Origin of the sequence: Microseira wollei NIES-4236 (assembly GCF_020521235.1) — a bacterium.
Lineage (GTDB): Bacteria > Cyanobacteriota > Cyanobacteriia > Cyanobacteriales > Aerosakkonemataceae > Microseira > Microseira wollei.
Map to the genome: position 1 here is coordinate 1 of NZ_BLAY01000018.1, position 57,671 is coordinate 57,671.

52 protein-coding genes, 1 pseudogene and 1 CRISPR repeat array (1 of these 54 running past the window's edge) are annotated in these 57,671 nt (G+C 45.6%); of the genes and pseudogenes, 22 read left to right on the forward strand and 31 right to left on the reverse strand.

Features of this window, described 5'->3' with window-relative positions; translation table 11 throughout:
- Positions 1–440: 440 nt before the first annotated feature.
- A complete protein-coding gene (locus MiSe_RS07835) occupies positions 441–1,067 on the reverse strand; it encodes a class I SAM-dependent methyltransferase (RefSeq protein ID WP_226577081.1) in 627 nt (208 codons plus the stop codon).
- Between the two features lie 115 nt (positions 1,068–1,182).
- Here MiSe_RS07835 and hemH point away from each other — a divergent pair, with 115 nt between their 5' ends.
- On the forward strand, positions 1,183–2,346 hold the full coding sequence (gene hemH, locus MiSe_RS07840) for a ferrochelatase (protein WP_226577084.1): 1,164 nt from the start codon (positions 1,183–1,185) through the stop codon (positions 2,344–2,346).
- Positions 2,347–2,495: 149 nt separating this feature from the next.
- Here hemH and MiSe_RS07845 read toward each other — a convergent pair whose 3' ends face one another.
- The 3 genes and pseudogenes from MiSe_RS07845 to MiSe_RS07855 form a co-directional block, all read right to left on the reverse strand.
- Positions 2,496–3,218, reverse strand: coding sequence for a MerR family transcriptional regulator (locus tag MiSe_RS07845; RefSeq protein WP_226577087.1), 723 nt, complete (start codon positions 3,216–3,218; stop codon positions 2,496–2,498).
- A gap of 40 nt (positions 3,219–3,258) precedes the next feature.
- Positions 3,259–4,456: pseudogene (locus MiSe_RS07850) on the reverse strand (RNA-guided endonuclease InsQ/TnpB family protein).
- 421 nt (positions 4,457–4,877) lie between these two features.
- Entirely contained in the window at positions 4,878–8,384 is a 3,507-nt protein-coding gene (locus MiSe_RS07855) for a PAS domain S-box protein (protein ID WP_226577090.1), read from the reverse strand.
- A 219-nt stretch (positions 8,385–8,603) separates the two neighbouring features.
- Between MiSe_RS07855 and MiSe_RS07860 the strand changes: the two genes are divergently transcribed.
- Positions 8,604–9,701, forward strand: coding sequence for an AI-2E family transporter (locus MiSe_RS07860; protein ID WP_226577094.1), 1,098 nt, complete (start codon positions 8,604–8,606; stop codon positions 9,699–9,701).
- A 521-nt stretch (positions 9,702–10,222) separates the two neighbouring features.
- Here MiSe_RS07860 and MiSe_RS07865 read toward each other — a convergent pair.
- Complete coding sequence (locus MiSe_RS07865; protein WP_226577097.1) at positions 10,223–10,366, reverse strand: hypothetical protein; 144 nt, start codon at positions 10,364–10,366, stop codon at positions 10,223–10,225.
- Between MiSe_RS07865 and fdxB the strand changes: the two genes are divergently transcribed.
- The 5 genes from fdxB to MiSe_RS07890 all read left to right on the forward strand — a co-directional run bounded on the left by fdxB (position 10,365) and on the right by MiSe_RS07890 (position 15,194).
- On the forward strand, positions 10,365–10,658 hold the full coding sequence (gene fdxB, locus MiSe_RS07870) for a ferredoxin III, nif-specific (protein WP_226577101.1): 294 nt from the start codon (positions 10,365–10,367) through the stop codon (positions 10,656–10,658). The genes MiSe_RS07865 and fdxB overlap by 2 nt on opposite strands.
- Before the next feature lie 403 nt (positions 10,659–11,061).
- A complete protein-coding gene (locus MiSe_RS07875) occupies positions 11,062–12,072 on the forward strand; it encodes a cytochrome c oxidase subunit II (protein ID WP_226577104.1) in 1,011 nt (336 codons plus the stop codon).
- Positions 12,073–12,106: 34 nt separating this feature from the next.
- Positions 12,107–13,798 carry a cytochrome c oxidase subunit I gene (gene ctaD / locus MiSe_RS07880; RefSeq protein WP_226577107.1) on the forward strand — a complete coding sequence of 564 codons (1,692 nt, stop codon included), beginning with the start codon at positions 12,107–12,109 and terminating at the stop codon, positions 13,796–13,798.
- 160 nt (positions 13,799–13,958) lie between these two features.
- Positions 13,959–14,600, forward strand: a complete 642-nt coding sequence (locus MiSe_RS07885; RefSeq protein WP_226577110.1) for a cytochrome c oxidase subunit 3 — start codon at positions 13,959–13,961, stop codon at positions 14,598–14,600.
- 102 nt (positions 14,601–14,702) lie between these two features.
- Entirely contained in the window at positions 14,703–15,194 is a 492-nt protein-coding gene (locus MiSe_RS07890; RefSeq protein WP_226577112.1) for a hypothetical protein, read from the forward strand.
- A 145-nt stretch (positions 15,195–15,339) separates the two neighbouring features.
- Here the strand turns inward: MiSe_RS07890 and MiSe_RS07895 are convergent, their stop codons facing one another.
- Complete coding sequence (locus MiSe_RS07895) at positions 15,340–15,672, reverse strand: hypothetical protein (protein ID WP_226577114.1); 333 nt, start codon at positions 15,670–15,672, stop codon at positions 15,340–15,342.
- A gap of 254 nt (positions 15,673–15,926) precedes the next feature.
- Here MiSe_RS07895 and MiSe_RS07900 point away from each other — a divergent pair, with 254 nt between their 5' ends.
- The 4 genes from MiSe_RS07900 to MiSe_RS07915 all read left to right on the forward strand — a co-directional run bounded on the left by MiSe_RS07900 (position 15,927) and on the right by MiSe_RS07915 (position 19,767).
- Positions 15,927–16,073 (forward strand): hypothetical protein, encoded by a 147-nt coding sequence (locus tag MiSe_RS07900; protein WP_226577117.1) that lies wholly within the window; start codon positions 15,927–15,929, stop codon positions 16,071–16,073.
- A gap of 105 nt (positions 16,074–16,178) precedes the next feature.
- Positions 16,179–17,357 (forward strand): RNA-guided endonuclease InsQ/TnpB family protein, encoded by a 1,179-nt coding sequence (locus MiSe_RS07905; protein WP_226577120.1) that lies wholly within the window; start codon positions 16,179–16,181, stop codon positions 17,355–17,357.
- Between the two features lie 422 nt (positions 17,358–17,779).
- Positions 17,780–18,502: an SGNH/GDSL hydrolase family protein gene (locus MiSe_RS07910; RefSeq protein ID WP_226577124.1), complete on the forward strand. Its 723-nt coding sequence runs from the start codon at positions 17,780–17,782 to the stop codon at positions 18,500–18,502.
- A gap of 266 nt (positions 18,503–18,768) precedes the next feature.
- The gene (locus MiSe_RS07915) at positions 18,769–19,767 is read left to right on the forward strand and encodes an N-acetylmuramoyl-L-alanine amidase (protein ID WP_226577127.1); all 999 of its coding nucleotides are present in this window, start codon (positions 18,769–18,771) and stop codon (positions 19,765–19,767) included.
- Between the two features lie 39 nt (positions 19,768–19,806).
- A CRISPR array of direct repeats spans positions 19,807–26,081; the repeat unit is 37 nt; unit sequence GTTTCAATCCCTAATAGGGATTTGAATTAGTTGCAAC.
- 252 nt (positions 26,082–26,333) lie between these two features.
- Here the strand turns inward: MiSe_RS07915 and cas2 are convergent.
- The 6 genes from cas2 to modA form a co-directional block, all read right to left on the reverse strand.
- Positions 26,334–26,627 carry a CRISPR-associated endonuclease Cas2 gene (gene cas2 / locus MiSe_RS07920; RefSeq protein WP_226577246.1) on the reverse strand — a complete coding sequence of 98 codons (294 nt, stop codon included), beginning with the start codon at positions 26,625–26,627 and terminating at the stop codon, positions 26,334–26,336.
- Positions 26,617–27,588, reverse strand: coding sequence for an alpha/beta hydrolase (locus tag MiSe_RS07925; protein ID WP_226577130.1), 972 nt, complete (start codon positions 27,586–27,588; stop codon positions 26,617–26,619). Before MiSe_RS07925 ends, cas2 begins: the two co-directional genes overlap by 11 nt.
- 177 nt (positions 27,589–27,765) lie before the next feature.
- Positions 27,766–28,944: an MFS transporter gene (locus MiSe_RS07930; protein WP_226577132.1), complete on the reverse strand. Its 1,179-nt coding sequence runs from the start codon at positions 28,942–28,944 to the stop codon at positions 27,766–27,768.
- Positions 28,945–29,094: 150 nt separating this feature from the next.
- The gene (modB, locus tag MiSe_RS07935; RefSeq protein WP_444980471.1) at positions 29,095–30,981 is read right to left on the reverse strand and encodes a molybdate ABC transporter permease subunit; all 1,887 of its coding nucleotides are present in this window, start codon (positions 30,979–30,981) and stop codon (positions 29,095–29,097) included.
- A 293-nt stretch (positions 30,982–31,274) separates the two neighbouring features.
- Positions 31,275–31,919, reverse strand: a complete 645-nt coding sequence (locus MiSe_RS07940) for a cysteine dioxygenase family protein (RefSeq protein WP_226577136.1) — start codon at positions 31,917–31,919, stop codon at positions 31,275–31,277.
- A 14-nt stretch (positions 31,920–31,933) separates the two neighbouring features.
- A complete protein-coding gene (modA, locus tag MiSe_RS07945; protein WP_226577138.1) occupies positions 31,934–32,734 on the reverse strand; it encodes a molybdate ABC transporter substrate-binding protein in 801 nt (266 codons plus the stop codon).
- A gap of 139 nt (positions 32,735–32,873) precedes the next feature.
- Between modA and MiSe_RS07950 the strand changes: the two genes are divergently transcribed.
- On the forward strand, positions 32,874–33,374 hold the full coding sequence (locus MiSe_RS07950; RefSeq protein ID WP_226577140.1) for a TOBE domain-containing protein: 501 nt from the start codon (positions 32,874–32,876) through the stop codon (positions 33,372–33,374).
- 90 nt (positions 33,375–33,464) lie between these two features.
- Positions 33,465–33,674 (forward strand): TOBE domain-containing protein, encoded by a 210-nt coding sequence (locus tag MiSe_RS07955; RefSeq protein WP_226577141.1) that lies wholly within the window; start codon positions 33,465–33,467, stop codon positions 33,672–33,674.
- 53 nt (positions 33,675–33,727) lie between these two features.
- On the opposite strand, the gene MiSe_RS07960 is transcribed toward MiSe_RS07955, so the two are convergent.
- The 19 genes from MiSe_RS07960 to nifB all read right to left on the reverse strand — a co-directional run bounded on the left by MiSe_RS07960 (position 33,728) and on the right by nifB (position 51,129).
- A complete protein-coding gene (locus MiSe_RS07960) occupies positions 33,728–34,015 on the reverse strand; it encodes a FeoA family protein (RefSeq protein WP_226577143.1) in 288 nt (95 codons plus the stop codon).
- 349 nt (positions 34,016–34,364) lie between these two features.
- Positions 34,365–34,712, reverse strand: coding sequence for a hypothetical protein (locus tag MiSe_RS07965; protein WP_226577145.1), 348 nt, complete (start codon positions 34,710–34,712; stop codon positions 34,365–34,367).
- A 225-nt stretch (positions 34,713–34,937) separates the two neighbouring features.
- A complete protein-coding gene (locus tag MiSe_RS07970; RefSeq protein ID WP_226577147.1) occupies positions 34,938–35,240 on the reverse strand; it encodes a 2Fe-2S iron-sulfur cluster-binding protein in 303 nt (100 codons plus the stop codon).
- Positions 35,241–35,352: 112 nt separating this feature from the next.
- Positions 35,353–35,724 carry a HesB/IscA family protein gene (locus MiSe_RS07975; RefSeq protein WP_226577149.1) on the reverse strand — a complete coding sequence of 124 codons (372 nt, stop codon included), beginning with the start codon at positions 35,722–35,724 and terminating at the stop codon, positions 35,353–35,355.
- Positions 35,725–35,897: 173 nt separating this feature from the next.
- Entirely contained in the window at positions 35,898–36,641 is a 744-nt protein-coding gene (locus tag MiSe_RS07980; RefSeq protein ID WP_226577150.1) for a HesA/MoeB/ThiF family protein, read from the reverse strand.
- A gap of 133 nt (positions 36,642–36,774) precedes the next feature.
- Positions 36,775–37,092 carry a nitrogenase-stabilizing/protective protein NifW gene (nifW, locus tag MiSe_RS07985; RefSeq protein ID WP_226577152.1) on the reverse strand — a complete coding sequence of 106 codons (318 nt, stop codon included), beginning with the start codon at positions 37,090–37,092 and terminating at the stop codon, positions 36,775–36,777.
- Positions 37,089–37,307 carry a CCE_0567 family metalloprotein gene (locus MiSe_RS07990; RefSeq protein WP_226577154.1) on the reverse strand — a complete coding sequence of 73 codons (219 nt, stop codon included), beginning with the start codon at positions 37,305–37,307 and terminating at the stop codon, positions 37,089–37,091. Before MiSe_RS07990 ends, nifW begins: the two co-directional genes overlap by 4 nt.
- 114 nt (positions 37,308–37,421) lie before the next feature.
- Positions 37,422–37,892, reverse strand: a complete 471-nt coding sequence (locus MiSe_RS07995) for a NifX-associated nitrogen fixation protein (protein WP_226577155.1) — start codon at positions 37,890–37,892, stop codon at positions 37,422–37,424.
- Positions 37,893–38,209: 317 nt separating this feature from the next.
- The gene (gene nifX, locus MiSe_RS08000; RefSeq protein WP_226577157.1) at positions 38,210–38,611 is read right to left on the reverse strand and encodes a nitrogen fixation protein NifX; all 402 of its coding nucleotides are present in this window, start codon (positions 38,609–38,611) and stop codon (positions 38,210–38,212) included.
- A gap of 61 nt (positions 38,612–38,672) precedes the next feature.
- Positions 38,673–39,980, reverse strand: coding sequence for a nitrogenase iron-molybdenum cofactor biosynthesis protein NifN (gene nifN, locus MiSe_RS08005; protein WP_226577159.1), 1,308 nt, complete (start codon positions 39,978–39,980; stop codon positions 38,673–38,675).
- A gap of 223 nt (positions 39,981–40,203) precedes the next feature.
- Positions 40,204–41,568, reverse strand: a complete 1,365-nt coding sequence (gene nifE, locus MiSe_RS08010) for a nitrogenase iron-molybdenum cofactor biosynthesis protein NifE (protein WP_226577162.1) — start codon at positions 41,566–41,568, stop codon at positions 40,204–40,206.
- 149 nt (positions 41,569–41,717) lie between these two features.
- Complete coding sequence (locus MiSe_RS08015) at positions 41,718–42,053, reverse strand: Mo-dependent nitrogenase C-terminal domain-containing protein (protein ID WP_226577164.1); 336 nt, start codon at positions 42,051–42,053, stop codon at positions 41,718–41,720.
- Between the two features lie 302 nt (positions 42,054–42,355).
- Entirely contained in the window at positions 42,356–43,897 is a 1,542-nt protein-coding gene (nifK, locus tag MiSe_RS08020; RefSeq protein WP_226577166.1) for a nitrogenase molybdenum-iron protein subunit beta, read from the reverse strand.
- A 120-nt stretch (positions 43,898–44,017) separates the two neighbouring features.
- Positions 44,018–45,457 carry a nitrogenase molybdenum-iron protein alpha chain gene (gene nifD / locus MiSe_RS08025; RefSeq protein ID WP_226577169.1) on the reverse strand — a complete coding sequence of 480 codons (1,440 nt, stop codon included), beginning with the start codon at positions 45,455–45,457 and terminating at the stop codon, positions 44,018–44,020.
- A gap of 132 nt (positions 45,458–45,589) precedes the next feature.
- Complete coding sequence (nifH, locus tag MiSe_RS08030) at positions 45,590–46,465, reverse strand: nitrogenase iron protein (protein ID WP_226577172.1); 876 nt, start codon at positions 46,463–46,465, stop codon at positions 45,590–45,592.
- Between the two features lie 267 nt (positions 46,466–46,732).
- Positions 46,733–47,659 (reverse strand): Fe-S cluster assembly protein NifU, encoded by a 927-nt coding sequence (gene nifU, locus MiSe_RS08035; RefSeq protein WP_226577175.1) that lies wholly within the window; start codon positions 47,657–47,659, stop codon positions 46,733–46,735.
- A 236-nt stretch (positions 47,660–47,895) separates the two neighbouring features.
- Positions 47,896–49,104 carry a cysteine desulfurase NifS gene (gene nifS, locus MiSe_RS08040; RefSeq protein WP_226577177.1) on the reverse strand — a complete coding sequence of 403 codons (1,209 nt, stop codon included), beginning with the start codon at positions 49,102–49,104 and terminating at the stop codon, positions 47,896–47,898.
- A 174-nt stretch (positions 49,105–49,278) separates the two neighbouring features.
- Positions 49,279–49,632, reverse strand: a complete 354-nt coding sequence (locus MiSe_RS08045; RefSeq protein WP_226577181.1) for a 4Fe-4S binding protein — start codon at positions 49,630–49,632, stop codon at positions 49,279–49,281.
- 42 nt (positions 49,633–49,674) lie between these two features.
- The gene (nifB, locus tag MiSe_RS08050; RefSeq protein WP_226577184.1) at positions 49,675–51,129 is read right to left on the reverse strand and encodes a nitrogenase cofactor biosynthesis protein NifB; all 1,455 of its coding nucleotides are present in this window, start codon (positions 51,127–51,129) and stop codon (positions 49,675–49,677) included.
- A 1,026-nt stretch (positions 51,130–52,155) separates the two neighbouring features.
- Here nifB and cysE point away from each other — a divergent pair.
- The 9 genes from cysE to MiSe_RS08095 form a co-directional block, all read left to right on the forward strand.
- Entirely contained in the window at positions 52,156–52,959 is an 804-nt protein-coding gene (cysE, locus tag MiSe_RS08055) for a serine O-acetyltransferase (protein WP_264196379.1), read from the forward strand.
- A gap of 53 nt (positions 52,960–53,012) precedes the next feature.
- A complete protein-coding gene (locus MiSe_RS08060; protein WP_226577188.1) occupies positions 53,013–53,267 on the forward strand; it encodes an Asr1405/Asl0597 family protein in 255 nt (84 codons plus the stop codon).
- A gap of 158 nt (positions 53,268–53,425) precedes the next feature.
- The gene (gene dpsA / locus MiSe_RS08065) at positions 53,426–53,956 is read left to right on the forward strand and encodes a DNA starvation/stress protection protein DpsA (protein ID WP_226577190.1); all 531 of its coding nucleotides are present in this window, start codon (positions 53,426–53,428) and stop codon (positions 53,954–53,956) included.
- A gap of 192 nt (positions 53,957–54,148) precedes the next feature.
- Positions 54,149–54,403: a DUF2949 domain-containing protein gene (locus MiSe_RS08070; protein WP_226577194.1), complete on the forward strand. Its 255-nt coding sequence runs from the start codon at positions 54,149–54,151 to the stop codon at positions 54,401–54,403.
- Between the two features lie 190 nt (positions 54,404–54,593).
- Entirely contained in the window at positions 54,594–55,727 is a 1,134-nt protein-coding gene (gene nifV / locus MiSe_RS08075) for a homocitrate synthase (RefSeq protein WP_226577197.1), read from the forward strand.
- Entirely contained in the window at positions 55,714–55,980 is a 267-nt protein-coding gene (locus tag MiSe_RS08080) for a nitrogen fixation protein NifZ (RefSeq protein WP_226577200.1), read from the forward strand. Before nifV ends, MiSe_RS08080 begins: the two co-directional genes overlap by 14 nt.
- On the forward strand, positions 55,977–56,180 hold the full coding sequence (gene nifT / locus MiSe_RS08085) for a putative nitrogen fixation protein NifT (protein ID WP_226577202.1): 204 nt from the start codon (positions 55,977–55,979) through the stop codon (positions 56,178–56,180). Before MiSe_RS08080 ends, nifT begins: the two co-directional genes overlap by 4 nt.
- A gap of 324 nt (positions 56,181–56,504) precedes the next feature.
- Positions 56,505–57,080, forward strand: a complete 576-nt coding sequence (locus MiSe_RS08090; RefSeq protein ID WP_226577205.1) for a (2Fe-2S) ferredoxin domain-containing protein — start codon at positions 56,505–56,507, stop codon at positions 57,078–57,080.
- A 457-nt stretch (positions 57,081–57,537) separates the two neighbouring features.
- Positions 57,538–57,671, forward strand: the beginning of a protein-coding gene (locus tag MiSe_RS08095; RefSeq protein ID WP_226577208.1) for a sensor domain-containing protein. Its footprint extends 2,119 nt past the window's final position; 134 of the gene's 2,253 nt are visible here — the first part of the coding sequence; the start codon lies at positions 57,538–57,540; the stop codon falls past the right edge of the window.

A 57,671-nucleotide genomic window follows, 5' to 3' on the forward strand; every position in this document is an offset into this window, starting at 1 on the left:
TCGATTATCCATAATTAGCAGCCGGGACACGGCATTATTAAAGTTATCTGTTTGTCGGAGATATCCTCAGATGCCGTGTCCCTACGCAACAACGGGGTAAGGTTTTTTGATTACGGGCAATTCAACGGACATGATATTATTGGCGATCTTTGGCAATTACCCAGAAACTGTTGGTAAAACTTGCCCCTACACAAGCGAAAGCCCCCCAAGGCATTAGGGGGTTGGGGGGATCGATGCGTCAGTACCGATCTAATCTCAAATCTAATATCATGTCCGGTCGATTATCCATAATTAGCAGCCGGGACACGGCATTATTAAAGTTATCTGTTTGTCGGAGATATCCTCAGATGCCGTGTCCCTACGCAACAACGGGGTAAGGTTTTTTGATTACGGGCAATTCAACGAACACGATCTAAAATCTGCAATCTTCAATCTGCAATCTAAATTTTCCTCGCCTGAATTACCTGCAAACTCCCGCCCGCATACAACTTAGGTTCCTTCGCCTCAAAGCCGATTTCCTTAAGTAACCCAACTAAATCCGTATCTAACAACTGCCACGCTGTTTCCGTTTCAAACAATAACAAGAATACCGCTACCCCAGGCCAAAATAACGGGTTCGTCGGGCGATGAAAATCTACCAAAGTGAAGATGCCCCCCGGTTTGAGAACCCGGTACACTTCCTGAATAATCTGCCGTAACTGTTTTGGCCTCATCTCGTGCATCGCAACGCTGGTGTGTACCAGGTCAAATAAATTATCCGGAAACGGCATTTCTTCCGCCAATGCTTCCACATACTGTGCTTGAGGAACATTTTTTTGCGCCCGCTCCAGGGATAGTGGAGAAGCATCCAATCCGGTAACATCTTGAGAGCGCTGCACTAGGACATAAGTCGCTTGACCGCTGCCGCAACAAAGATCTAGCACCTTTGTATCCCCACGAATTATTAAGTCTTGTAAAGAAAGTATACGAAATCTTGCGGCACCGCCCACACTCAGGGCAGCAATAGCGGAAATTCCATCGTAAAGCCACTGATATCGGTAACTCCAGGTTCTTAAAATCGTTCCCACGCCCCAATCCCTCCAAAAATTTTGTCATATTTGCTGTTACCCTTACCCACTATTAAGGTTATATTGTTAAAATCGGTAACGAAAATGAAATTTTTGTTGGGAAGTTGTCACCGTTATGGCGCGTACTGGGGTTTTGCTGCTGAACTTGGGCGGGCCGGATCAACTCGATGATGTCCGACCCTTTCTGTTTAACCTGTTTTCCGATCCAGAGATTATTCGGCTGCCCTTTCCGTGGTTGCAGAAACCTCTAGCATGGCTGATTTCGACATCGCGGGCGAAAAAATCCCAAGAAAACTACCGTTCGATTGGCGGTGGTTCGCCGCTGCGCCGGATTACAGAAGAACAGGCGCAGGCGCTGCAAGAGAGTTTAGAGCAAAAAGGGCAAGAGGCAGGGATTTACATCGGGATGCGGTACTGGCATCCATTTACTGAGGAAGCGATCGCTAGAATCAAACGCGATCGCATCGACCGCCTCGTCATCCTGCCCCTGTATCCCCAATTTTCCATCAGCACCAGCGGTTCCAGCTTCCGCCTTCTGGAAAAAATTTGGCAAGAAGACCCCTACCTGCGCCCGGTTAATTACACCGTTATTCGTTCCTGGTACGAACAACCCGGTTACCTGCAAGCAATGGCGCAGTTAATCGCCACCGAACTCGACCAATTTGAAAATCCCGACAACGTTCACATTTTCTTTAGCGCCCACGGCGTCCCAGTCAGCTACGTTGAAGAAGCAGGCGACCCCTACCAAAAAGAAATCGAGGCATGTACGTCCTTGATTATGGACACGCTAAACCGTCCCAATCCTTATACCCTGGCGTATCAAAGTCGCGTCGGCCCGGTGGAATGGCTCAAACCCTATACTGAAGAAGCCATTGTCGAACTCGGCAAAGACGGGGTGAAGGATATGGTCGTCGTGCCGATTAGCTTTGTTTCCGAGCATATCGAAACTTTAGAAGAAATCGACATCGAGTACCGGGAAGTCGCTGAAGAATCCGGCATCCACAACTTCCGCCGCGTCCCCGCCCTCAATACCCATCCCGTCTTTATAGATGCCCTCGCGGATTTGGTCGTGAATGCGCTCAACTCGCCCAAAGTCGAGTTATCGCAAGTAACACAAATGAAGAAAAAAGTCAAGATGTACCCCCAAGAAAGTTGGGAATGGGGTTTGACTCCTTCTGCGGAAGTGTGGAACGGACGGGTAGCGATGATTTTTCTAATTGCGTTAGTTGTAGAGTTAATCACAGGTCACGGCCCGCTGCACTTTGCTGGCTTATTGTAACCTCTCCCCCAACCCCCACAAATCGCCAAGATCCCCCAGATTGAAATCTGGGGCTACACAAACGAAACCCGCCTGCGCGGGTTTTTTTAATAGTCCGCCCAGGCGGACTTTGTTTGTGTAGCGACAGGTTTCAACCTGTCGCGCTGGCGCTACTGAGAAATCGCCATTGCTTGACAAATAAAGGCTTCTACTTCCTCGCTATAAGGCTTTTGAAAGGTAGAAGGCCAGTTTTCTTGGTCTTGGTACAATTGATTGAGGCTTTCTCGGATAGCAGCATCGCCGCCAGTGAAGGCTTCTATTAATTGCGACCAACGTTTTGCTAGTGCTTGTGCTGTTTCGCTGGCTGGATCTGTGTCAGCACGTATCGCTTCTTCCACATCTTTAATTAGATCTTCCCAATCGCGCTGTCCTTTTTCCAGGACTTCCGGGGTAGCGCGAGTCGCGAGTTGCTGTTGTTGTTCGGGGGTGTAATATTTTTTCATCCATTCAGTATCGCTATACATTTCGATTACCTCGATAATCTGTTTGAAGGCTTCCCAATCGAAATCTTCACTGGAAGATAGGAGATTTTGGGCTTTGGCGATTGCTAAAATCGCCAAATCCAAATGACGGCGCTTTTCCTCGATAATTTGGCGTTGTAGATGCAGCGTTGTTTTAATATCGAAGCTATTTCCATCGAGAAGCTGTTTAATTTGTTTGAGAGAGAAACCGATGAATTTCAACGTCACGATTTGTTGGAGACGCGCCAGTTCCCCTTCCCCATATAAACGATGACCCGACGGAGTGTAGGCGCTTGGCTTGAGCAGTCCCAAACGGTCATAATAATGCAGCGTCCGGACTGTTACACCCGCGCGAAGGGCGAATTCATGCACCTTTGACACTCTCCGGTCTCTTGACACGGAGATTCTTGGTTCAGCGAGCGATCTTGCCCAGACTTGTTGCCAAATCCGGGTAGAGGATCTTCTCTACCCAAGCGTCAATTCCCGTGTGTCCCACGGTACTCATTAACTGATAACCAGTCTGCTTCAGCGCCTTATCCAAAATATTAATTGCCCCATTATGGTCGCGGTCCTTGACGCATCCACATTGACAAATATGGGTGCGAACAGACAGCGACTTTTTCACTATTTCACCGCAACTAGAACAATTCTGGCTGGTATATTGAGGTGGCACTCCCACCACCACTTTTCCATATACCTTACCCAAATACTCCAACCATTCGGTGAATTGCGACCAAGCAGCGTCGCTGATAGACTTGGCTAAATGGTGATTCTTCACCATATTCTTCACTTGTAGTTTCTCAAACGCCACGAAATCCCTCGATTTCACCACGCACAATGCTGTCTTAACGGCAAAGTCTTTACGCTGGCGGGAAACTTTTAGATGCTTGCGCCCCAACCTTTTAATTGCCTTTCGGCGATTGTTGGAGCCTTTCTTTTTTTTAGAAACGCGACGATGTAACCTTTTTAAAGCCTTCTCGCTATGGAGCAGATGGCGGGGATTCTCTACCTTGTTCCCTTCGGAATCGGTATAAAAGGCGGCTAATCCGACATCCAATCCAATGGTTTTACCAGTAGGCTTAACATCAATATTGCGTTCTGCTTGGATGACAAACTGAACGTAATAGCCATCGCTACGCCGCACTATTCTTACCCGTTTAATCTGCTCGATTTGGTAATAGTGGAGATCTCGCGTCCCGATCAGTTTTAACCTACCAATACCGCATTTATCGGTAAAGTTAATGTATTTGCGGTCGTCTGATAGCTTCCACGAGCGTGTTTTTGTATTCCACGGAGCGGTTGCGCTTCTGGAATTTGGGATAGCCTTTCTTTCCCGGTTTGCCAGACTTGCAGTTATCGTAAAATCGCTGCACCGAAAACGATGCTCGCTCGGTTGCTGCTTGTCTGGCTTGGGAATTAAGTTTATCTGCCAACTCGAATTCTTTGGCTAAGATGGCGCTCTGCTTGCTAAATTCAGACAGTTTAACGCCACGATTGTCCATCCAAAATCTAATGGTTTTGTTGCGAATGAATTGAAATGTTCGGATCGCTTCGTCAATTGAACGGTACTGTTCAACTTTTCCTTTGATTTTGAATTCGTAGACAATCATGGCGTTGTTTCATCGACCTTTATTTATTGTACAACCTGTCTTAGGGAGCTTGTACTCCCCTAAGACAGGTTGCAACAAAACGTCATATGTGACTGCAACTAAAGTTGCTCGTGTCCGCTTTCATCCACGTCAATTTATTGCGTGGATGAAAGCGTCCCGCTCTTCTTAGGTAACAACGATTCGGTCGTGTTTTTCATCGGTCAACCTCCTACACATTTCGAGCGTAAACTCTGACGTAACGTCAGGTGCAAGCCTTTTTGCGGTAAAGAAAATATTCTTCCTCATTGTGATGGTGCCGTACTCTGCGGGCTAACGCACCCTACATAACTTGCACCAATCTCATAGCCTGCTGGGGAATTTATTCCCTGGCGGGCTAATGCCATAGGTGCAAGATCTCCACCTAGCAATTACCAATTAGCAATTAGCAATTAGCATTAATTACTAAATCCAAAGCTGCCAATAATTCCTTTGCCGTGTAGGGTTTGTGTAAAAATGCTTGAACGCCAGCGCCAGTTGCTGCGGTTAGCTTACCGTTGGAGACGAGTCCGCTGGTAGCGATAATCTTGACCTGGGGGTTGATTTTTTGCAGGATGCCGATGGCGGTTAATCCATCCATACTGGGCATCATGATATCCATCAACACGACGCTAATTTCATTTTGGCGCTGGGCGAAAAGCGCGATCGCTTCCACTCCATCCCTGGCGGTGAGAACCCGGTAATTGTGGGCTTCTAACGAGGCTGTGGTAATCTCCTGAATCGATGTTTCATCATCCACAACCAGAATCAATTCTCCTTGTCCTCGCGGTAGGTTCAAGTCTTCTGTTTGCTGCGTTACCGTTGCCGCCACCGCTGGTAAGTACACCTTAAATTGGCTACCACGTCCCACCTCGCTGCTGACATTGACAAAACCACCGTGGCTTTTCACAATGCCCAGAACGGTGGAAAGTCCTAATCCAGTGCCTTTGCCCACTTCTTTAGTGGTGAAAAAGGGTTCAAAAATTCGCTCTAATTGTTCTTCAGAAATGCCAACTCCCGTATCCGAAATGGCGATCGCCACATAGGGACCAACTTGGGCATTTAGATTCATGCGGGCATAGTTTTCATCAATCAATATATTTTCCGCAGACAGATCTAGAGTACCGCCATCGGGCATGGCATCACCAGCATTAACGCAGAGATTCATCAACACCTGATGCAGTTGGGTGGCATCGGCGCTAACCGTCCAAAGTTCCCTCGTTGGTATATTTGTGCGGACTTCGATTGATTTGGAAAATGTCCTTTTGATAATTTGCTCGATTTCTAACAGTAGGTGTTCCAGTTGTACGGGAACCCGCTTGCCTTCAACTCCCCGTGCAAAGGATAAAACTTGCTTGACCAACTCAGCGCCCCGTTTGGCATTGATTTCTATCAGTCCAAACAGTTTCTGAGATTGGGCGTCGGTGATTCTGTCTTTCAACATTTGCGACGATAGCAGAATTGGCGTCAGCATATTGTTGAGGTCGTGGGCAATGCCGCCTGCTAGAGTGCCGAGACTTTCCAGGCGTTGGGCGCGGAGAAACTGTTGCTCGAGTTGTTTTTTTGCGGTGATGTCGGTGTCAACAATGAGGATAGATTTGGGTTGTCCTACTTCGTCGCCTACAAGAGTCCAGCGACTTTCCACCAGCACATCTTTTCCCGATTTTGTTACTTTCTGCAATTCACCTTGCCACGAACCTTGCTCAATAATGTTTGTCAGCGCCTGTTCGAGTTGGGATGAAATTTGCTTGTGTAAAAGCCGATTGGCATTTTTTCCCATCGCTTCCGATCTTTGCCAGCCGTACAAATCCTCGGCACCTTTGTTCCAATATAAGATTTGGCCTGCCATATCTCGCACAAAAATAGCATTTGTGGCAACATCAAGCAGGGCTGCTTGTTCGCGGATTTTCTGTTCAGCCCGTTTGCGTTCGGCAAGTTCGATTTGTGTTTGTTGGAACAGGGTAGATTGCTGAATCGCAATTCCTACCTGAGTTGCCAGTTGTTTGAGTAAATCGATTTCCAAAGGCTGCCACTGGCGAGGTACCCGACAGTGATGGGCAATTAACAGCCCCCACAATTGGGTATTTTGGATGGGAGAATTCTCCTGGATTCCTGGGGCGGACATCCCCGGATATTCCCGGCTTTCTATTAATATGGGAACGACTAGATTTGCCCTGACTTGAAACTGAGCTAAAAATTCAATGTAACAAGTCTCGATCTCCTCGGCGTAAATATCGGAGTGCAGGGAAATCGCACCTTGCCGATAGGGTTCAATATATTTTTCCCTAAAGCAAGGGTCATTGATCGGCGTTGACAGGATGGCAACCCACTCAGAAGCAACAGATTCCACAATTACCCTGCCACTCCAGTCTGGATCAAAGCGGAAAATAACGACGCGATCGCACTCCAGAAATTGCCGCACTTCTTCTACTGTCGTCTGGAGAATTTCATCCAAGTTGAGGGATTGACGAATGCGTAAAGCCATTTGCGTCACCAGTCGCTGCTGCTGGTATTGCTGTTGCAGCAGGGTATTGGCTTGGGACAATTCGGCTGTTCGTTCTTCTACTCGGATTTCTAATCGATCCCGTGCCGCCTGCAACTGCTTCTCCATTTGTTTGGGAATGCTGATGTCGCGGATTAGCCAGCGCAGACCGATTTGCTCCCCCTGTAAATCCCTGATACTGGTGACAGCAAGCATAGCAGGGAAAGGGTCGCCATCCCGTGGCTGGAGGTGAACTTCCCAGTTCTGCACTTGCTGCAACTGCGCCAACTGAGTCCGAAACCTCTGGCGTTCTTGCTTGACAATAAAGATGCTCAGTGATTTGCCAATTAAACGCTGTTGGTTTACGCCCAACAAGCTGGCAGCTGCACGGTTAGCTTCTTGAATATTTCCCTTGACATCTGTGACTAAATACCCATCTGGGGCGAACTCGAACAAATCCTGGTAACGCTGGCGTTCCAACTCGATTGCTTGCTGACTTATCAGCAGTTCTTCGTTCTGCTGGCGCAGTTCTTCTTCGGCAACTTGCAGTTCTTCCAGCATTGTTTCCAATTCTTCCTGGGTTTGCTGGAGTTCGGCGGTTCGTTGTGCTACTCGTATTTCTAACTCGTCACGCGCTTGTTGCAGTGCCTGTTGTGCTTGAGCGCGATTGCTAATATCTTGGATCGCCAAGATCAAATAATTGGGATCGCCATTTGGTTTGCGGGTGAGGGAAACAGTCACATCCACCAGAACGCAAGTACCATTTTTGCGAATGCAGCGCTGCTCGAACGAGTAGGTTTCGATTTCTCCCGCCAATAGGCGGTAGAAGTCGTTTATATCCGCATCCACGTCATCGGGATGGGTGATTTCTTGCCAGCTTCGCCCTAGCAATTCGGCGCGACTATACCCCACAATGTCGCAAAGCCTTTGGTTGACCTGGAACCATTTTCTATCGGGTCCGACAAGAGCCATCCCTACAGCAGCTTGCTCAAATGTAGCCTGAAAGCGGGCTTCCCTCGCTTCTAACTGCTGTTGCAACTGAGTTTGTTCTATAACATTGCCAATGGCAATCCGAAGATTTGCAGGCGTGATTTTGTCTTTAACTAAATAGTCCTTGGCGCCGCTTTTGATTGCCTGCACTGCGTTCGCTTCATTCCCCTGACCAGTTAGTATTATCGCAGGCAAGTTCGTTTGGCCTAGCTGTGTTTTCAATTTCTCCAAAAACTCCAGCCCATTCATATCTGGCAGCAAAAATTCCAGTAAAATGGCATCTGGCTGCACCTCTTCGCACAAAGCTAGCCCAGTTTCCCCGTCCTCTGCCTCAAAAATCCTGTATGTAGATTGCTCATCCCCCAGCAGGTAGCGGCGAATTGTTTCCCGGTCTGCGGGCGAATCATCCACAATCGCGATCGTCTTTCGTTTTTCTCTCATGAGATTCTCCCTGCTGGCAGCAATTTGGCGATTGACAGGTTTAGGTATATTATCAAGCAGGCTATAGCTTTCAGATCTTACGCAAAGAAACCCGGTTTCTATGAAAAATCGTTGGTTTGGCAATCAGAGATCAAGGTTGAAACCGGGTTTCTGGCCTCGTCGTGAGTAAATCCCGATCAAGCAGGCTATGGCTTTCAGATCTATTGAGCTAGAGTTTAGATGAATCGGATCTTTACACCTCTCCAACAATTTCTACTCACTTGGCTGCTCGTTTTAATTACGGGTTGGTTGACACTTGTAGCACTTAGTTACGTGGGCGAAACGATTAGTATTTTGCTCACAGCAGCGCTGATTGCTTTTCTACTTAACTACACCGTGGCGGTGCTGCAACGGTTTTTACCTCGAACTGTGGCGGCGCTACTCGTTTATTTATTCGCTGCCATTGTTGTGACGCTGATTGGCCTAACCGTCGTGCCACCTGTATTTAATCAAGCGCGACAATTGGTGAATAATTTCCCTTCGTTGTTAGAGTCGGCGCGGCAGCAATTATCCGAATTTCAAACTTGGAGTACAGAGCATAATTTGCCCTTTGATGTCAAGGGATTGGCGTTTCAGGTATTAGAAAGAATCCAAGCGCAGGCGCAAGCGATCGCCTCCAGAGGTTTCGGCTTAGTCTTAGGAACGTTTAACTGGTTTTTAGACTTAATTTTGATTATTGTGATCTCGTTTTACATGCTCGTCGATGGCGAGCGCTTGTGGCAGGGAATTACCAGTCTTTTTTCGCCGCGTATTCAAACCGGGTTAACCGAATCCTTGCAACGAAATCTGCGGCAGTTTGTTTCCGGACAACTGTTGTTAGGCTTATTTATGGCAACGACTTTAACCCTGGTATTTTTAGCGTTACGAGTGCCTTTCTTCCTGTTATTTGCCGTGTTTATCGGGATAATGGAAGTGATTCCGTTTATTGGGGCGACGTTAGGAATTGCTACGGTTGTAATTGTAGTGGCGTTTATCGATTGGTGGTTGGCATTGGAGGTTTTAGCGGTGGCGATCGCATTACAACAAATCAAAGATAATTTAGTCGCCCCTCGCATCATGGGCAATCTCACAGGATTATCCCCCGTGGTCATATTTGTGTCGTTACTAATAGGCGCGAGAGTTGGAGGAATATTAGGCGTAATTCTGGCAATTCCCCTCACGGGTGTAATCAAAAGTTTGGCTGAAATTGTTTTAGATCCGACGCTACCACCCCAAACGGGAGAATTTTTCCAAAACCCCTTTCACAAGGATGTATCAGATTCCGAGCATGGGGTATAGGCTGATTGCATTTAGTCGGTCAGGACTGACGCAAAGAAACTTTGGTGATACGCAAAATCCTTGGGAGAGGAAACGAGAGATATGCCTCCCTTCCGCTACGCGAACAACGAAGAAACCGGGTTTCTGGCCTCGTGGGGGTATAGGCTGATTGCATTTAGTCGGTTTTAACCGACTTAAGCTATTAGCCAGGGAATTTATTCCCTGGCGGGATGTATGCTGTAGTCCACCAAATCACGACGATTTTTCATCCAAACCCGGTTTCTTGGCGTCAGCGAGCCAAAAATGGTATCAGAAGTAACAGAAAAGGTGTATACTGTAAAAGCACCCAAAATCTCTCAAGTTGGAGTGGATTTAATTGAGAATAATTTTAGTTAAGGTAGGCAATTGAGTACTCAAATACCCGCACCCCTACCCATAAATACTCGTACCTATATTAAAAAATACTAGCCCCCCAACCCCAAAGAAAATTTGAAAGGCTGATTCTATTGGGTTTGGGGCGGTTGAGTACAAGCTTAATTAGTTTAATAAATCTGAATGCGTCCGCGCCCAAAAAGTCGATTCAGAGGCATTTGGTATAAGCGAAGGAATAGGACGCGCTGAAAGCAAGCACTACTGCTGTAGGCGATCGCAATCTCAGCATTATTTGGAAGGAGAACAGTTTTCATGGCATTAGTAACTGGCGTAACCCTTGGGGGTAAAACTTGGACTCCTAAATTTGTCCAGGAAATTGACCAAGATAAATGTATCGGATGCGGTCGCTGCTTTAAGGCGTGTGGTCGCAATGTCCTGGAGCTAAAAGCGCTCAACGAAGATGGAGAATTTGTCGAGGATGAGGAAGACGAGGAAATCGAACGCAAGGTGATGACCATCGCTTATTCCGAACTTTGTATTGGTTGTCAAGCTTGTGCCAGAATTTGTCCCAAGGATTGCTATACTCACTCCCCACTGGAAAACTAAGGGAAAGGGGGAAAGGGGGAAAGGGGGAAGGATGAACAAACACTTTTCCCTTACCCCTTACCGCTTTCACCTTTTCCCTTCTTAGATTGTTGGGTTTCATTACCTCAATCCAACCTAGACTTCTATAAATGTGAATTTTTTCAAATAACAAGTAAAATTTGATACATCAAATCGGTGAAACTTCAGAAGCGTTACGGCTGGCTGTTGGCTCTATCGCAAGAAATAGGTAAATGCTCTCGGCTATTAAGAAATAGTTATGAATAACTTGGTAGAACTCGTTTCACCTCTACCTTAAGAAATAGTCGGGATTCGCAGTTAACTGGTATCCAAAATCACAATTTAACCGGGCGGCGGCGATCAGCAATCGCCGATCGAAAAGCCGCCCAAACTAAGGAAGAAACACATGAACCAAATTCCTTCATCAATCTTGGCCCTGGTGGCTGGCATTGTCATTACCCTTGTCAGCTTCTGGTATGGTCAAAATAACAACTTGATGCCAGTACAGGCATCGGAACAAGCGCCGCTGGTAGATGAGTTTTTTAACGTGATGGTGGGCATCGCCACGGCGCTGTTTATTGTGGTGGAAGGAACCATCCTGTATTTTGCGATCAAATATCGCCAACGGGCGGGGGATGAAACCGACGGCGTGCCGGTGAGCGAAAACTTTGCCCTAGAAGTGTTTTGGACGGCAATTCCGGCAATTATCGTCATGGGGTTGGGAATCTACAGCGTTGAAGTGTACCGCGATATGGGGGGCTTCGATACGGGGCATCAGATGATGGCGCACGTCCATCATGCCCCATCCCATAAAGCTAAAATGTCTGGCAGCGCAGTAGCAGCACCCCTAATTGCCGATTCAGAAGGAATGGCATCTGAGGCACAAGCAGCTGCGGTTGAGAAAAAATACGGCTTTGGTGTTGCACCAGAGGATCAAGGCAAACCAGCAGATGTGTCTGTAAACGTAACCGGGATGCAGTTTGCTTGGATTTTTAACTATCCAGACAGCGGCGTTGTCTCTGGGGAACTGCACGTCCCCGTGGGTGAAACGGTGGAACTCAACCTTTCTGCTACCGACGTGATTCACTCGTTCTGGGTACCTGAGTTCCGCCTCAAGCAAGATGTGATGCCGGGACTCCCCAGCAAACTGAACTTTGTTGCCACTAAGACGGGGGAATTTGCCGTAGTTTGCACGGAATTGTGCGGAGGTTACCACGGCTCAATGAGAACGCGGGTAATCGTTCATACACCGGAAGAGTATGACACCTGGCTGAAAGAAAACCAAATTGCTCAGCAGCAAGATATGCAAAATGCGGTGGCGGTGAACCCAACCGAGTTATCCACAGCGGAATTTTTGGCTCCCTACGTCGCAGAAATGGGGATTACCGCCGACACTCTGGCTCAAATTCATCCATAGCAATCGCAAGCAGTTAACGGTTAACAGTTAAGCTATGACACAAGCACAAACTCCAGTAGAAAAGTCACAACTTTCGCCAAGTAGTTCCCACAGTGGGCATCCCAAGGCGTGGAAATGGTACGACTACTTCACCTTCAACATCGACCATAAGGTGATTGGGATTCAGTACATGGTGATGGCGTTTATTTTCTACTTAGTTGGCGGCGCGATGGCGGAGGCGATGCGGACAGAACTGTATACGCCCGACCCCGACTTTCTCGACCCCAATTTGTACAACGCCTTCATGACCAATCACGGGACGATCATGATTTTTTATTGGATCGTCCCCGTTGCAATTGGGGGATTTGGCAACTTTTTAGTGCCGCTGATGATTGGCACGAGGGATTTAGCATTCCCCCGACTCAACGCCGCCGCGTTTTGGCTTAACCCCCCGGCAGGGTTATTGTTAATCGCCAGTTTCTTCTTTGGTGGTGGCGCCCAAGCGGGTTGGACTTCCTATCCGCCCTTAAGCGAGATTACCGCACCGATAGGTCAGACCTTCTGGATTCTTTCCATCGTTTTAGTGGGGACTAGCTCGATTTTGGGGTCGCTCAACTTTGTGATTACGATCTGGAAGATGAAACTTCCCAGCATGAAGTGGGATCAGCTACCTTTGTTCTGCTGGGCGATTATGGCAACTTCGATTTTGGCACTGTGTTCTACGCCGGTGCTAGCAATTGGATTGTTGTTGCTATTGTTTGACATTAACTTCGGCACTTCGTTCTTTAAACCCGATGCAGGCGGGAACATCGTTATTTACCAGCACTTGTTCTGGTTTTATTCCCATCCGGCGGTGTATCTGATGATTCTGCCGATTTTCGGGATTATGTCGGAAGTGATTCCGGTACACGCGCGCAAGCCGATTTTTGGGTATAAAGCGATCGCATACTCCAGCTTAGCCATCTGCTTCGTCGGGTTGTTCGTCTGGGTACACCACATGTTTACCAGCGGCACGCCTCCCTGGATGCGGATGTTCTTCACCATTTCTACCCTGATCGTCGCAGTTCCCACCGGCGTGAAAATCTTTAGCTGGATGGCTACTCTCTGGGGCGGTAAAATCCGCTATACCAGCGCCATGCTCTTCGCTATCGGTTTGCTGGCAATGTTCGTGATGGGCGGCTTGAGTGGCGTTATGTTGGGTAATGCTCCCTTTGACGTTCACGTCCACGATACTTACTTTGTGGTGGCTCACTTCCACTACGTACTGTTTGGCGGTTCGGTGTTCGGTATTTACGCGGGTGTGTACCACTGGTTCCCCAAAATCACCGGAAGGATGATGAATGAAACCCTGGGTCGCATTCACTTCCTCCTCACCTTCATCGGCACTAACTTGACCTTCCTACCGATGCACCAGTTAGGTTTGCAAGGTATGCCCCGTCGCGTCGCCATGTACGACCCGCAATTTACTACCATCAACCAGATTTGCACCTATGGTGCGATCGTCCTGGGTCTGTCGGTGATTCCGTTCTACATCAACGCCATTTGGAGTTGGATTGCCGGACCAAAAGCTGAAGGTAACCCCTGGAAAGGTCTGTCCTTGGAATGGACAACCGACTCGCCCCCATTGATCGAAAACTGGGAAGTGTTACCAGTTGTCACTCACGGCCCTTACGACTATGGTATGAATGGTCGCAGTGGGTCAGAAAAACCAGCTACCGCGACAGAACCTACTGTGTCTGTGAATTAATTCGGTAATGGGTAATAGGTAATGGGTAATGGGTAATGGGTAATGGGTAATGGGTAATTTTAGATTTAGATTAGATCTGCAATTACCAATTCCCAATTACCAATTCCCAATTACCAATTCCCAATTACCAATTCCCAATTAACAATTACCAAGGAGTACTATGCAAGGTTCAACTGTTAACCCACCCGAAGTTATTGTTAACTCCTCCGTCCCGCCAGCAACAGCGGTATCCACCGACCACGCCCATGAAGAGCATGGAGATTTTCGAGTTTTGGGACTGTTAACGTTCCTGATATCTGAATCTCTGATGTTTGGGGCGCTGTTCGCCACCTATTTAATCTTGCGCGGCGGGGCGGAAGTTTGGCCTCCCGAAGGCACGGAAGTCGAATTATTTTTGCCGACAATTAACACGATCATTCTGGTTTCCAGCAGTTTCGTCATTCACATGGGCGATACGGCAATTAAAAAGAATGATGTCAAAGGAATGCGCCTGTGGTATGCCATCACCGCCATCATGGGTGCCATATTCTTGGGCGGTCAAGCTTACGAATACTTGACCCTGGGATATGGTTTAACCACGAACATCTTTTCTAACTGTTTCTACATGATGACAGGGTTCCACGGTTTACACGTATTCGTGGGGCTATTGCTAATTTTGGGTGTTTTGTGGCGTTCTCGTCGTCCCGGTCATTATTCCAATACCAAGCATACAGGCATCGAGATGGCAGAAATCTACTGGCACTTTGTAGATATCATCTGGGTGATTCTGTTTACCTTGCTGTACATCATGACCCAGTTTTAATTGGTGAGAGCTAATGGCTAATAGCTAATAGTAAAACAGGCAATTAGCCATTAGCTATTAGCAATTACCAATTACCCATTCAAACTTATCAGGTTTCTCAAAATGTTAGTTGCTGAAGAAAGATATTCATGGTATCAAGTTCCCGCCGATGTCAAAAATTTGTTGAAGTTGGCAGCAGATAACTGGGACAATACCCCAATAGCCGAGAAATACATCAACGAAGCGCTGGGAAAAAGTTCGGAAAATATAGACGTTTTGGTGACGGCGTATCGTTTCTTTTTCTATAAAAATAAGTTTCCCCAAGCACTGGAAGCTGCGGACAAAGTCATCGATATTGTTAAAAATACGGAAAAATTACCCGATGATTGGCAGGAACTTAAGCCGATATTGAGCGAGCGGCAAAACGAGCAGTTAATCAGGTTATATTTAAGCGCTTATGCAGGTTATGGCTTTATTTTAGCCCGATTGGGACAGCTAGAAAAAGCGAAAGAAATAGCGGCGCGGGTGAAAGAAATTGATGTGAAAAAGGAGTTTGGCGCATCGGTTGTGTTTGATATTCTGACACGCCCGCCGGAAGATGAAGACGAAGATTAAGCAGGTAGACTCAGAAAACAGAAGGAAGCTTTGAAGCTCACGGTTCGCTGATTTGAAAATGAGCGAACCGTGAGTTATTATTTAGAGGAAATTTGAAAGTAGCCAGTTGGATGGGGGATGTTGTCCCATTTTTCCTTGTTGTGTTTTATGGGGTTTCCCTCATTGGTTTATCGATGAAGCCACTAGGGTTATGGATGGTAGAACTACGACAGTAAGTAGGTGAGTATAAATAAACTGAACACAGGGCAGGCGGGACGCCCACCCCACAAGAGATCTGAAATTCTTGTGGGGTGGGACGCAGGCGGGACGCCCACCCCACAAGAGATCTGAAATTCTTGTGGGGTGGGCATTCTGCCCGGACGCCCACCCCACAAGAGATCTGAAATTCTTGTGGGGTGGGACGGCAGGCGGGACGCCCACCCCACAAGAGATCTGAAATTCTTGTGGGGTGGGCATTCTGCCCGGACGCCCACCCCACAAGAGATCTGAAATTCTTGTGGGGTGGGACGCAGGCGGGACGCCCACCCCACAAGAGATCTGAAATTCTTGTGGGGTGGGCATTCTGCCCGCCCTATGCTTAGATAACTATTTTCACTTTATTTACCTGCACCTACTTACCCAATCCATTCAGTTGCGAATTTATTTTCCTACATCTGCCAACTCGTTATCCTGGGTTGGACTTGTAAGCAACTGCGTATTCGAGTCTTCAAGAAGGCTCGTGCCGCAGCCGGAATGGAGACGAAGTTCCCCAAAGTGGCATTAGCAATGGTAACTGGCTTGGTTGTTTTTCTCATCGGCTTGATATACTCGGCACTGAACGGAGAAGATGCAACAGAAGCAAAAAGATTAGCCCAGGCGCAACTAGGAGAGCATAACTAAATAGCCAAATAATTAGCTAAAATTGCTCAAAGTTAACCACCGCGACCAAGGAAAGCTATACAGGAAAAACCGCAGAACTTGGGTCACCTAATCGGAGTGTAGACCATGTACGCCCTCAAGCGAGAACTAAAACTAAATAACAGAGAAATCTCGCTCCTGCGCGGTATCGCTGGCTTCAAACGCTTGGTCTATAACTTTGGCTTATACATGCTGCAAGCCAGCTGGCACTTTGATGGCGTCAAAGCCTCGGACTCCCGCAGAATTGACGCCATCAAACAAGTCTTCACTCAAGTAGTGATGAAAGCATCTGAAAACGCCTGGATGACGCAATACCCATCCACCGTATACCAATCAGCATTTATCGACTTAAAGGAGGCATGTTCCAGGTGGCGTCAAGGCAAAGCCTTATTTCCCAAACCAAAGACCAAAAAGAAAGGCGACTCATTTAGAGTTTACAAAACATCAGGCATCTACCCCCAAAAAGGTCAACCGGCACTACCATTCACCAATCGGGTGGTCATCAACCCAGGTAAAAAGATTAAACTGCCAGGATTAAAGCCATTCCGACTTAAAGAGAGAATCGATTTTACCTGTAGTTCTCAGACCTTCACCGTTTCTAGAACTGCCGATAAATGGTTTGTTTCCTTTGTGTTAGATGTCGCTAAAATTCCGCCAAATTTCCATCCAATTGAAACGATTGGCGTCGATTTAGGCGTCAAAACCTTAGCAACTTGTTCCGATGGCACCGTTTACCAGATGCCAGCTGCAACCAAAGAGGCGAAAACCAAGCTCAGCCAGCTGCAATGGCGCAATCGCAACAAGGTCAAGGGCAATAAAAGGATGAAGATAAAAGCATCAAATAATGCGCGAAAATTCTACGCGCGCGTGGCGGCATTACATGCCAGGATGGCTAACATTCGGCGAGACACCACTCAAAAGATGACGACTGATTTAAGTCGCAGAGCTTATAGAATTCGGATCGAAGATCTCAATGTAGCTGGAATGCTGGCTAACCATAAATTAGCCAGTGCTATTAGCGATCGTTGCTTCTACGAAATTCGTCGTCAGTTAATCTACAAGCAGTCTCATTACGCTACAAAGGTTGAGTTGGTTGACCAATGGTATCCCAGTTCTAAGACTTGTTCGCAGTGCCATCACGTTCAACCAATGAAATTATCAGAGCGCGTGTTTCGCTGCTCATGTTGCGGGCATGTCCAAGACCGCGATCTGAACGCGGCAATCAATCTGGAACATGCTCCTAACGATCAAGTACGGTTGGCTTGACCGGAACTTAACGCCTGTGGACAAGTAGGAGCCGACTCCCTTGGTGGAAGCAGGAAGCAGACCCTCCAAAAGTTATTTTGGTTGAATGGTAAACTTCGAGCAAGTTTAGCTATGTTCTGTAGAGCAGCAATATGCCTATCACGTAACCGGAATACAGTGGTCTGGCAATAATGTGTCTGTAAATGTTACGGCGTATTCCGACAGTGAGATTCGTTTTACAAAAGTCAACTAAAACTGACAATCCCCTTGCACACCGCGCATGACAACGATTGATTGAGGCAGAAAACCCACTTGCGGTGAGTGAAGTCAGTCGTAATTTATGATCAAATTTGAGACGGATTGTATGCAGATTTGAAAAAGTGATTTGGCAGGATATGAAATTAAGCAAATGTTATATTCCGTTGGGCGCTCTTGTATTAGTCATGCTTGGAGGATCAATTTTCCTCAATTTTCTTCTCTACAGTCAAGCCAAGAAATATTATTTTGAGTTGAATGAGACACGGCTAGATCCTGTGGGGTTAGGCTATTATCCTGCAAATCCCCAGGGAGTTACTGATACCAATCAATTTCGTGTAGTTTTCTTCGGTGACTCTAGAGCAGCCAGTTGGACATCACCTACTCTCAATGGGTATGAATTCATCAATCGTGGAATTGGCTCACAGACATCCGTCCAGACGAGGGAGAGATTTTCATCTCATGTGCGTCCCCTAAAACCCAATGTAGTCATCATCCAGGTTGGCATCAACGATCTGAAAACGATCGGTTTATTTCCGGAACGCAGAGAGGAGATCGTGTCGAGTTGCAAAGCCAATATTCAGCGAATTGTAGCAGAATCCAGAAGTCTGGGTGCAGTCGCGATCCTAACTACTATTTTCCCAGCAGGGGACGTGCCACTGGAACGCAAACCTTTCTGGTCAGATGAGATAGGTAAGGCAGTTAAAGAAGTAAATGCCTACATCGCTACATTAGCCGATGATCAGACCATCGTGTTTGATACCTTTTCTCTTCTTGCCGATCGTCAAGGCGTAATGTTGTCTCAGTACAGGGTAGATGAACTGCACTATAATGAACAGGCCTATGTGATGCTCAACAAGGAATTAGTGCAACTAATCAATACAGTCAGGCAAAGAACAGTACAAAGTTAGATTTTTCCCTGACGCCAGCTAAGTCAAATGTGATGAGCGATCGTAGTATCTATAGACATTCATTTAAAAACTTTATTTATCCCGATTTGATTGTTAAATTGATACTCAATATATGGATAAATAAAAGCCAGAATTACTCCCCATATTCTAGTTTGGCACCCAGTCAGAAACCCGGTTTCTTTAAGAAACCGGGTTTCTTGCCGTTCAGGTTATGATTGAAATCTATCCTGTTTCAAGGCAATTTCATGTTTAGTTGGGATGCGTTTGTGAAAACTCTAGCCCAAACCCAGATTGAGTTTGAGCGTCTGAAAGTGATTCAGCTAGCTCAAGCGATTCTCGAATCAGGGCGGGGAACATCGGAATTGTACAAACTCCACGCTAACCCCTACGGCATGAAATATCGCCCGGAAATGGCGCAGGTTGCGACTCCCGTCGAGTACACGGCAAGTGATGGTACAGATATCTATTGCAAGTTTGCCAATCTAGAAAATACGGTTAAAGGTTATTGGGTATTTATCGATCGCGCCCCCTACCAAGGTTGGCGACAAAACAACAGCACCCCCGAAGCTTTTATCCGATTTATCGCTTATGCGGGATACATCGGCGGGCCGTTTGACGGTAGCGAAAAAGACAAGGCGCTGAAGGAAGAATACATCGCCAAGGTGTTGCGTCTGGTTTTGGAAGCTCGCCAACTCCTGGAGAAATACCGCATTTGGCGTGCTAAAGGGGTGATGCTGGAAGTCGGTCACGGTCAAGGCGATCCGGGAGTGCCCGGGGTGAATGGCGTCTCGGAGTACGATTTAAACTTCATTGCGGCTCGCGCTGCCAAGGCAACAATTGATGCGGCGGGTGTTCCCTGTGTAATTACGGATGCGGCAGGCAGTCTTTATAACATAGGTAAGCTGGCGGCGGGTCACGATGTGTTCTGTTCGATCCACCACAACAGCGCCACCAGCAGCGCCCAAGGGGCAGAAGTCTTGGTGCATCGCACGAAAACCGATCCGGCGGACTTGCGGTTATCGGCGATTATGAGTGCAGAGATTGCTAAAGAATTGAGTATACGCGATCGCATTGCGGGAGGTCGAGATCCGCGTCAGTCTTTGGAAATCTTAAGCGGCGCAGAAGATACCAACGTCCGCGTTTCTGTCCTGGCGCTGCTGTATTTTATCAGCGTCCGCGTGCCTAACGCCAGAGATTGGAGTAGGCGCGGCGGACAGGCGGTTGGTAGAGCAATTTTAAAATGGCTGCGGGAAACAGCAGGTTGATAATTGTTTTCTGCTTGCGTTGGGATTTTGATAAGTTGCGTTTCAATCCCTAATAGGGATTTGAATTAGTTGCAACTTAGGGCAGCTTGGGAAGAAGCCGGGTGGAAAGCGGCAGGTTTCAATCCCTAATAGGGATTTGAATTAGTTGCAACGCCGCCGCCCTCGTAAATGAACGCGGCAAACCCCAGTGTTTCAATCCCTAATAGGGATTTGAATTAGTTGCAACGGTCTCTCTCATTCAGCAATAGAACGTCAACGGTTGTTTCAATCCCTAATAGGGATTTGAATTAGTTGCAACCGTGCCTCCAGCAATTTTCGGGTTGTGTACAAAAGTTTCAATCCCTAATAGGGATTTGAATTAGTTGCAACCCTGTAGCGCAAGCGTCGGACGCAACTTCATCGAAGTTTCAATCCCTAATAGGGATTTGAATTAGTTGCAACACTTATCCCATTCACTCATGCTGCTGTCAATATTTGTTTCAATCCCTAATAGGGATTTGAATTAGTTGCAACGAGTTGACGTTACTGAGGGGGAATGCCTATCCGCGTTTCAATCCCTAATAGGGATTTGAATTAGTTGCAACGCCTCTGTCCCAGATAAATCCTTAGTCGCATAAAGTTTCAATCCCTAATAGGGATTTGAATTAGTTGCAACTAAGTTTCAGGGTGTATGCACCCTGAAAAACGTGTTTCAATCCCTAATAGGGATTTGAATTAGTTGCAACCGCAGCTGGCGGCACAGGGAGGATTCTCCGACGTGGTTTCAATCCCTAATAGGGATTTGAATTAGTTGCAACCCAAGTCTCTTCCTCCCGTTCAGCGGGTATTAGTTTCAATCCCTAATAGGGATTTGAATTAGTTGCAACAAACGAGAGCAAATACCAGGTTGGTGAATACATTTGTTTCAATCCCTAATAGGGATTTGAATTAGTTGCAACAAACCGAATTTTCGTCCATCTCTACACACAGCGGCGTTTCAATCCCTAATAGGGATTTGAATTAGTTGCAACCCTCGCAGGTGTAGGCGACAACCTGAGTGCCCTCAGTAGTTTCAATCCCTAATAGGGATTTGAATTAGTTGCAACATTTTCCAGCTAGTTCGTCGACCAGATTGAGGAGTTTCAATCCCTAATAGGGATTTGAATTAGTTGCAACACAACTGCTCCGCTACGTATCTCCGATTCTCCTGTGCGTGGTTTCAATCCCTAATAGGGATTTGAATTAGTTGCAACCCAAGTCTCTTCCTCCCGTTCAGCGGGTATTAGTTTCAATCCCTAATAGGGATTTGAATTAGTTGCAACAAACGAGAGCAAATACCAGGTTGGTGAATACATTTGTTTCAATCCCTAATAGGGATTTGAATTAGTTGCAACAAACCGAATTTTCGTCCATCTCTACACACAGCGGCGTTTCAATCCCTAATAGGGATTTGAATTAGTTGCAACCCTCGCAGGTGTAGGCGACAACCTGAGTGCCCTCAGTAGTTTCAATCCCTAATAGGGATTTGAATTAGTTGCAACATTTTCCAGCTAGTTCGTCGACCAGATTGAGGAGTTTCAATCCCTAATAGGGATTTGAATTAGTTGCAACATTTTCTAGCTGGATTCCAAGGTGCAATTTGAGTTGGGTTTCAATCCCTAATAGGGATTTGAATTAGTTGCAACTGCGTGGGTTTGGGTTTTTTCGAGGTGCCATTTTAGCGTTTCAATCCCTAATAGGGATTTGAATTAGTTGCAACCGAAGGCCAAACGCAGAAACCCGGCAGGGAAGGGAAGGTTTCAATCCCTAATAGGGATTTGAATTAGTTGCAACTACTGGGACAACCACCGCCCCGTTTGACAACTCGTTTCAATCCCTAATAGGGATTTGAATTAGTTGCAACCAGATCCGGGTGGGAAGAGGAGTACCCTTCCTACGAAAGTTTCAATCCCTAATAGGGATTTGAATTAGTTGCAACCCCTACGCTTATTTTTCCACTCTTCCTTGCACTGTTTCAATCCCTAATAGGGATTTGAATTAGTTGCAACCGGCTGGCGAGAACGCAAAATCAGGTGACAATAGTGTTTCAATCCCTAATAGGGATTTGAATTAGTTGCAACCCTCCGCGGCTACGTTAGTCAGATGAACGAGTTAGGTTTCAATCCCTAATAGGGATTTGAATTAGTTGCAACAGACGGTGACAATAGTGACAATGGTGACAATCTCTGGTTTCAATCCCTAATAGGGATTTGAATTAGTTGCAACCAAAACGTCCCATCAGAACGCGAAGCGACTGGAAAGTTTCAATCCCTAATAGGGATTTGAATTAGTTGCAACTCGGAGCCGCCCCTGCCACTGCGCCACCCATTGAGTTTCAATCCCTAATAGGGATTTGAATTAGTTGCAACGAAGCCTCCCCACCCCTGGAGGTTTCCATATGTGTAGTTTCAATCCCTAATAGGGATTTGAATTAGTTGCAACCCTCCGCGGCTACGTTAGTCAGATGAACGAGTTAGGTTTCAATCCCTAATAGGGATTTGAATTAGTTGCAACAGACGGTGACAATAGTGACAATGGTGACAATCTCTGGTTTCAATCCCTAATAGGGATTTGAATTAGTTGCAACCAAAACGTCCCATCAGAACGCGAAGCGACTGGAAAGTTTCAATCCCTAATAGGGATTTGAATTAGTTGCAACTCGGAGCCGCCCCTGCCACTGCGCCACCCATTGAGTTTCAATCCCTAATAGGGATTTGAATTAGTTGCAACGAAGCCTCCCCACCCCTGGAGGTTTCCATATGTGTAGTTTCAATCCCTAATAGGGATTTGAATTAGTTGCAACACAGACAGCATAGCGATAGGTTAGGCTTATCTATTGTTTCAATCCCTAATAGGGATTTGAATTAGTTGCAACAAGATACGAGAGTCGCAACAGAATCTGCGAATAAGTTTCAATCCCTAATAGGGATTTGAATTAGTTGCAACTGCTGGGGACAAATTTCTTGCGTCTCCCGACTTTGTTTCAATCCCTAATAGGGATTTGAATTAGTTGCAACCCAACGTGGGAGCGTCAAACGCCGTGGTGTTGACGGCAAGTTTCAATCCCTAATAGGGATTTGAATTAGTTGCAACACTCGTTAACTCGTCGGTAGCAACCTTGTTCAAGGGGTTTCAATCCCTAATAGGGATTTGAATTAGTTGCAACAATTGGGAATAGAGATGCGCTGTCTGTCACAAATGTTTCAATCCCTAATAGGGATTTGAATTAGTTGCAACGCAACCTCGCTGCCTTCCTCCTGGGGCAGCTAGCTTCGCGTTTCAATCCCTAATAGGGATTTGAATTAGTTGCAACGGATTTCCGCCGGTGTTTAGGTAGCCGTGATTGATGTTTCAATCCCTAATAGGGATTTGAATTAGTTGCAACGCAAATGGGTGTACCTACATAAAGGATTAAGCAAGTTTCAATCCCTAATAGGGATTTGAATTAGTTGCAACATTTTTCGCCCTTATATATTTGGCGCTCGTTATTCCCGTTTCAATCCCTAATAGGGATTTGAATTAGTTGCAACTCGAAACCCTTCCTGGGTCAGTGCTTTGGAGAGCAACCGTTTCAATCCCTAATAGGGATTTGAATTAGTTGCAACCCTGCTCCTCGCCCCTGGACATCTCCAGTATGCTTTCAGTTTCAATCCCTAATAGGGATTTGAATTAGTTGCAACTTGATTCCCAGCTTCTGTTGCGGTTCTCGTGTCCTCCAAGTTTCAATCCCTAATAGGGATTTGAATTAGTTGCAACAATGAGCTTTTTTTTCAGGTTGCTACCAAGATAGGCGTTTCAATCCCTAATAGGGATTTGAATTAGTTGCAACTAGGTTACAATCCTATGTAAGGCGTTGCTATCGGGTTGCGTTTCAATCCCTAATAGGGATTTGAATTAGTTGCAACGATGCTTATGCAACACGCACAGGTGTTTTTATTTATGGTTTCAATCCCTAATAGGGATTTGAATTAGTTGCAACCCTCCAGCAATAGAGAAAGAATCTTTCGACGTCAGTTTCAATCCCTAATAGGGATTTGAATTAGTTGCAACCGTGCAACAGAAAAAGGACTGGAAATGGACTATGACGTTTCAATCCCTAATAGGGATTTGAATTAGTTGCAACCAGAGCCGTTATCATCGGACGCCCTGTGCGGCGAAACGTTTCAATCCCTAATAGGGATTTGAATTAGTTGCAACGATTTACGCAATCTTCCCCGGTCAGTTGCCGAGCATGAAGTTTCAATCCCTAATAGGGATTTGAATTAGTTGCAACATGCCAGGAATGGTACGCTCCTTTAATTCCGCTTGGTTTCAATCCCTAATAGGGATTTTGATTAGTTGCAACATTTGTGATGCGGCTTTAGTGGATATTTGTGGAAGGTTTCAATCCCTAATAGGGATTTTGATTAGTTGCAACCCTCCCAACACTGCGCCAATTAGCCGAAGAAGTCTGCGGTTTCAATCCCTAATAGGGATTTTGATTAGTTGCAACATCCGATGCAGATTGAACACGTCAGGCGAACATGGTTTCAATCCCTAATAGGGATTTTGATTAGTTGCAACTGTTTGTGTTCGGGCTTTATTTCCCTTACTCTTTTATAATGTTTCAATCCCTAATAGGGATTTTGATTAGTTGCAACTTGTAGCTCCAACAGCTGTGTCGACCTATAAAAAGTTTCAATCCCTAATAGGGATTTTGATTAGTTGCAACATCGCAGAGCAAACGCTCTGTGCCATTTGCCCAAAGTTTCAATCCCTAATAGGGATTTTGATTAGTTGCAACCAAGTGAGTTCAGCTTTCTGTAAACACTATTTAAGTTTCAATCCCTAATAGGGATTTTGATTAGTTGCAACTTTGAGGCCGAATCCCTGCAAAGGAAAGAAGCTTACGTTTCAATCCCTAATAGGGATTTTGATTAGTTGCAACTTACCTGCCAGTAAGCCAGGAGGGGTGGAATCTCGTTTCAATCCCTAATAGGGATTTTGATTAGTTGCAACCCAAATGTCCGGATTAATCGTTGAAGGAATTTAGATGTTTCAATCCCTAATAGGGATTTTGATTAGTTGCAACAAAAGTCTCCGGATACAATGGCGAATACCCATCGAACGAAGTTTCAATCCCTAATAGGGATTTTGATTAGTTGCAACCCATACAGCCTCACTGTTGTTTGTTTGTTTGAACGTTTCAATCCCTAATAGGGATTTTGATTAGTTGCAACTCTATCGTCAACCAGGTAGTTTGTATGTACGACAAGTTTCAATCCCTAATAGGGATTTTGATTAGTTGCAACGTTCGACGAATCCCTCCACTCCACAAAAAACCCTGTTTCAATCCCTAATAGGGATTTTGATTAGTTGCAACGTGAATAGCCGTCTTCAATGCTCCTAGACTTTGCAGGTTTCAATCCCTAATAGGGATTTTGATTAGTTGCAACCAGTGAGATTGAGGTGAATATGTAGAACCTGCGGGTTTCAATCCCTAATAGGGATTTTGATTAGTTGCAACATTTCGGCAGGTAAGAGATGCTCTTGTCCAGGGGAGTTTCAATCCCTAATAGGGATTTTGATTAGTTGCAACTCTACAGGTGCGGTTGTAGCTGAAGTAGAGAGTTTCAATCCCTAATAGGGATTTTGATTAGTTGCAACGCACAAAAAGTTAAGGAGCGCGCTTTTCAGGATGGTTTCAATCCCTAATAGGGATTTTGATTAGTTGCAACGAAAGAGGCAACACTCCTGGACGCCAGTGGACTAACGTTTCAATCCCTAATAGGGATTTTGATTAGTTGCAACTCCTGGGGGACAGGGTGGTAGTGGAAGGAAGGCTGTTTCAATCCCTAATAGGGATTTTGATTAGTTGCAACTATGCGTTTGACACTGGCAGGTTTTCCTGCGTAAAGTTTCAATCCCTAATAGGGATTTTGATTAGTTGCAACATTAGCCGCGGTTAAGCAAGCAGCCCTGGAAGAGGGTTTCAATCCCTAATAGGGATTTTGATTAGTTGCAACCCCAACAGCCAGCGGTGTTGGAAGGGAACCTCCAGTGTTTCAATCCCTAATAGGGATTTTGATTAGTTGCAACAGACGCAGAAACCCCAGGCGCCGAACATCACAAAAGAGTTTCAATCCCTAATAGGGATTTTGATTAGTTGCAACCAGGAATTGCTTCCATGGTCGCTTATGCGCATGAGCGTTTCAATCCCTAATAGGGATTTTGATTAGTTGCAACGCGCATCTTCTCTAGTTTTATGGCACCTTGTTGTGTTTCAATCCCTAATAGGGATTTTGATTAGTTGCAACTGTTTAGCGCTGAAAAGCTTACTGTATTTAGCTTTCGAGGTTCAGTTCCGAGGATCGCTAGTTGAAGTACCATTTCAGGGTTTGGCTGGCGAAGCTCACCTAATAATAGTATCGCTAAAACCCAAGCCAGTCAAGCATTTGGAGAATTCCGAGGCTCGTTTTTGGCAGCGAGGGAAGTCAAAGCTTTGCCGGGTGGGAGTTTCAGACAAAAAATTTAATTCCCCGTTTCCTACACCTACCGATCCTCGGCTTTTAGGCAAAAAACACCGTCGTATCCAGAAGTTGCTCGCCGCCGATGCGCTCAACCTTACCTTGACAGCAGGCGCAGAGAAATAGAAACGCATATCCGGGGTGGTGTTGGAAGGTGGCGGTGTAGACCTTACCTTGACAGCAGGCGCAGATAAAATAGAAATGGATGCTGTCTTCATCGGGTTTAATCAGTTTGCTCAGGCGTGCCTTTAATTTAGCATACTGAGTTGGCTTCTGTTCGCACTCAAACAGGGAATACTGCATCCATCCATAAGAGTTGAGCGCTTTATCGACGATCTTTCAAATGAGTATCAAAAAATTTCAGCATCATATCGATATATTTGGGGGCAAAATATTCGCCTTTATCTCCACCAAAATAATGGCCTCGTTTTGGTTCTTGAATAAAAGTAACCTCAACACCTTTCGCTTGCAAAGCTTTCACTAATAACTCACTTTGACTTAAGGGGACAATATCATCTAAGGCACCATGAGCAATTAAAAAGGGCGGATCTTGGGTATCAATATGAGTAATAGGGTTAGCCAAGGTTGCTAATTTAAGCTTTTTGGATACCGCGCCGCCTAGCAATCGATTTGTCACCTTTGTATAATGATACCAAGGTCGTTGTTTGTATTTTTCAAGAGCAGGTGTATAAGGTTGCTCAAAAGCGGGGGGAACTTTGGTAAAATCTGTTGGCCCATAGAAGTTAACAACGGCTTGGATTCGGCTAGAAAATTGGGGATTTTTGGGATTTCCTTCCAGTTCTTTGACCCCCGCTGAGGTTGCTAATAAAGCACTCAAATGACCCCCGGCAGATTCACCCCAAGCTCCAATTTTATCCTGGTTTAAATTATATCGATCGGCATTTTGTTTTAACCAGCGAACGGCGGTTTTAACGTCTTGGATTTGAGCGGGAAAAAGTGCGCGATCGCTGAATCTATAGTTAATACAAGCTAAGGCATATCCTCGCCCCATAAATTTCTGCATTCCTTGCCGTTTTTGAATGTTTTTTAGACATAAATCCTTACTTCCTGCCACCCACCCGCCCCCGTGTATATAAATCAGAACGGGCAAGGGTTGAGATGACTTTTCCTCAGGTACAAACAAATCTAAAAGAAGTTTTTGTTTTCCTTGTTTAGTTTCATAGCTGCTATATTCAAGGTCTTTGTAGGTGGCGATTTTGGTTGGGCGATCGCATCCAGAAACCAATAATAAAATAGCTAACCCTAAATTGAACAAGCAAGAATGTTTTGAAATCATAGAAGAAAGTAAGTGCTAATGGCTAATTGCTAATTGTCAGGACTTACGCAGTGGATGGTGCGTTGCGCTATCGAAGAGAGCACCCTACATATAGGATGGTGCCGGACTCTGCTGGCAGAGAGTACCCTACATATAGAAACTTTGCGTAAGTCCCGATTATATTTTTACCATTAGCGATTAGTCATTAGCAACTCTTTTGCTAACCAACAACAGCACGGGAATTGCAGCGAGTTGCATCGCGATGGAAAAGACGATGACAAAGTTAATTTCAACATCGTAAAAAAGTCCCATTACAGCACTGCCTAAAAACCAAGCGACGCCGTAACCCGTATTAAAAATGGCAAAAGCAGAACCTCTTCTATCCATCGGCACCATTCCCGCTACTGCTGCTTTCATGATAGATTCTTGCGCTCCCATTCCGATACCCCATAAGGTCATTCCTAGTACAGCCATCGGCAAGTTGCCTAAGAAGACTAAAGGGGCAAATAAAGCAGAAATTAGGGCAGCGATCGCTAGCACAGATATGCCTTTTGTGTCAAACATTTTGCCGCAGATTAGGGCGGCGATCGCATCGACTCCCATCGCCAAAGCATACAGTAAAGGAATCTGAGTTTCAGGAATAACTGCACTTTTTTGCAAGTGAAAAGCAATCAAGGGAAAATCTGCATAACCCGCTGCAATTAATGCTACCGCACCTAAATAAATCCAATAGATGGGAGGGAGTCCTTCCCCTTTTAATTCAATCTTGGTGGTTTCAAATTCATGGGGATTGGGATAAACTCGCGACAGCACCACAAGTACTATTAAACCAACTATCGCCGGGATTGCCAAAATCGCAAAACCCCCCCGATATCCTTGTTGGAAAAATAGCATTGCTGCTACAGCTAATGGCCCCATTGTTGCACCAAGTTGATCCAACGCTTCGTGCAGTCCAAAACCAAAACCCCGTCCTACTCTGATTGCTGCATGGGAAAGCAATACATCGCGGGGAGGGGTGCGAATCGCTTTTCCCGTGCGTTCTGCTATCATCAATCCGGCGGCAATTTCCCACCTTCCTGCTAATGCTAAAAGCGGTACGACGGCGGTATTTATGAAATAACCTAATGTGGTAATTGCCCAATATTTGCCAGTTTTGTCGCTCAGATAACCGATAACTATACGCAACCCATACCCAATTAACTCACCCAAGCCTGCTACCAGCCCCACGACAGCCCCGCTAGCGCCCAAAACCCCTAAATAAGCCCCCGTGATGCTTCGCGCGCCTTCGTAGGTCATATCGGCGCAAAGGCTGACAATTCCTAGAAAGATGACAAATTTTAGGGCTGAAGAGCGGGAATTAGTGGTTGTTTTTGTCATAGTTTTTAGCACGCTCCTATCATAAGTATGACTGACGCAAAGAAACCGGGTTTCTCTGAAAAATCTTTGCTTTGGAAATCAAAGATATACACAGGAACCCGGTTTCTAGGATCGTCCTGCATAAGTTTTGATAAGTTTGTAGTGAGGACTTCAGTCGTCATTGACAACAGCAGAACTAAAGTCCTGAATACAAACGGAATGAATTGGTCTGGAATCGGACATCAAAAACAACTTTAACGGATGAAGTTGAATTAACCAAGGAAACTCACGTTCTTTTAAAATCTCCCATTTTTCTTTAAAAACTTCGGCTTGCAGGTGGTAATCTTGGGGACTTTTGGGTAAAGAATTCAACTTCAGATATAAAGTGATGCGGTGCTGGGTTTCGCTTGTTTGAACCAACCAACAGGGAAAGGTGTTTTCCCTGATTGGAGAGTTGGTAAAAATTAATTGGTGGGCGCGAATACCAATGTAGGAAAGCGCTTCTGGAATTGGTTCAACAACCTGCAAGTCGCAGTCCCAATCAATTGCTTCTACACGCCCAGATGGGGTAACTTTAGCGCGAGAAAAGTTTTTGCATCCGGTCAATTGTGCGACGCGGAATGTGTGAGGATGCTCGAAAATGTTTTGTTTCGCGTCGGATGCGATCGCCACCCCGTTATCCACCACCAACAAGTTCTCGCACACCCGATACGCTTCCTCTAAATTGTGCGTCACAAACAACGTCACGCCGGGATAATTATCTAATACAGAAATCAATTGCATCTCCAATTGACTCCGCAAATAAGTATCGAGTGCGGAAAAGGGTTCATCTAACAATAAAACTTCCGGTTCGCTAGCTAAAGTACGCGCCAAAGCTACCCGCTGTTGTTCTCCGCCAGAGAGTTGATGCGGGTAGCGATCGCTAAACCCCTGCAATTGTACCTTCGCCAGTTGCGCTTCTACCTGCTGCTTAATCGCATTCTTAGAAGTCCCCTTGGGTAAACCAAAGGCGATATTTTGCGCCACGGTTAGATGGGGGAACAAAGCATAATTCTGAAACAAGAAACCAACGCGGCGAGATCTAGGCGGTAAATTAATCCCTGCTTCAGAATCAAACAACACCCGCCCATTTAACACTATTCGCCCTTTATCCGGCGTTTCAATCCCCGCGATGCAGCGCAGAATCGTGCTTTTCCCCGATCCAGATGCGCCCAGTAGTCCTAGCGGGAGATCGCTACTACTAAAAGCCACATTTAACTTAAAATCATTCAGTTGCTTTTCAATATCTACAAATAGTCCAGAATTGGTAATTGGTAATTGGTAATTGGTAATTGGTAATTGATTCTTTTCCTCTGCTCCCCTGCTCCTCTGCTCCCCTGCTCCTCTGCTCCCCTCCCTCCCTGCTTTCTTGTCTACCCAAAAATTAACCGCAGTAATTGCAGAAAGAGTAATTCCTACAATTAGTAACACCCATATCCAAGCTTCATGCACCGCCCCCCCTTCTACTGCGAAATAAATCGCCATCGGGAGAGTCTGAGTTTCTCCGGGAATATTCCCCGCTAACATTAACGTCGCGCCAAATTCACCCAAAGCACGACAAAAAGCGAGAATGCTTCCCGCCACAAGACCCGGTAAAGCTAAAGGCAAACTAATCCGCCAAAAAACCGTTCCGTCAGTAGCACCTAAAGTTTTCGCCGCTCGCAAAAGATTGCCATCAATTTGTTCAAAAGCTCCCAATGCAGTGCGATACATCAAAGGAAAAGCGACAACTGTAGCCGTAATTACAGCCGCATACCAAGTAAAAACAATATTGATATTTAGTTCCAGCAATAGTTTTCCAAAAGGGCCATTTTTCCCAAACAACAAAAGCAATAAAAAACCCACAACCGTGGGCGGTAAAATCAAGGGAGCGACAAAAATTCCTTCTATTAAAGATTTCGCTTTACCTCGATATCCCCACATCCAATAAGCGGCGGCTATCCCCAAAAAGAAAGTCATCAAGGTAGCTAGAGAAGCCGTTTTTAAAGAAATCCATAATGGGGAAAAATCTTGAGGTATTTGCATAACTTTACTTCAATTATTCATAGTTATCCTCTTCGCACCAAGCTTATCAGATTTTACTAATTCCTGCAATTTGGAATCACCCATCTATAGAGGTAAAGCAGGGGCATGAGGTACACCGAAGGTTTGTGTAGCGGCACCCTTAAGGGTGCCGCTACACAAACGAAGCCTTAAGGCTTTTCTTCAGTCGCTTGCAATCCAATTGTAAAATGCCGTCTCCCTACAGGCAGAAATTTATTTTTGGACTTATTTCTGGACACCAATCCCTGCATCCGCGTCAAAAATCCGGATTAATAATTCTTCGCCGTCGCCTTAAGCAAATCGAACTCAAATCGCTTTGACATACTTGCCTCGCCATAAATATTAAAAGTAATCGTCGGTTCATCTCCAACTGCTTCAATACTGTGAATCGCATCGGGAGTGAAACTAATAATATCTCCTTCTTTTAAAATCTTTTCTCCCACTCGGTCAATTTTAGCCGGAAAATCCGGATGATTCGTGCGCCGCCAAAAAGTATTTTTTTCCTGTCCTTTCATCACCGCCACGACTCCCCAAGTGCCGTGATTGTGAATTGGAGATACGCTTCCTGGCGACAAGGTTACCGTTTGCACCGTTAAAGGATAACCGATTTCATCGTATAAAATCATCACCGAAACTCCGGTTTCGGGGTCAGGTTTTAGATATTGAGTTTGCACCCAGTAAGAATTCAAGACTAGCTGGCGGACTAACTTGCGAATTGCTGGTAAGCAAATGGTTTCATCGATTGCTTGATTCAGGATATCTTCTTCGTTAGCTATCAACTGATTCAAGACATCTTCCACCTCGGTTAGAAAGCGGTAAAATCGATAATTATCCCGGATTAATTCCCAGGGTCTAACCGATTCGCAGGGTTGACATTTTCCGTCATCTGTTACTAGCCAATCCTGACCTTTCATAAATATTTGCACCTCTAACTCGCCATACCAAATCCGTATTTTTCAAAGATGCTGCTAGCGCGGCGATCGCTTGCCAAAAATTGCGCGTATTCTCTCGCTGCCGCCGCATTTCGACTCGCACTCAGCACCGCCATCGGATAAACAACGGGAGAATGTAAGTTTTGAGCTGCTGTTTCCACCACTCTTACCCGATCTGATAATCTGGCATCTGTAGCGTATACAACACCTGCATCTGCATTGCCGCTTTCCACCGCAGCTAGAACATTACGGACGCTATTACCTAGTACAAATTTTGGTCTGACTTGTTCTAAAATCCCCAAATTCCTCAAGATTTCTTCAGCATATTGTCCGGCGGGTACGGTTCGGGGTTCGCCAATCGCAATTCTCCTGACGTTAGCCGCCGTTAAGCCGCGAAAATTGGCGATTCCCGTCGAATTTTTCGGCACAATCAAAACAACGCGGTTCGTTAGCAAATTGCGCCGCGTACCTTGTAGTAACAGATTCTTTTGCTGCAATGCATCCATTTGCTTATTAGCAGCCGAAATAAAAATATCTGCGGGTGCGCCGTTTTCAATTTGTTGCTGCAAAGCACCCGACGCGCCGAAGTTATATCGAATCGTCACATTTGGTTTTGCTTGTCGATAAACGGGTGCAATTTCTTCCAGGGTTTCTTTTAAACTGGCAGCAGCAGATACCAGCACAGTCGGGTTAGTTTGTGCCGCTACAGGCGATGGAGTTATTAACTTGATGCCGATTGCTAAAATCAAAGCAGTAAATATCCAGCCTAAAAAAGCAAGAAGGCGTTTTTTTGTCATTTTAGTCACAAAAAATAGTTAAACTTTGTGCGTGCGTCCCTTGCGCGTGCGGTCGGCATATCGCTACTGACCCCGCCCTGGTTGGTATGATGTTACCAACCAAATTAGAGTACCATACCAACTTAGTTGGTAAATAGCTATGCCGAGAAAAAGTCAAGGATGGATTACATTTCAGTCCTCCCCAGAGGAACAAATGATTTTAGAACAGTATTGCCAAAAGTCTCAACGCTCAAAAACCGAGGTACTGCGGGAGCTAATTCGCAATTTGGATCGGCAGTGGGAGGAAGCATCCGAGCAACTTCCTGATGCGGGTGAAACAAAACCCACACCCGAAATATTAAAGAATCACCAGTGGGAGGAAGCATCCGAGCAACTTCCCGATGCGGGTGAAACAAAACCCGCACCTGGGGTATTAAACCATCACCTTCTAAGCATCAGCGCCCGAAACACGCTCTGGGGTAAGGTGAAACAGGTGGTGCTGGGAGATATCAATGCAGAAGTTATTGTGGAGATTGCGCCTTTTGTGGAAATTGTAGCGGTGATTACAAAATCTTCAGTGCAGCGGTTCGCAGTCAGTCCTCAAAAGGAAGTTTGCGTGGTGATTAAGTCTTCTGATGTGATGATTGCCGTCGAAATGTAATTAAAGCTACAAATTTTTATAGGTTTTGGCTAATAGAGTAAAACCTGCTACGATTACTCAGATAGAAATTTTGCATGATGAGGAGTAGGTATGAAAATTAGCGCTCGTAATGCCCTCAAAGGTACAGTCAAGAAAGTGACGCCCGGTTCTGTCAATACTGAAGTCACCATAGAAATTGCGCCCGGAGTTGAAGTCGTTAGCATCATCACTAAAGCTTCAGCAGATCAAATGGGAATTGCAGAAGGCGCAGAGGTTTTCGCAGTCATCAAGTCATCTGACGTGATGGTTGCAGTCGATTAATAACGCTTTGTTTCGAGTGTAGTTTTTTAGCAATAGCTGAAACTACACTCTGGTTATTTAGTATGGGTAAGACGGACGCAAATCGCACGCGCCATTGCTTGGTCGAGTTCCCAGCGGCGATGTCCATCTGTGATGATGAAGGTGTGCGATTGGGCGAAGCGGATCGCCCTTTGGGCGAATCGCATCTCTAAAATTATCGCCATTCCGGGTTTAATTCCCATGGCAGTAAGTTTCTTAATAGTTGTTTCGTCCGTATTGCTAAAGCGAGTCACAATCCCTTGCTCTCCAGGATTGAGTAACTCTAGCGAGGAAAGACAAACCGTAAAACCTTGAGTTAACATTTAGAACGCTCCTTTTCGGCAACTATTGCCACTCCTGACCAACAGTAAACTCTTGGTTTAATTATGAAAGATAATCTCAACTTAACCTGTCTATTAAGATACAGTTTTGCTAGAAATTTGCAACTGTTTTGACGATTAGTTATTTATGTTTATTTTTGTATATAAGTAAAAAAAACATGTAATCAGCCCCTGAAGTAAGTTATATCATGTCAGGCGCGCCAAGTTGTGCATAATGAATGGTGTTGTAGGGGCGGGTTTTACGAGAGATATTTGCCAGAAGCGCAATGGGTAAATAAACCCGCCCCTCTTATGCAACCGGATAGGACGCAATCTAAATTGAATAACCCGCTTAATCTTCCTGAGTTGCGATCCAGTGTAACTCCAACCAAAAGCGGGAATCTTCCTGCTTAATCTTCGACATGGGGTCGCGTAACAGATGCGTAGCATTGACAATAACTACATCCATTAGTCCCATGTTTTCTGCTACTTCTCTGAGTATCCCTCGCTGTACTTGTAAAGCAGGGCATAGGTAGCTAGGGCTATAAACAACAATGTAGTGAAGGCGTCTGCCAAGTCGTTTGACGTAAAACTCGACAACCTTAACATAACATCGGTGCAGCTGCCTTCCGACTCGCGGGTAAATGCGATCGACGACTTGCGTGAATTCTTTTGCTAGCTGTTCTTCGCTAATCATCATTATGAAACCTTTTCCTGTATCATAGGACACTATTTTTAATTTACCATATATTTTAGTTAATAATTATTGCGTTCGTAGTCAGGAATTTAGTCGTTATTTTGGCAAGCAATCTAATAATTAAAATAAAAAAATCCCTACTAGAAGCTGTAGCAGTTTATCAAGCTACGACTCCTATAGGGATATAAGACCAGCCATTTAAATCAAAAAATTGGAACAGTGAATGCTTTATACAAGATAAGCTTCTTGGTGAGTGCGAATCGTCACATCAGAGCGAGGATAAGTAACGCAAAGCAGAGCAAATCCCTTAGCCATTTGCTCCTCATCCAGGAAATTTTGATCGGATTGATCGATTTCCCCTTCAACAACTTTACCGACGCAGCTGGAACAAGAACCCGAACGACAAGACGATGGTAAATCGATATCTGCTTCCTCAGCAGCATCAAAGATATAAGTATCTTCAGGAACATCAATTACAACATCGAGATTACGCTTTTTATTTTGCAGGCGCACTTTGTAAGTTGTAGTCATTGTTGTATCCTCCAACAAAATTACGTGTTCTTTTACAAAAACAGTCACTTGTGTAGGGGCGGATTTTACCAACCATCTATTGTTATCAAACCGCCCCGTCAGTTGTCCTTAACTAACTGCAAGGCACACCTGCGGGCGTGCAATCTCCTACTTTAAAGGACTTGCCACAGCCACAGGTATCAGTTGCATTCGGGTTGGTAAACTTAAATCCTGACTCGACTAACCCATCCACAAAATCGATTACCATGCCTTCGATTAAGGGTGCGCTTTCGCGGTCAATAAAAAACAGCACTTTATCTTCATTTTCAACCACCAAATCATCAGGTTTTGGAGTGCTAGTTATTTCCATTTTGTATTCGTAACCGCTGCAACCCCCATCAGCTACTGCCAGTCTTACACCCTTTTGCGTTCCATCTTGATTGCTACTGCCGCGCAGGAAGGTGCGAATACGAAATGCTGCAACTTCAGTTAACTTAACAGTCATGAATCCTCCTAAATTTGGTGATTGGTGATTGGTGATTGCTAATGGCTAATTGCTAATTGCTAATTGCTAATTGCTGAATGCAATTTTGTGAGCTGGATGGCTGCTAAACTTTTACTATTAGCCATTAGCCATTAGCCATGAGCCATTAGCCATTAGCCATTAGCCATTAGCCATTACTGATTTCCACAAACAGGACAATGCGGGTCGTGATAAGGGCGACGTTTGGCAAATTCCAGCGTTCCCAAATCCATTGTTAACAGTTGGGACAATAAAGGCTTTCCTAAACCAGTAATTACCTTAATTGCCTCTAAAGCTGTTAAAGTTGCCAGCGTTCCAGAAACTGCTCCTAACACTCCGAAAGCGCGTCGATCCCACTCCGGTTTTTCTGGGAATAAACAAGATAAACAGGGAGTCTCACCGGGGATAATAGTTGTTAGGTAAGCCTCCATTCCGTTCATCGCTGCTTCTACCATTGGTTTGCGCCAACGCACGCAAGCAGCATTCAATAAATCTCTCTCCTCAAAGTTATGAGCGCAGTCAAGAGCGATATCTGCCTGCAACACTAAAGAATCAACATTTGATGCGGTGACATATTCAGGAATAGCCTCTATTTCCACATCGGGATTAATTGCAGAAAGCGTTTCCTTTGCCTTTAAAACTCTGGGTTTTCCCACCCAATCATCCGTCATCAAAATTTGCCGATTCATGTCATCCAGGCGCAAATCGCCACCCCTGACTAAAATCAGCCGCCCAACTCCCGCCACCGCCAAATATAGCGCCGCCGTACCGCCTAATCCCCCTACACCCGTGACTAAAACAGTCGCTTGGCGGAGTTTCCGCTGTGCTTCTTCACCAAAACCTGGAAGCATTATTTGGCGGTGGTAACGCTCTAATTCTGTGGGTGTAAAGTTTACCAATTCAATCCTCCTCGTTAGTCAGTGTTGTAGGTGGAAAGAAACCGGGTTTCTCTGAAAAATCGTTGAGCAAGGAAACTAGAGATCTAGGTCGAAACAAAGGTGATGGCGTCGCCGCACCCTGAAGGAATGAGAACTAATCAATTTTGATGTCTGAGAGCATCACGACGTTTTTGGGTTTGTCGTTAAACACCTTGAACAGTTTTTGCTCTACCGCATTTGAACTCAAGAACAAGTTATAAGCACTTTGGAGAGCTTCGCTGTACTTGACCACCTTTTCCGCTTCAGTTATATCTGGAAAAGTTTCATCAATCTCAGTCATATACTGAGAAAATTTCTTCAATATGTGCAAGCGGTTGACATTCACAACCTGCTGATCGAAAGGGAGGTTAAAAAAGAGAAAATAGTCTTCAGCATCAGATATTTTTTTGAGATCGGCTAAAGTCTGTGTCATTTGGCTTGCTCCTGTGCTTTTAACTGTTTTTTCAGCTCGTCTAACTCGCTAAATAGTTCGTAAGTTCTGCCTGCTACCTCCATAATTTTGTCGAAATCTGTTGGCAGTCCCTCAGCTAAATCGTGAAGCTCCATTTTGAGTTGACCGCCTTTGCTGTTGAGGCGTTTAATTTTTGCTTTTAAGTCCTCAATGGTTAGTTCGGTTGTTTGAACCATAAGTTTCTTCCTTGGTAATTGGTAATTGGTAATTGGTAATTGGTAATTGGGAAATTCCCATTACCCATTACCCTCGTTCCCACGGCTCTGCCTGGGAACGCCATTACCTAATGACTAAATCTTTGCTACGTCTCGATGGCGGGTAGCGAGTTCTACCGCAGATGTGACCAACTTTTCGCCTTCGGCTGCTAATTTTTCAAAAGAATCGAAGCCAAATCTTTGGGCATCGCGCAGAGTTCTGGCGGTGACTAAGAGGCGACCGGAAAATACTAATGCCCAGCCAAATCCTTCGTGACTCAAGTCAATTACGACTTGACAAAGTAATCCGGTTTCTTGCTCGACTCTAGCTGCAACTGCGCGATAAAACGACGCAACTCTTAACTTAGTCACCGGATCGACATCGCCATCAACAGAAATTTTCCGTTTCTGCTCTTTGCTGACAATAAATGGTTTGAGAACCAATTCATCCGACCAAGTCCGGAAAGTACCGTAGCCATCTTGAGCGCGCATTTGACGTGCCAATTCTTGCAGGTATGGCGTGGTTTTAACTAACTCTTCATTGGTCAGAGCAGTTTCTGTAGTCATTGTCTTTCCTTTGTTTTCCTGTATCTAGAGTGGGTTAGCGATCGCAAATGAAATTAGCCATTAGCCATTAGCCATTAGCCATTAACCATTAGCCATTAGCCATTAGCCATTAGCCATTAGCCATTAGCCATTAGCCATTAGCCATTAACCATTAGCCATTAGCCATTAACCATTAGCCATTAGCCATTAGCCATTAGCCATTAGCCATTAGCCATTAGCCATTAGCCATTAGCCATTAGCCATTAGCCATTAACCATTAGCCATTAGCCATTAGCCATTAACCATTAGCCATTAACCATTAGCCATTAGCAAACTGACTATTCATCCTCAAAATCTTCAAAGCTTTTTTCCTGCTGTTGCAAAACTTTTCGCAGCCAAGGTGGCGGATTTCCTTTCAGCGTAGTCACCAGATCTTCCAGGACTTCAGTAATCTCGTCGTCTTCTGTTTTTGACTTGACGGGAGTCACTTTCTTGCGAATTAGCCTCGCCGCTGCGCTGCCACCAATTGCGGCTACATAAACAATCGTGCAGTCAGATAAAGCTTCAATTTTGGGAACCAGTTTATCTTCGTTACCATCTTCGTCGAGTTTGCCATCAAACCCGATGGTTTCTAAGAATTGATAGCCCTCCGGCGACACGTCGTAAACTGCCATTTGTTTCGCCGATCCGAAATGGGCATTGATGTGAATCAGGTCTTGCGTAGCAAATGCAATTTTCATTGTTTCCCTCTTCTGCTACTTAGTTTAAGTCTCGCATGAAAAGTTGAAAATCTGGCAATTTTTAATGTTTATTTTTGATTTCTTCTTCCTCCAATAAAATATTGCCAATATTAAACAACAGCGCGGTTGTTCCTTTATAACCAACTGAGGAAAAGTGACCGTTACCCAGGCGATCGTAGATGGGCAATCCTCGCCGATAGAGAGGAATTCCCAATTTTTTACTCACCCGCGTGCCCTGGGAATTGGTAATCAGTAAATCCGCACCAACCGCCAATTGTTCTAAATCTTCTAAGTCGCCAATCTTGACAAATTCCGTAGGAACTTCTTGCAGAATTGGTGATTTTGTGGTAGTCACAGCCGCTTGAATTTCTGCTCCCATCTCTTGTAAAAAGCAGCTGGTTGCATACAACAAATCGGGTTCTAATGCGAGGGATATCTGCTTGCGACCGAAGTAGAAATGGGTGTCTAACATCGCATCTTGGAGTTGGGTACGCTGGCGGCGGTATTTTTCTGGGACGGGGCGATCGCTGACCAAAGACAGTCGCACCATCAACTCATCCACCGCACTCAATCCCGTTACTCTGGGAAACACCTGATATTCCGTTCCGAAGCGCTGCATCAGAACATCCGCCGCACCCCGCATACTTTCCCCCAGCGCCAGGGTAAACGCAGAAGCACCAACGCGCCGCAAGTCCTCTAAACTCGTCCCACCAGTCGTCGTGGCGCTGTAGTCCCCCTCGTTCAAGTGACCATCGAGGGAAAGCGACAGATCGGGGACGACAATTGGTTTAAGTCCAAATGCCTCGACAATCTCCTTAATTTCCTCCACATCCCCCGGCGAAAATGCCGAAGAAGGCAAAATTGTCACTTGATCTTCGATCAAATCTCCTGCTTCTGGAATTGTCTGCACAATGCTTTGAACAGCAGCAGCATATCCATCTTGCAAAGCACCCTTAAAATCCGGAGTAGAAACAAAGACAATCGGCAAATCTTGTAATTCTGGATAGCGCTGTTTGATCGTTTTGAGGATGCCTTGCATATCATCCCCGCGCGTTTCCGTTAACCCAGTCGTACAAAGTCCAATAATTTCTGGTTTCGCTTTCACTAACAAAGTCAAAAGCGCGGTTTGTACGTTATCTTCTCCCCCTAAAATTGTCGTAGTTTCGGTCATCGCGGTCGTACTTAAAGGAATCGCTTCCCGAAAGTGTCGCACCAACATAACTTTGGCAAACGCCGTGCAACCTTGGGAACCGTGAAACAACGGCATCGTTCCTTTTAAACCTAAGAAAGCTAACGCTGCACCCAGGGGTTGAGATTGCTTCAGGGGATTAACAGCAACGGATTTTGTGGGGGTGATTACAGTAGCCATAAGATTTGCTAATTGCTAATTGCTAATTGCTAATTGGTAATTGGTAATTGGTAGTTGGTAATTGGTAGTTGTGTAGGGGCGGGTTTTACCAGCAATATATGCGATCGCAGATAACCTATATAAACCCGCCTCCGGTCAGTTGGTAGTTGGTAGTTGGTTCCGATTACCCATTACCTATACCCTCGTTCCCACGGCTCTGCCTGGGAAGGCCATTACCCATTACCTATTCCCACGGCGCTGGTTTGCGTACTTGTTCCCAAATGGGACTGTGTAACGCTTCGTCTAATTCCCTTGCCATTTCGATCATTCCTACATAACCTGCGTAGGGATGATGGCGCTCTTGGTTAATATCCAAAAATGGAATTTTGGCTTTCAATGCTGTATATTGGTTGCGTCCGCCAGCGATTAACATCTCTGCTTTGGTTTTATCAATTACCTCTAGCAGTTCGGCGGCGTTTCCTTTTTCTAGCATGATGCCATCTTTACCCAAGAGTTCTTTAATTTTGGCTTTATCTTCTTCGGTACTCTTCTTGGTGCTGGTCGCCATTACTTGCATCCCTAAATCTTTGGCGGCGGATATAACCGACCAGCTTTTTACCCCTCCGGTGTAAAGAACGACTCGCTTACCTTTGAGTCTTTGGCGATAAGGTTCGAGAGCTTGGTCTAATTTTTCTGTTTCCTCGGCAATTAGTTTTTCGACTCGTTCTTTTAAGTCGTCACAACCCAATTTATCTGCTATATTTCTCAGGCACCGATTCATATCTTCGACGCCGTAGAAAGATTCCTCAATGTAGGGAATGCCGTATCTTTCTTGCATCTTTGTCCCCATGTTGATCAGCGCTTTCGAGCAGATCATGATATTGAGTTTGGCGCGGTGGGCGGTGCAGACTTCGTTGTAACGGGCGTCGCCGGTAATTTTAGCTAGGACGCGAATTCCTAACTTTTCAAATAAGGGTAAAACTCCCCACAATTCCCCGGCGATGTTGTATTCGCCGATTAAATTTATGTCGTAAGGTGTGGTATACTCTGGCTCTTTCGTGCCGATGACGTAATCGAGTAATGCTTCGCCGCCGATGCGGTTACCTAGATTTTTCGTACCGACAAAACCGGGGGAATTGATCGGGACGACGGGAAGGCCGAATTTCTTTGTAGCGGCAGAACAAACGGCATCCAAATCGTCCCCAATCAGCGCTGTAACGCAGGTCGAGTATACAAAGACGGCGGCGGGGTTGTAGCGATCGCTCACCTCTTTAATCGCCTTGTACAGCTTCTTCTCTCCCCCAAAAATCACATCATTCTCGCTAACATCGGTCGTAAAACCCATTTTATAAAGTTGCGGCCCCGAAGATTGACTACCTCTAGAACCCCAAGAATTACCCGCACAAGCAATCGGTCCGTGAACCAAATGGGCAACATCAGTAATCGGAACTAAAGCAATCGAAGCACCATCAAACGCACATCCACCTTGAGCGGCTCCCGGTTGTGCTTGCTTAGTACAAGCTGTCTTCTTTTTCCCTTCTTTCTGATGATTGTGTTCGCAGCCTTTTTCGCTCAGGAGTTCGGTTATTTTAGCTTGAGTAATTTTCATGACTTAATGGCTAATGGCTAATGGCTAATGGCTATTTGCTTTTTCTTCTGTGTTTTGGCTTGTCATAATAGCTAATCACCAATTGCTCTGGAGAATTGTGTTGATTTTTACAACTTAGCAATTAGCAATTAGCTATTAGCAATTAGCAATCAACAAATATATTTCGTTACATCTTCACCGCACACATCTGCTAGGAACGAGAGGGCGCGGAAGCGCAAGAATACAAACTCGTTGTAGAGAGGATTTAATTTACACAAAGCTGGAATGTGGAATAAAACCCGCCCGAACAAACTGACATCGCGTTCAAAAGGACAGCAGCAAGGAATCAGTTGACAAAACAGATGAGCAATGTTTCTATCTTTAACTTCGATGCTATCTACCAATTGACGCAGGGGAGAAAGGATGTCGAAGCCAGGGCTTCTTGGGTTTCTTACTAGCTCGTGGTGGTGATGGTCGTGTTCGTGAATTGGGGTAAGAGTTGCCATCTCGCTTCGCTCCAAGTAATAGAAACAGGACTTATGCAAAGAAACCGGGTTTCTATGCAAAATCGTTGCTTTGGAACTAGAGATCTACGCAGAAACCCGGTTTCTAGGAGCGTCGTGCGTCAGTTCCGAGAAAAAGAAAAAGGAAAAAGGAAAAGTAGGATAATGATCTGAGGGCTATCTCGAATCAGAAAAATTTTTGTAGGGGCACGGCGTAGAATAACTTTTAGTTTGTACTCAAAGGTTGTACAATGCCGTGCCCCTACAGAGCCTGCTTTTCCTTGTTCCCTTCCAGAGGGTCAACCTTAACGAATCAAGTCGTAAGAAATATCGGTCTTCGCTGGAACGATCGTGTTGCGATCCAATTCATCCAGGATGCGATTTACGACCCAATTCAACATGTTAATTACGCCGTCATAACCGAGAGTTGAATAGCGGTGTAAGTGGTGACGGTCGAAGATTGGATAACCGATGTGAACGATTGGGGTGTGAGTATCACGCCAGAGATACTTACCGTAAGAATTGCCCACAAAGAAGTCTACTGGTTCGGTGAACAACAGACTCCGCAGGTGCCACAAGTCTTTCTTAATCCAAACAGTCGCGCCTTGACCGTAGGGAGTTGCTTGCAACACTGCATCGAGTTCTTCTTTGAAGTCTTCGTCACCATTGTTGCAAACGATGTGGATGGGTTCAGCACCCATTTCTAGTAAGAAATTAACCACACCCCAGATTAAATCTGGGTCGCCATAGATGGCGAACTTCTTACCATGCAACCAAGCATGAGAATCGGTCATCGCATCAACAGCGCGTCCCCGTTCTGCGGTCAATTCTTCCGGAATTGGTTTGCCGGTTAATTCTGATAACCGTTGTAAGAATTCATCGGTGCCCTTAATGCCATAAGGACGCAGAACTTCGGTAGGACGCTCCCAATTTTGCGCGATCCATTCCCGTGTCTTGATGGTCGAGTATTTTTGCAAGCAGATGGTGGTTTCAGCATTCACGGAATCTGCTGCATCTTCCAGCTTGGTTCCACCGGGATACATTTCATATTCGCCGGTGTTGGGAGCATCCAAATAATCGGTATGATCGCCCAGAATGGTGTAGTCGATGCCAAATAAACCGAGAATCCGCTTGACTTCCCGCAGGTTGCCGATGTAGGTTTCAAAACCGGGGATAAAGTTCAGCTTGCCGTTGGTGGTTTCTTTCTTTTGCTTAGCTGTGAGGCAGGAAAGAATACCCTTCATCATGTTGTCATAACCCAGAACGTGGGAACCCACGAAACTAGGAGTATGTGCATAAGGAACTGGATAATCTTGAGGGATAGAACCAGCATTTTTGGCGTTACCAATAAACCCGTTCAAGTCATCCCCAATTACCTCTGCCATACAGGTGGTGCAGACGGCAATCATCTTGGGATTGTACATGGCTTTGGTATTAGCCAAACCCTCGATCATGTTCTTCAGACCGCCGAATACCGCTGCGTCTTCTGTCATGGAAGAAGATACCGCAGAGAAGGGTTCTTTGAAGTGGCGGGTAAAGTGGGTGCGGAAATAAGCAACGCAACCTTGAGAACCGTGAACGAAGGGCATTGTTTTTTCAAACCCTACGGCGGCTAAAATAGCACCTAAAGGTTGGCAAGCTTTTGCTGGGTTAACGGTTAAAGCTTCGCGAGCAAAGTTCTTTTCCCGATATTCCCAAGTCTTCGTCCAATCAGCGATTTCTTTTACTTTATCGACAGGAGCCATCCCTTCAAACTCTTCCTTTTTACGGGCAAAGAGTTCTTGGTATTCTGGTTGGTGAAATAGTTCGGCGTGGTCTTTGATCTGGTCAATATTATTCTGAGCCATTGTAGTCTCTCCAAAAATTCCGTGGTCTGCGATTTGATAATTGCTAATTGCTAATTGCTAATGGGTAATTGGCGATCTGGTTTTGGCAAGTCCTATTACCCATTAACTATTACCGATTGCCTATTGTTTCCAAGGAGTCTTGACTAGATCCCAAGTGGGGTTATTCAATGCCATGTCCATGTCACGGGCGAAGATAGCAAATCCGTCATAACCGTGATAAGGACCGGAATAATCCCAAGAGTGCATCTGACGGAAGGGCAGACCCATCTTTTGGAAGACATACTTCTCTTTGATGCCAGAAGCCACGAGATCGGGTTTTAATTTCTTGACGAATTCTTCAAACTCATAACCTGTTACGTCGTCATAAATTAATGTGCCGTGATCGACGTAGTGAGTCGTGCGTTTGTAGTCGTCGTTGTGACCGAATTCATACCCCGTACCGATGACTTTCATTCCCAAATCGTAGAAGGCGGGAACGACGTGGCGGGGACGCAGACCGCCCACCATGATCATTACGGTCTTGTCTTTCAAACGGGGGAGATATTTTTCCAGAATGGCGTCGGTTTGAGCTTGGTATTGGGCAATAACGCGCTCTGCACCTTCTTTAATCTTGTCGTCAAATCGTTCGGCAATCATCCGCAGCGATTCGGCAATCTTGGTGGGGCCAAAGAAGTTATATTCTAACCAGGGTATACCATATTTCTCTTCCATGTGACGAGAAATATAGTTCATCGAACGGTAGCAGTGTACCAGGTTCAGTTTCACTTTGGGCGTGACTTTCATCTCTTGCAAAGTGCCATCCCCTGACCACTGGGCTACTACGCGCAGTCCCATTTCTTCTAACAGGATGCGGGAAGACCAAGCGTCACCACCGATGTTGTAGTCACCGATGATTGCTACGTCGTAAGGTGTGGACTCGAATTCGAGTTTGTCTAGGTCGGTTTTGTCGAATACCCAGTCACGAACTGTGTCGTTGGCGATGTGGTGACCGAGGGATTGAGATACACCCCGGAAGCCTTCGCAACGTACTGGAACAACCATTTTTCCAGTTTCTTTGGTGGCTTTACGGGCAACTGCTTCAATGTCATCCCCGATTAGACCAATCGGACATTCAGATTGAATCGTAATCCCGTTGTTGAGGGGGAATAATTCTTCGAGTTCAGTTATCAGTTTGGCAAGTTTCTTGTCACCGCCGAATACTACGTCTCTTTCTTGGAAATCGGAGGTGAAATGCATCGTACCAAAGGTGTCAATACCTGTGGTGCCTATGTAATAGTTGCGGCGACCTGACCAGGAATAATAACCGCATCCAACGGGGCCGTGACTGATGTGAATCATGTCTTTGATCGGACCCCAAACCACACCCTTCGATCCGGCGTAGGCACAACCACGAGTGGTCATAACGCCTGGGTTGGATTTGATGTTGGATTTAACGCCGCAATCTGCTTTGCCTTCTTCGTATACGTTGAGGTGTTTCTCGCGTTTCTTGGCAGTTTTTTCAGGATATACTGCCAGAACTTCTTTAATTAGGTCTCTATTTTCTTGTACTACGTCGCTCATTTTGTGTCTTCTCCGGCATTATTTTTGTAGCGCACATTGGGAGATTGAAGAGGAGAGGAGGAAGGGCGAAGGGGGGGAGGGGGGAGAATGTCCCCTAATCCCTAGCCCCTAGTCCCTAGCCCTTAGTTGCGATTAGGCTGTGACTTTGACTCCGTCTTCGGTTACACCGATGACGCTTTCGTCTTCTTCTTTCAGGATGCCGAATTCCATCAGCAGGGCTTCTAGTTCGTCCATCGAGATTGGAGTTGGAATCCGCAGGTCGTCGTTGTCTTGAATCTTCTGAGCTAACTGACGGTACTCTTGAGCTTGCTTGTGGTTGGGCGAGTATTCGATAACCGTCATGCGGCGCAGTTCTGCTTGTTGCACTTGGTTGTCGCGAGGTACGAAGTGGATCATCTGGGTGTTCAGACGACGAGCCAATTCTTCGATTAGTTCAACTTCGTGGGCGACTTGACGTTCGTTACAAATCAGACCGCCGAGACGTACACCGCCGGAGTGAGCGTACTTCAGAATCCCGCGAGCGATGTTGTTAGCAGCGTACATCGCCATCATTTCGCCGGAGGTGACGATGTAGATTTCTTGGGCTTTGCCTTCCCGAATTGGCATGGCGAAACCACCGCACACAACGTCACCCAATACGTCGTAGGAGACGAAATCCAGGTCTTCGTAAGCGCCATTTTCTTCCAGGAAGTTAATGGCGGTGATTACACCACGTCCGGCGCAACCTACCCCTGGTTCTGGACCGCCAGATTCAACGCACTTGACACCGTTGAAGCCTGTGAGCAATACTTCTTCGATTTCCAGGTCTTCTACGGAACCGCGCTCGGCTGCTAAGTGCAAAATGGTGGTTTGTGCTTTACAGTGGAGCATTAAGCGGGTAGAGTCAGCTTTGGGGTCGCAACCTACGATCATGATGCGGTTCCCGGCTTGGGACAAAGCAGCGATCGTATTTTGGGAAGTGGTAGACTTACCGATACCGCCTTTGCCGTAGAATGCTATTTGACGCATAATTTTGTGTCTCTCTGCTTAATTGGTTGGTTTGTGTCGTTGTCTCGTGGTTGGTGGTTAGTTGGGGAAGTGGCATTTTTCAACTAACTGCCAACCGCTGTCTTTAGGTTGGTTAAGGCCCATCTCGCGGGAATGGTTATGAGATGGGGTGGGGGAAAGGGAGGATCGCTGGAGGCGATCGCTCTCCTCTATACTTCTTCTTCATGTTTGGTAATTGGTAATTGGTAATTGGTAATTGGTCATGAGTCTTGGGTCATGACTCTTTGTTTAAATTGCTTCGACTGCGATCGTCGGTAGGACGCGCTCTTGTAATTTGGCTTCGACTGCTATTTTGAGGGTGACTAAACTGCTGGGACAAGTTCCGCAAGCGCCTCGCAGAATAACTTTTACTTTGTCGCCTTCTACGTCGTAAAGTTCTATATCTCCCCCATCTGCTTTCAGGAATGGTCTGATTTCTGCCTCTATAACTTGTTGGATCAAGTTGATTTTTTGCATCGGGGTCAGATGTCTGACTGGAGGTTCGCTTCCTTCTTCTTTTGCTACTGCTATATCGGTTGCGACTCCTACGTTATAGTCATCATAACTTGTTTCTGGTTCATTTTCAATCTCTGACCAAACAGAAGCGATTATATCGTCAATATCTGCGTAACAAGTGCTGCATCCGCCCCCGGCTTTGATGTAGTTTGTTACCTGTTCGGCTGTGGTGAGTTTGTTTTGTTTAACTACCTTCCGAATCCGGTTTTCTGTGACACCAAAGCACTTACAAATTAATGTGCTTTCGTCTTCTTCATGGGCTTCTACTTCAATTCCTTTGTAGCTGTAAATCGCTGCTTCTAGCGCTTCGGCTCCCATTACGGAACAGTGCATTTTTTCTTCGGGAAGTCCTCCCAGGAATTCGGCAATGTCTCGGTTGGTAACTTTGATCGCTTCTTCTACTGACATACCGATAATCATGTCGGTGAGGGCAGATGATGAAGCGATCGCACTAGCACATCCAAAGGTCTGAAAGCGGGCATCAACAATTTTTTGGCTGGTTTCATCAATCTTGAGGTGAAGTTTCAGGGCGTCTCCGCAAGCTATGCTTCCTACTTCTCCGGTGACTACTTTTTTTCCTGTCTCTTCGGTGGCTTCTAACGCTCCCTGATTTTTGGGATTGTAGAAGTGTTCCATTACTTTCTCAGTATAGTCCCACATGGCTGTTTTTGTGAAGGGGTAAAGTGTTAAGAAAATTGGTAATTGGTGATTGGTAATTGCTAATTGCTAATTGCTAATTGCTAACTGCTGACTGGGAGTTTGTGAGCTGGATGGCTGCTAAATTTGTACTCTTAGCCATTAGCCATTAGCGATTAGCCATTAGCCATTAGCGATTAGCCATTAGCCATTAGCCATTAGCCATTAGCCATTAGCCATTAGCCATTAGCCATTAGCCATTAGCGATTAGCCGAGGCCAAGTTCTTTTCGTGTTCTTGTAGCCAGGATGCGGCGTCGGAATTGAAGGGCGACATAGCGCGCAAACGCTCTACAACTTCTGGCATTATTGCTAGTACTTGGTCAACTTCTGCGTCGGTGGTGTATCGAGAAAGGGAGAAACGGATTGAACCGTGCAAGACGGAATATGGTAATCCCATTGCTCGCAATACGTGGGATGGTTCTAATGAACCGGAGGTACATGCAGAACCAGAGGAGGCGCAAATCCCGTGTTGGTTGAGGGAGAGTAAAATGGCTTCGCCTTCGATATATTTGAAGCCGATATTGGTTGTATTGGGCAGTCTTTCTTTGGGATATCCGTTGATTTCGGTGTCGGGGATGGCGGCGAGTAAGCCTTTTTCTAAGCGATCGCGCAACGCTTTCTCTTTCTTCACGTCGCCGATATGCTGTAGCGCCAACTCGCACGCCTTACCCAAAGCTACTAGACCCGGTACGTTCTCTGTCCCGCCTCGGCGTCCTCTCTCCTGGTGTCCGCCAATCAGGAAGGGACGGAAGCGCACGCCTTTCCGCACGTATAATGCACCAATTCCTTTAGGCGCGTGCAGTTTGTGACCGGAAAGGGTGAGCATATCGATGGTGCTGTTCTTCATGTTCAGGGGAACTTTACCCACTGCTTGCACGGCATCGACGTGGAAGATCGCGCCTTTTTCTTTGGCGATCGCGCCAATTTGTTCGACTGGGAAAATCGTCCCGGTTTCGTTATTGGCGTACATGATTGATACTAGCGCCGTACCACCTGTAATCGCAGCATCAACTTCATCTAGATCCAGGCGTCCCTGTCTATCAACAGAAAGATAGGTGACTGAATAACCCTGCTTTTCTAAAGTTTTGCAGACATTGAGAACCGCAGGATGTTCTACTTGCGTCGTAACGATTTGCTTCTTATTTGGTTGGGAAGCGATTGCGGCGCGAATTGCTGCATTATTTCCTTCGGTGCCGCAACTGGTAAAGACAATTTCTGCCGGATCTGCGTTCAATAAGATGGCAACTTGTTCTCTTGCAGTTTGGACGGCTTTTTTAACTTGTCCGCCAAAGGTGTGCATTGAGGAAGGATTGCCATAATAAGTCGTTAAAAAGGGAAGCATTGCTTCAACGACGAGAGGATCTATCTTTGTCGTTGCGTTGTTGTCTAAATAGATTGGAGTTTCCATGCTGCCACTCATTGACTTGACATTGGCAGGAATTTAAGGTTAATATCAGCATCTGAAGAAGCGGCTTACCTTAAATCCCTATCAGGGATTGAAACTGCATAGTGGAAGGATTGCCGTAAGACTGAGTCCAGCTTCTCAAACTCAGTTAGCGAATGTTCTTAATTAAAATCCCTATCAGGGATCGTAATGAATGACACTTTTCAGTTTTTGAGAATAGGCGTCAAACCACCTTTCCCAATATTTGGGTTGTTTGGTACTATTCAATTTTTCTACTAAGCGGTTGTAGGTGTTGAACCAAGAGTCCCAGTAATCACCGCTAGAAATGGAAGAGACGGGACTTAAACGAGCAATACCGTTATTTGTGGGGCAAACAGCCTGACATTGAGGTACTCGGTAAAAACCAGCGCAGCCGTTGCAGAGTTTGGGATTAATCCAGAGGGTATCTCCATCTTTGGTAATTGCGCCCGTGGGGCATTGAGATAAACAGCGATCGCACCCAATACAACTGCTAGTAATCGTGTAAGTCATCGCCTCCTCCTTTATTAGCGATTAGCGATTAGCCATTAGCCATTAGCCATTAGCACTTATCCATTTTTGATAGAACTCCAGTGCCACCTTGTCGATTAAATCGTAGGCTTCTACTGGTTCAATTCCGGCTTTTTGCAAGCTTTCTTGCGGACAGTGACCGATCTTAGAAACCAAAACGGCTTTGCAATCTTCCAGCATCTTTAACATGCCGTCGAGGGATTCTTCCTCGCCAAAACCACCTTGGCAGTATTGGTCTACTTTGCGGTGTCCAACAAACTTGGCTTGGGTCCCGTCAACTTCAAAGATTTGGAATTCGCGGGCATGACCAAAGTGTTGGTTAACCATTCCACCACCTTTAGTTGCCACCGCCACGAGGATCTTGGGCGCATTGGCAGCTTTCTTCGCAGCAATTCTGGCATCTTTAGCTGCCTTTTGTTCTTCGCGTACTTTAGCGATTTGAGCGTGGACTTCTTGACGCTTCTCGATGTCGTATTCCGGCGTCATTTCCAAGAAGTTCTCTTTGGTGAATTCTTGAGAACGGTCTTCGCCCAACAATCCTACTGCGTCGGCGCGGCACTGACGGCAGTGGCGCATCATCTTCATATTGCCGGAGCAATTATCTTGCAGTGCCTTGAGTTCTTTGGGTGTGGGACCGCGCTGTCCGTTTAAACCAAAGTAGGTGCCGTGTTCCGGTGCAGAAATTAGCGGCATGATGTTGTGCAGGAATGCACCATTGTCGCGAATCACCTTATCGACTTCGACTAGGTGTTCGTCGTTGATGCCGGGAATCATCACCGAGTTGACTTTGCACAGGATATCGGCTTCTCTGAGGGCTTGCAAGCCTTCCATTTGCTTCTCGTGCAGGATCTTGACCCCTTCGATGCCTCTGTAGCGCTTGCGCTTGTAGTGAACCCAGGGATAAATCTTGGCGCCGACTTCTGGGTCAACCATATTAATAGTGATGGTGACGTGATCGACGTTGAGTTGTTTAATCTTATCAACGTGTTCCGTCAGCATCAAACCGTTGGTTGACAAGCACAGCTTGATATCCGGGGCTTTGTCTGCAATTAGTTCAAAGGTGCGGAAGGTTTTTTCCGGGTTGGCTAGCGGGTCCCCAGGACCAGCAATTCCCAAAACTGTCATTTGGGGAATTTTACTCGCCACCACCAGCACCTTGTGCGCTGCTTCTTCTGGAGTTAGCAGTTCGCTGACGACGCCCGGGCGACTTTCGTTAGCACAGTCGTATTTGCGGTTGCAGTAGTTGCACTGGATGTTGCAAGCGGGAGCAACTGCAACGTGCATCCGGGCGTAGTGGTGATGCGCTTCCTCGCTGTAGCAGGGGTGCTTTTCAATCCGCTGTTTGAGTTTTTCATCCAGCGATGGTTCCGTTGAGGAAGTGGAACTACAGCCGCAGCCACCTGATTTTTTGGCAGCCGCAGGTGCTTTGGTGTCTGCTACTGCTTCCTTTGTTGTAAGTAGTTCAGTGGTTGGTGACATTGAAATTCCGTGGTTAAAAAACTAGCCGTTACCGAAAAACCGAAAAGATGCGTTTCAACCTTCGTCAATACACTCGTTTCAGCAATTCTTAGACTTTTTGCAAAACTCCTCTTGCTGACTATCTCCTAAAGCAGGCGAGACGCCTACCCCACAAGAATTTTTTTAGCTTTGTGGGGTGGGCATCCTGCCCGCCCCAGGGATTTTTGCACGAGGTTTTTTGTCTGCTGAATTTCTAGTGCGTGACGTTATGGGAAATTTATAACAGCAGTTCCTTGGCGAACAATTCTATTGAGCCCAGATTCAGATTTATTGGATTAATTAGTTTTGTACTCAAGCCCTCAAACCCTTTTCAGAGCAACCTGAAAAATTTTTTTTGGGGTAGGGGTCCTAGTATTTCTTGGCTAGGGTACGAGTATTTCTGGTCTAGGGGTGCTGGAATTTTTGTACTCAAGGTAAAAGCCTCTCTGGGACTGGATTTGAAGGCTGCCCAGACTGCTTTTTTTGAGTGCCGCGCCCTGTACTCAAAAGGAGATATGGAGTTGAAAAAACTGGAGTAGGGGCGAAACATAAGGGCGAAACTTACTGTCTTCGCCCTTCCTTCCGTCGGCTACCCCAGCGCGACCACGGAATTTCATTCTGTATCTAAAATAGCACTTTTTTTTAAACGGTAGCAATCGAAACAAAATTTGTTAAGCTAAAAACTGGAAAGGGAAAAAACGGGGCTTGAGTACAAACCGATCCTATATATAGTACTCAGCATAAATGGCTTCAAACCCGCATCAAGAGGGGATTGTTTTGAGTACAAAAATACAAGTCCCCCCTGCCGGAAATACTTGTGCCATACCCCAGAAATACCAGTACCCCTACCCCAAAATTATTTTTCAATCTCGATTCTAGGGCGATCGCCAGCCTTGAGTACAAATCTAATAACTCTAATTAATCAAATCTGCACGGGGTGAAACGCCGGGGCAAAAGGCATTTGTTATAAGCATTTGAAAGTGTTTGTTGCTTTTCCCCCCCAAGCTAATGCTACAAATTTTCACTTCACCACCGACTAGCAAAACCTCTGCATACCAGGGGGAACCCAGCCTCAGACCGGAGGAGCCGCCTCCTGCTCCTCGTTCCCAGGCTCAGCCTGGGAACGAGATCCTAGAGGCTCTGCCTCGCTTAAGTAAGTGCGATTCCATCTGGCAAACGGTTCTAGAAGACTTTCGCATTATTTTTGAGCGCGACCCCGCCGCCCGTAACTGGTTGGAAGTGCTGTTATGCTATCCGGGTTTTCACGCCATCTGCTTGAATCGCTTTGCCCATTGGTTGTACGTCCGCAAGGTTAGTGTCATCCCGCGCCTGATTTCTCACATTGGGCGGCTGTTAACCGGGATTGAAATTCACCCAGGGGCTACGATTGGCAAGGGCGTGTTTATCGACCACGGGATGGGCGTCGTGATTGGCGAAACTGCCATTGTGGGAGATTATGCGCTGATTTATCAGGGCGTTACTCTGGGCGGGACGGGCAAAGAAACGGGTAAGCGCCATCCCACGTTAGGGAAAAATGTCGTTGTGGGCGCGGGTGCGAAGGTATTGGGCAATATTTCAATTGGCAATAACGTCCGCATCGGTGCTGGTTCTATTGTGCTGCGGGGAGTGCCTTCTGACTGTACAGTTGTTGGCGTACCGGGGCGGATCGTTTCTAAGCAGGGTATAGGTTGTCCCTTGGAACACGCACAATTACCCGATACCCAAGCATCGGTAATTCGGTCCCTGTGGGATCGGATCGAGAAACTCGAACAACAACTCCAGGACTTACGCAAAGAAACCAGGTTGCTATGAAAAACCCGGTTTCTAGGAGCGAGTCCTTTCCCTACAGCAAAATTCTTAGGAACATGTCTAAATTCCCTCCTCCAGACGCCTTAAAGGGTCAAGTTGTCCAAATTTCCCGACTCGACCGCTGGCAAGTTTATCGCCGCCTGCAAGAACTAACCATTCCCTGTTGCTGTCCGAATGATGGTTCCCTGCGCGTCGATGTTAATAACAGTATTGATGCCGTTCTAGTCCGCAGTACCGTGTTACAGTTTATCGCTTCTCGGTCTGAATTAATCGATTGGCTGGAACGGTGTTGGAAATTCGGAAATTGGTAATGGCTAATGGCTAATGGCTAATGGCTAATGGTTAATGGCTAATGGCTAATGGCTAATGGTTAATGGCAAGGCTTTAATCAAAACTATTAGCAATTAGCAATTAGCAATTAGCAATCACCAATTACCAAGCTCGCAAAGTTGTATTTAGGAGTGAATTAATGACAGAAGTTACCGTTAAACAATCCTTCGGACAAGTCCAAGAAAATCCCGTCGGTTTAGGACAGGAAGTTACCGTTCCGGTGACGGAAGGATTGAATATTGCCCTGGCGAGTTTTCAAGCGCTTTACCTGCAATACCAAAAACATCACTTTGTAGTAGAAGGCGCAGAATTTTACGATCTGCATCAGTTTTTCCAAGACAGCTATACAGCAGTCCAAGGTCACGTCCACGACATTGGGGAACGCTTGAATGGTCTGGGGGGAACTCCTGTAGCCAGCTTTGCCAAATTAGCCGAATTGTGTTGTTTTAGCCCAGAAGATGAGGGGATTTTTAATGCCCGGACAATGGTAGAACACAATTTGCAAGCCGAACGGGCAGTTATCGATATAATTCGCCGTCAAGCAGCGCAAGCAGAAAGTATCGGCGATCGCGGGACTCGTTACCTGTACGAACAAATTCTTCTAGCCACCGAAGATCGAGCTTTTCATCTGGCTCACTTCCTGGCTGAAGATAGCCTGAAGACATTTTAAATTTGAGATGGCAGATTGCAGATTGCAGATTTAGTTTGAATTTAAATCTGAAATCTCAAATCTGAAATCAGGTTAAATCTGAAATCTCAAATCTCAAATCTGAAATCAGGTTAAATCTGAAATCTCAAATCTCAAATCTGAAATCATCTCAAATCTGCAATCTCTCATCTAAAATCGGTTGAAGGTAGTGTCATGGAATCCAGTAAAAAAATGAGCGAATTCATCAACTTTTTACAAAACGATCTGGCGATTTCCAGTTCAGCGATCGCCGTGGCACTCCGCAACCGCAAACAAGGCGATGAACCTTTACCAATGGTGCTGTGGCAATACGGTCTAGTTTCCCTAGAACAGCTTACCGCAATTTACGATTGGTTAGACAGTCGCACTCAGTTTCAAGCTGCTAATTGGTTATTATCCGGGCAACTGGAACGCTTCGCACAAGTATGATTTCGTTTTGTTGAGTTTTGAGTTGAAGGGTAAAAAGTTCTTAACTCAAAACCCAAAATGACGGTTCCAGGCTCTACGTTTAGTAATCAGTGGTCAGCGATCAGCGATCGGTAGTAAGTAAAAAAAACAACTAACAACTGATAGCAAAAAACTGACAACCGATAACTAACAACTTTACGAGGTAAGTGCAGTGAATCGCGTCCAAATCAACGATACAACACTTCGGGATGGGGAACAGGCAGCAGGTGTTGCTTTTACCCCAGAAGAAAAAATTGCGATCGCCACCTTTTTAGACGCCATCGGGGTACCGGAATTGGAAATCGGCATTCCCGCAATGGGAGTGGAAGAACGACAAGCGATCGCTCGCGTTATAGATTTAGGTTTGCAAGCTGAACTCCTGGGATGGAATCGTGCGGTTATTAGCGATGTGCAAGCGTCCATAGCAGCAGGTTTAAAGCGAGTCCATATCTCTGTCCCCGTCTCTGAAATTCAAATTCAAGCTAAATTTCAGGGAAGGTGGCGCACCATGTTTTCTAAGCTACAAGAAACTGTCAGTTTCGCCAAAGATAAAGGTTTATACGTATCCGTTGGCGGCGAAGATTCTTCTAGAGCTGATGAAAATTTTCTGGTAGAAGTGGCGTTATACGCTCAAGAATTGGGCGCATCTCGGTTTCGCTTCTGCGACACCGTGGGAATTTTAGATCCTTTTACTACCTACGAAAAAGTTAGCCAATTGGTTTCGATTTTGTCGATTCCGATTGAAATGCACACCCATAACGATTTGGGGATGGCGACGGCGAATGCGATCGCCGGGATTCGCGCCGGTGCCAAATCAGTTAATACCACCGTCAACGGATTGGGCGAACGCGCTGGTAACGCCCCTTTAGAAGAAGTGGTGATGGCACTTAAACGAGTTTACTCCCTCGATTTGGGTATCGATACCCGTCAATTCCGGCATCTTTCTCAAATCGTAGCGAAAGCATCTAACAGTTTCATCCCGCCTTGGAAAGCAATTGTCGGCGAAAATACCTTCGCTCACGAATCAGGTATCCACGCTCACGGCATTTTACAAAATCCTGCTACTTATGAACCTTTTTCCCCAGAAGAAGTAGGCTGGAAGCGGCGTTTAGTTGTGGGTAAACATTCAGGGAAGCATCTACTATCCGACTTGCTAAAACAACACGGGATCTTTCTCGATCCTGAAGAAATTCAGTTAATTTTGGAGCAGGTGCGGAATTTATCGGTAAAAGTAAAGCGCAGTTTAACTGAACAAGAACTGATCGATTTAGTCAACAACCGGAGGGTAGCTCATGGAGTCAGATGAAATTGAAATCGCCGAACCACCCGTGTTTGAAATGGAACAAAAAGTCCGGTTGCGGAAACTAATTCGCAATGATGGCACTTTTCCCGGTATCGATATCGGCACACCGCTCGCTAAAAAGGGCGATGTCGGCTATGTAGTTGGCATTGGCACTTATTTACAAATGTACTATATCTATGCGGTGCATTTCTTAGAAAAGGGCGTGGTTATCGGTTGTCGCAAAAAAGAATTAGAACCCGTGGAGGAAGCCTCATGAAAGTTATGTTACGCCGCAACAACGCCGGACACTTAACCGTCTATGTCGCCAAAAAAGACTTAGAAGAGGAAGTGGTTAGCGAAAAAGAAGGCCCCGAAGGAAAAATCTTCGTTCTCGCCAATGGATGGGAAATGATTTTTCCCGACCTGTCCGAACCTTTTCAACTTCCTCTCACGGTTGAAGGTAAGCGAATTGCTTAATTGCAAGCTTGCTAATTGCTCGCTTGCTAATTGCTAATTGCTAATTGGTAATGGTTAAGAGGGTTGGCGCAGAGCAAGAAACCTGGTTTTTTCCATAAACCGGGTTTCTGGGAAAGCTTATCCCCACTTATATCATTGACCGTTGCATCGGAATTACGACCTGTAGGGGCTTTTCTTGCAATTAGCAATTAGCAATTAGCAATTACCAATTAGCAATTACCAATTACCAAGAAAGGCCAATCATTCCGATGCAACCGGATTTCATATTACTCGAACTTTGCATCTGCATCCAATACCTATGATTTTTCAACGAGGAACCAAATTATGGATTTATACAATTTTCATCGGCAGCCACATTTCAGCCTTGAGGGACAATTTTTAGGGTTTATCCAGGAGTCGGGAGGCAAACTCAAATACTTGCGAGTTGCGGTTGGCTCAAATGAGCTAAAAATTAAACTTTCTAAGGAATCCCGCGTCAGTTTAAACCAAGTTTTAATGCCTGGTGACTGGATTCAAATCTTTGGCGAAACCAAGCTAAAGAAATGTGATGAACCTAAATTTAAAGCTTATCAAATTAACAAACTCTACCAAAATACAGAGATTTCTCCCTCTGCTTCTCCCAAGTCAGACCTCTCCCGCTGCACTAAACCAAAAGCCAAAATTCTGGTATGCCAAAAGTCGGGTTGTCAGAAACGGGGTGCTAAGAAACTTTGTCAAGAATTAGAGGCAGTTTTGTGCGATCGCGGACTGCAAGATCGCGTGGAAATCGAACGCACTGGTTGCCAAAAACGCTGTTCTTCTGCTCCCAATATGATGTTAATGCCGAGTAAAACTCGCTGTAGCAAAATGCACCCCAACGAGGTCGCCGATCTCGTCGCCCAACATTTATTACAGAATTAGCCATTAGTCATTAGTCATTAGTGAGGAGTAAAATTACTCATCACTAATGACTTTCCTAGAAACCGGGTTTCTAGCAGCAAGAAACCCGGTTTCTTTGCGTAAGTCCTGTGACTAATTTTTTTATTTGACATCGGCAACGAAAAAAATAAAAATTTTTGCTTCTTTAACCACTTGTGTAATCGGCTATACTAAAAAATCACCAAAATTATATTATATATTATAATATAGCAATTTGGTTAAAATCCGGTTAAATTTGGTAGATCCACGCCCACAGAGGCTAAGAAAATTATAGTTGCTTAATAATTGGTTACAATGGTTAAAATTATGCAAAAATGAGAGAAGGATAAACTCAGGGGCAACAAATATTTTCAAAACGATGGTAGAATATATCGCTAATCTTGTATAACCTTGAATTGCTGAAACTAAATGCCAAATTAACCAAGGAAATATTACTGATATGAATGCTAGAAAAGTGCAAGAAGAATATGGTACAGAAAGAATAGAAAATTACGAACCATGCGTAATAGATCTAAAAACATACAGTTGCAAGGGCATCAAGTGTTCAAAAGTAGAAAACAGACTGCAAACAAC

What these genes read in the sequence shown, in the direction of transcription:
- nifE (WP_226577162.1), bottom strand. Translation starts at nt 41,568, where the DNA reads ATGAAAATTACTCAAGCTAAAATAACCGAACTCCTGAGCGAAAAAGGC.
- nifU (WP_226577175.1), bottom strand. Translation starts at nt 47,659, where the DNA reads ATGTGGGACTATACTGAGAAAGTAATGGAACACTTCTACAATCCCAAA.
- nifW (WP_226577152.1), bottom strand. Translation starts at nt 37,092, where the DNA reads ATGACACAGACTTTAGCCGATCTCAAAAAAATATCTGATGCTGAAGAC.
- modA (WP_226577138.1), bottom strand. Translation starts at nt 32,734, where the DNA reads ATGACAAAAAAACGCCTTCTTGCTTTTTTAGGCTGGATATTTACTGCT.
- MiSe_RS07995 (WP_226577155.1), bottom strand. Translation starts at nt 37,892, where the DNA reads ATGACTACAGAAACTGCTCTGACCAATGAAGAGTTAGTTAAAACCACG.
- MiSe_RS07930 (WP_226577132.1), bottom strand. Translation starts at nt 28,944, where the DNA reads ATGACAAAAACAACCACTAATTCCCGCTCTTCAGCCCTAAAATTTGTC.
- MiSe_RS07940 (WP_226577136.1), bottom strand. Translation starts at nt 31,919, where the DNA reads ATGAAAGGTCAGGATTGGCTAGTAACAGATGACGGAAAATGTCAACCC.
- MiSe_RS08070 (WP_226577194.1), top strand. Translation starts at nt 54,149, where the DNA reads ATGGAATCCAGTAAAAAAATGAGCGAATTCATCAACTTTTTACAAAAC.
- MiSe_RS07890 (WP_226577112.1), top strand. Translation starts at nt 14,703, where the DNA reads ATGTTAGTTGCTGAAGAAAGATATTCATGGTATCAAGTTCCCGCCGAT.
- MiSe_RS07975 (WP_226577149.1), bottom strand. Translation starts at nt 35,724, where the DNA reads ATGACTGTTAAGTTAACTGAAGTTGCAGCATTTCGTATTCGCACCTTC.
- MiSe_RS07885 (WP_226577110.1), top strand. Translation starts at nt 13,959, where the DNA reads ATGCAAGGTTCAACTGTTAACCCACCCGAAGTTATTGTTAACTCCTCC.
- MiSe_RS07905 (WP_226577120.1), top strand. Translation starts at nt 16,179, where the DNA reads ATGTACGCCCTCAAGCGAGAACTAAAACTAAATAACAGAGAAATCTCG.
- nifX (WP_226577157.1), bottom strand. Translation starts at nt 38,611, where the DNA reads ATGAAAATTGCATTTGCTACGCAAGACCTGATTCACATCAATGCCCAT.
- nifH (WP_226577172.1), bottom strand. Translation starts at nt 46,465, where the DNA reads ATGCGTCAAATAGCATTCTACGGCAAAGGCGGTATCGGTAAGTCTACC.
- MiSe_RS07900 (WP_226577117.1), top strand. Translation starts at nt 15,927, where the DNA reads ATGGAGACGAAGTTCCCCAAAGTGGCATTAGCAATGGTAACTGGCTTG.
- MiSe_RS08015 (WP_226577164.1), bottom strand. Translation starts at nt 42,053, where the DNA reads ATGGCAACTCTTACCCCAATTCACGAACACGACCATCACCACCACGAG.
- ctaD (WP_226577107.1), top strand. Translation starts at nt 12,107, where the DNA reads ATGACACAAGCACAAACTCCAGTAGAAAAGTCACAACTTTCGCCAAGT.
- MiSe_RS07965 (WP_226577145.1), bottom strand. Translation starts at nt 34,712, where the DNA reads ATGATGATTAGCGAAGAACAGCTAGCAAAAGAATTCACGCAAGTCGTC.
- hemH (WP_226577084.1), top strand. Translation starts at nt 1,183, where the DNA reads ATGGCGCGTACTGGGGTTTTGCTGCTGAACTTGGGCGGGCCGGATCAA.
- MiSe_RS08080 (WP_226577200.1), top strand. Translation starts at nt 55,714, where the DNA reads ATGGAGTCAGATGAAATTGAAATCGCCGAACCACCCGTGTTTGAAATG.
- dpsA (WP_226577190.1), top strand. Translation starts at nt 53,426, where the DNA reads ATGACAGAAGTTACCGTTAAACAATCCTTCGGACAAGTCCAAGAAAAT.
- nifT (WP_226577202.1), top strand. Translation starts at nt 55,977, where the DNA reads ATGAAAGTTATGTTACGCCGCAACAACGCCGGACACTTAACCGTCTAT.
- MiSe_RS07955 (WP_226577141.1), top strand. Translation starts at nt 33,465, where the DNA reads ATGAAAATTAGCGCTCGTAATGCCCTCAAAGGTACAGTCAAGAAAGTG.
- MiSe_RS07950 (WP_226577140.1), top strand. Translation starts at nt 32,874, where the DNA reads ATGCCGAGAAAAAGTCAAGGATGGATTACATTTCAGTCCTCCCCAGAG.
- nifK (WP_226577166.1), bottom strand. Translation starts at nt 43,897, where the DNA reads ATGGCTCAGAATAATATTGACCAGATCAAAGACCACGCCGAACTATTT.
- MiSe_RS07925 (WP_226577130.1), bottom strand. Translation starts at nt 27,588, where the DNA reads ATGATTTCAAAACATTCTTGCTTGTTCAATTTAGGGTTAGCTATTTTA.
- MiSe_RS07855 (WP_226577090.1), bottom strand. Translation starts at nt 8,384, where the DNA reads ATGAGAGAAAAACGAAAGACGATCGCGATTGTGGATGATTCGCCCGCA.
- MiSe_RS07865 (WP_226577097.1), bottom strand. Translation starts at nt 10,366, where the DNA reads ATGAAAACTGTTCTCCTTCCAAATAATGCTGAGATTGCGATCGCCTAC.
- nifD (WP_226577169.1), bottom strand. Translation starts at nt 45,457, where the DNA reads ATGAGCGACGTAGTACAAGAAAATAGAGACCTAATTAAAGAAGTTCTG.
- MiSe_RS07875 (WP_226577104.1), top strand. Translation starts at nt 11,062, where the DNA reads ATGAACCAAATTCCTTCATCAATCTTGGCCCTGGTGGCTGGCATTGTC.
- MiSe_RS08060 (WP_226577188.1), top strand. Translation starts at nt 53,013, where the DNA reads ATGTCTAAATTCCCTCCTCCAGACGCCTTAAAGGGTCAAGTTGTCCAA.
- MiSe_RS08045 (WP_226577181.1), bottom strand. Translation starts at nt 49,632, where the DNA reads ATGACTTACACGATTACTAGCAGTTGTATTGGGTGCGATCGCTGTTTA.
- MiSe_RS07860 (WP_226577094.1), top strand. Translation starts at nt 8,604, where the DNA reads ATGAATCGGATCTTTACACCTCTCCAACAATTTCTACTCACTTGGCTG.
- MiSe_RS07960 (WP_226577143.1), bottom strand. Translation starts at nt 34,015, where the DNA reads ATGTTAACTCAAGGTTTTACGGTTTGTCTTTCCTCGCTAGAGTTACTC.
- MiSe_RS07990 (WP_226577154.1), bottom strand. Translation starts at nt 37,307, where the DNA reads ATGGTTCAAACAACCGAACTAACCATTGAGGACTTAAAAGCAAAAATT.
- cysE (WP_264196379.1), top strand. Translation starts at nt 52,156, where the DNA reads ATGCTACAAATTTTCACTTCACCACCGACTAGCAAAACCTCTGCATAC.
- MiSe_RS08090 (WP_226577205.1), top strand. Translation starts at nt 56,505, where the DNA reads ATGGATTTATACAATTTTCATCGGCAGCCACATTTCAGCCTTGAGGGA.
- MiSe_RS07910 (WP_226577124.1), top strand. Translation starts at nt 17,780, where the DNA reads ATGCTTGGAGGATCAATTTTCCTCAATTTTCTTCTCTACAGTCAAGCC.
- nifS (WP_226577177.1), bottom strand. Translation starts at nt 49,104, where the DNA reads ATGGAAACTCCAATCTATTTAGACAACAACGCAACGACAAAGATAGAT.
- MiSe_RS07970 (WP_226577147.1), bottom strand. Translation starts at nt 35,240, where the DNA reads ATGACTACAACTTACAAAGTGCGCCTGCAAAATAAAAAGCGTAATCTC.
- fdxB (WP_226577101.1), top strand. Translation starts at nt 10,365, where the DNA reads ATGGCATTAGTAACTGGCGTAACCCTTGGGGGTAAAACTTGGACTCCT.
- nifN (WP_226577159.1), bottom strand. Translation starts at nt 39,980, where the DNA reads ATGGCTACTGTAATCACCCCCACAAAATCCGTTGCTGTTAATCCCCTG.
- nifB (WP_226577184.1), bottom strand. Translation starts at nt 51,129, where the DNA reads ATGTCACCAACCACTGAACTACTTACAACAAAGGAAGCAGTAGCAGAC.